The 57,671-nt window shown below is 42.1% G+C and carries 53 protein-coding genes, 2 riboswitches and 2 other annotated features (1 of these 57 running past the window's edge); of the genes, 14 read left to right on the top strand and 39 right to left on the bottom strand.

All coding sequences use genetic code 11. From position 1 onward, the window contains the following. Positions 1 to 84: IS3 family transposase (locus ACTVAI_RS09475; protein WP_443486545.1), on the top strand; the 84-nt coding region annotated here is incomplete at its 5' end. Positions 85 to 155: 71 nt separating this feature from the next. Here ACTVAI_RS09475 and ACTVAI_RS09480 read toward each other — a convergent pair. From ACTVAI_RS09480 to ACTVAI_RS09490, 3 genes are all read right to left on the bottom strand, one after another. Continuing rightward, entirely contained in the window at positions 156 to 1,391 is a 1,236-nt protein-coding gene (locus ACTVAI_RS09480; RefSeq protein WP_443472722.1) for a S1C family serine protease, read from the bottom strand. A gap of 159 nt (positions 1,392 to 1,550) precedes the next feature. Then, complete coding sequence (locus tag ACTVAI_RS09485; protein WP_443472814.1) at positions 1,551 to 2,363, bottom strand: MBL fold metallo-hydrolase; 813 nt, start codon at positions 2,361 to 2,363, stop codon at positions 1,551 to 1,553. Between the two features lie 71 nt (positions 2,364 to 2,434). Then, positions 2,435 to 4,258 carry a DUF2207 domain-containing protein gene (locus ACTVAI_RS09490; protein WP_443472723.1) on the bottom strand — a complete coding sequence of 608 codons (1,824 nt, stop codon included), beginning with the start codon at positions 4,256 to 4,258 and terminating at the stop codon, positions 2,435 to 2,437. 166 nt (positions 4,259 to 4,424) lie between these two features. Here ACTVAI_RS09490 and ACTVAI_RS09495 point away from each other — a divergent pair, with 166 nt between their 5' ends. The 4 genes from ACTVAI_RS09495 (at position 4,425) to ACTVAI_RS09510 (ending at position 7,183) form a co-directional block, all read left to right on the top strand. Then, positions 4,425 to 5,138 carry a polyphosphate polymerase domain-containing protein gene (locus tag ACTVAI_RS09495; protein WP_443472724.1) on the top strand — a complete coding sequence of 238 codons (714 nt, stop codon included), beginning with the start codon at positions 4,425 to 4,427 and terminating at the stop codon, positions 5,136 to 5,138. Between the two features lie 13 nt (positions 5,139 to 5,151). Then, positions 5,152 to 5,823 carry a DUF4956 domain-containing protein gene (locus tag ACTVAI_RS09500; RefSeq protein WP_443486514.1) on the top strand — a complete coding sequence of 224 codons (672 nt, stop codon included), beginning with the start codon at positions 5,152 to 5,154 and terminating at the stop codon, positions 5,821 to 5,823. Positions 5,824 to 5,841: 18 nt separating this feature from the next. Further along, the gene (locus ACTVAI_RS09505; protein ID WP_443472815.1) at positions 5,842 to 6,201 is read left to right on the top strand and encodes an anti-sigma factor domain-containing protein; all 360 of its coding nucleotides are present in this window, start codon (positions 5,842 to 5,844) and stop codon (positions 6,199 to 6,201) included. A gap of 85 nt (positions 6,202 to 6,286) precedes the next feature. Beyond that, entirely contained in the window at positions 6,287 to 7,183 is an 897-nt protein-coding gene (locus ACTVAI_RS09510) for a fructose bisphosphate aldolase (protein WP_443472726.1), read from the top strand. 48 nt (positions 7,184 to 7,231) lie between these two features. On the opposite strand, the gene ACTVAI_RS09515 is transcribed toward ACTVAI_RS09510, so the two are convergent. The 7 genes from ACTVAI_RS09515 to ACTVAI_RS09545 all read right to left on the bottom strand — a co-directional run bounded on the left by ACTVAI_RS09515 (position 7,232) and on the right by ACTVAI_RS09545 (position 15,819). Then, the gene (locus tag ACTVAI_RS09515) at positions 7,232 to 8,170 is read right to left on the bottom strand and encodes a two-component system regulatory protein YycI (RefSeq protein ID WP_443472727.1); all 939 of its coding nucleotides are present in this window, start codon (positions 8,168 to 8,170) and stop codon (positions 7,232 to 7,234) included. Continuing rightward, positions 8,160 to 9,476 carry a YycH family regulatory protein gene (locus tag ACTVAI_RS09520; RefSeq protein WP_443472728.1) on the bottom strand — a complete coding sequence of 439 codons (1,317 nt, stop codon included), beginning with the start codon at positions 9,474 to 9,476 and terminating at the stop codon, positions 8,160 to 8,162. The genes ACTVAI_RS09515 and ACTVAI_RS09520 overlap by 11 nt, the downstream gene beginning before the upstream one ends. Continuing rightward, entirely contained in the window at positions 9,476 to 11,323 is a 1,848-nt protein-coding gene (walK, locus tag ACTVAI_RS09525) for a cell wall metabolism sensor histidine kinase WalK (RefSeq protein WP_443472729.1), read from the bottom strand. Before walK ends, ACTVAI_RS09520 begins: the two co-directional genes overlap by 1 nt. Positions 11,324 to 11,327: 4 nt before the next feature. Further along, complete coding sequence (gene yycF, locus ACTVAI_RS09530) at positions 11,328 to 12,035, bottom strand: response regulator YycF (RefSeq protein WP_443472730.1); 708 nt, start codon at positions 12,033 to 12,035, stop codon at positions 11,328 to 11,330. Between the two features lie 156 nt (positions 12,036 to 12,191). Continuing rightward, positions 12,192 to 13,568, bottom strand: coding sequence for a L,D-transpeptidase family protein (locus ACTVAI_RS09535; protein WP_443472731.1), 1,377 nt, complete (start codon positions 13,566 to 13,568; stop codon positions 12,192 to 12,194). A 134-nt stretch (positions 13,569 to 13,702) separates the two neighbouring features. Beyond that, entirely contained in the window at positions 13,703 to 14,407 is a 705-nt protein-coding gene (locus ACTVAI_RS09540; protein WP_443472732.1) for an O-methyltransferase, read from the bottom strand. A gap of 77 nt (positions 14,408 to 14,484) precedes the next feature. Continuing rightward, positions 14,485 to 15,819, bottom strand: coding sequence for a hemolysin family protein (locus ACTVAI_RS09545; RefSeq protein ID WP_443472733.1), 1,335 nt, complete (start codon positions 15,817 to 15,819; stop codon positions 14,485 to 14,487). 283 nt (positions 15,820 to 16,102) lie between these two features. Here ACTVAI_RS09545 and cbpA point away from each other — a divergent pair, with 283 nt between their 5' ends. Next, positions 16,103 to 16,741 carry a cyclic di-AMP binding protein CbpA gene (cbpA, locus tag ACTVAI_RS09550; RefSeq protein WP_443486515.1) on the top strand — a complete coding sequence of 213 codons (639 nt, stop codon included), beginning with the start codon at positions 16,103 to 16,105 and terminating at the stop codon, positions 16,739 to 16,741. 156 nt (positions 16,742 to 16,897) lie between these two features. Here the strand turns inward: cbpA and ACTVAI_RS09555 are convergent, their stop codons facing one another. The 7 genes from ACTVAI_RS09555 to fdrA form a co-directional block, all read right to left on the bottom strand. Continuing rightward, positions 16,898 to 17,539, bottom strand: a complete 642-nt coding sequence (locus ACTVAI_RS09555; RefSeq protein WP_443472735.1) for an MBL fold metallo-hydrolase — start codon at positions 17,537 to 17,539, stop codon at positions 16,898 to 16,900. Between the two features lie 53 nt (positions 17,540 to 17,592). After that, positions 17,593 to 18,081: a QueT transporter family protein gene (locus ACTVAI_RS09560; protein WP_443472736.1), complete on the bottom strand. Its 489-nt coding sequence runs from the start codon at positions 18,079 to 18,081 to the stop codon at positions 17,593 to 17,595. Between the two features lie 8 nt (positions 18,082 to 18,089). Continuing rightward, a riboswitch (PreQ1 riboswitch) is annotated at positions 18,090 to 18,135 on the bottom strand. 79 nt (positions 18,136 to 18,214) lie between these two features. Beyond that, a complete protein-coding gene (locus ACTVAI_RS09565) occupies positions 18,215 to 18,685 on the bottom strand; it encodes a nucleoside deaminase (protein ID WP_443486516.1) in 471 nt (156 codons plus the stop codon). A 25-nt stretch (positions 18,686 to 18,710) separates the two neighbouring features. After that, positions 18,711 to 20,174 (bottom strand): cytosine permease, encoded by a 1,464-nt coding sequence (locus ACTVAI_RS09570; protein ID WP_443486517.1) that lies wholly within the window; start codon positions 20,172 to 20,174, stop codon positions 18,711 to 18,713. A 13-nt stretch (positions 20,175 to 20,187) separates the two neighbouring features. Further along, entirely contained in the window at positions 20,188 to 21,354 is a 1,167-nt protein-coding gene (locus ACTVAI_RS09575; protein ID WP_443486518.1) for an ankyrin repeat domain-containing protein, read from the bottom strand. 2 nt (positions 21,355 to 21,356) lie between these two features. Continuing rightward, a complete protein-coding gene (locus ACTVAI_RS09580; protein ID WP_443486519.1) occupies positions 21,357 to 22,793 on the bottom strand; it encodes an oxamate carbamoyltransferase subunit AllG family protein in 1,437 nt (478 codons plus the stop codon). Continuing rightward, complete coding sequence (fdrA, locus tag ACTVAI_RS09585; protein WP_443486520.1) at positions 22,790 to 24,340, bottom strand: acyl-CoA synthetase FdrA; 1,551 nt, start codon at positions 24,338 to 24,340, stop codon at positions 22,790 to 22,792. Before fdrA ends, ACTVAI_RS09580 begins: the two co-directional genes overlap by 4 nt. Positions 24,341 to 24,526: 186 nt before the next feature. Here fdrA and ACTVAI_RS09590 point away from each other — a divergent pair, with 186 nt between their 5' ends. Beyond that, a complete protein-coding gene (locus ACTVAI_RS09590) occupies positions 24,527 to 26,218 on the top strand; it encodes a PucR family transcriptional regulator (RefSeq protein WP_443486521.1) in 1,692 nt (563 codons plus the stop codon). A gap of 50 nt (positions 26,219 to 26,268) precedes the next feature. On the opposite strand, the gene ACTVAI_RS09595 is transcribed toward ACTVAI_RS09590, so the two are convergent. From ACTVAI_RS09595 to ACTVAI_RS09645, 11 genes are all read right to left on the bottom strand, one after another. Continuing rightward, a complete protein-coding gene (locus ACTVAI_RS09595; RefSeq protein ID WP_443486522.1) occupies positions 26,269 to 28,233 on the bottom strand; it encodes an ABC transporter permease in 1,965 nt (654 codons plus the stop codon). Beyond that, positions 28,223 to 28,993, bottom strand: coding sequence for an ABC transporter ATP-binding protein (locus tag ACTVAI_RS09600; protein WP_443486523.1), 771 nt, complete (start codon positions 28,991 to 28,993; stop codon positions 28,223 to 28,225). Before ACTVAI_RS09600 ends, ACTVAI_RS09595 begins: the two co-directional genes overlap by 11 nt. 104 nt (positions 28,994 to 29,097) lie before the next feature. Beyond that, positions 29,098 to 30,066, bottom strand: coding sequence for a sensor histidine kinase (locus tag ACTVAI_RS09605; protein WP_443486524.1), 969 nt, complete (start codon positions 30,064 to 30,066; stop codon positions 29,098 to 29,100). After that, entirely contained in the window at positions 30,066 to 30,749 is a 684-nt protein-coding gene (locus ACTVAI_RS09610; protein WP_443486525.1) for a response regulator transcription factor, read from the bottom strand. The genes ACTVAI_RS09605 and ACTVAI_RS09610 overlap by 1 nt, the downstream gene beginning before the upstream one ends. A gap of 7 nt (positions 30,750 to 30,756) precedes the next feature. Further along, positions 30,757 to 31,893 carry an alanine racemase gene (gene alr / locus ACTVAI_RS09615; RefSeq protein ID WP_443486526.1) on the bottom strand — a complete coding sequence of 379 codons (1,137 nt, stop codon included), beginning with the start codon at positions 31,891 to 31,893 and terminating at the stop codon, positions 30,757 to 30,759. Between the two features lie 14 nt (positions 31,894 to 31,907). Continuing rightward, complete coding sequence (gene acpS / locus ACTVAI_RS09620) at positions 31,908 to 32,258, bottom strand: holo-ACP synthase (RefSeq protein WP_443486527.1); 351 nt, start codon at positions 32,256 to 32,258, stop codon at positions 31,908 to 31,910. A gap of 27 nt (positions 32,259 to 32,285) precedes the next feature. After that, positions 32,286 to 33,623 carry a metallophosphoesterase gene (locus tag ACTVAI_RS09625; protein ID WP_443486528.1) on the bottom strand — a complete coding sequence of 446 codons (1,338 nt, stop codon included), beginning with the start codon at positions 33,621 to 33,623 and terminating at the stop codon, positions 32,286 to 32,288. 313 nt (positions 33,624 to 33,936) lie between these two features. Next, positions 33,937 to 35,508, bottom strand: a complete 1,572-nt coding sequence (locus ACTVAI_RS09630; protein WP_443472744.1) for a DEAD/DEAH box helicase — start codon at positions 35,506 to 35,508, stop codon at positions 33,937 to 33,939. Between the two features lie 376 nt (positions 35,509 to 35,884). Beyond that, positions 35,885 to 37,273, bottom strand: a complete 1,389-nt coding sequence (locus ACTVAI_RS09635) for a UDP-N-acetylmuramoyl-tripeptide--D-alanyl-D-alanine ligase (RefSeq protein WP_443486529.1) — start codon at positions 37,271 to 37,273, stop codon at positions 35,885 to 35,887. A gap of 55 nt (positions 37,274 to 37,328) precedes the next feature. Next, entirely contained in the window at positions 37,329 to 38,414 is a 1,086-nt protein-coding gene (locus ACTVAI_RS09640) for a D-alanine--D-alanine ligase (RefSeq protein ID WP_443486530.1), read from the bottom strand. A 100-nt stretch (positions 38,415 to 38,514) separates the two neighbouring features. After that, positions 38,515 to 39,264, bottom strand: coding sequence for a hypothetical protein (locus tag ACTVAI_RS09645; protein WP_443472747.1), 750 nt, complete (start codon positions 39,262 to 39,264; stop codon positions 38,515 to 38,517). 176 nt (positions 39,265 to 39,440) lie between these two features. On the opposite strand from ACTVAI_RS09645, the gene ACTVAI_RS09650 reads away from it, so the two are divergent. Continuing rightward, entirely contained in the window at positions 39,441 to 40,178 is a 738-nt protein-coding gene (locus ACTVAI_RS09650; RefSeq protein WP_443486531.1) for an SMI1/KNR4 family protein, read from the top strand. Positions 40,179 to 40,403: 225 nt separating this feature from the next. On the opposite strand, the gene ACTVAI_RS09655 is transcribed toward ACTVAI_RS09650, so the two are convergent. Continuing rightward, positions 40,404 to 40,667 (bottom strand): type B 50S ribosomal protein L31, encoded by a 264-nt coding sequence (locus ACTVAI_RS09655; protein ID WP_443472749.1) that lies wholly within the window; start codon positions 40,665 to 40,667, stop codon positions 40,404 to 40,406. 211 nt (positions 40,668 to 40,878) lie between these two features. Here ACTVAI_RS09655 and ACTVAI_RS09660 point away from each other — a divergent pair, with 211 nt between their 5' ends. Continuing rightward, a complete protein-coding gene (locus ACTVAI_RS09660) occupies positions 40,879 to 41,733 on the top strand; it encodes a DegV family protein (protein ID WP_443472750.1) in 855 nt (284 codons plus the stop codon). Between the two features lie 274 nt (positions 41,734 to 42,007). Here the strand turns inward: ACTVAI_RS09660 and ACTVAI_RS09665 are convergent, their stop codons facing one another. The 7 genes from ACTVAI_RS09665 to ACTVAI_RS09695 form a co-directional block, all read right to left on the bottom strand. Then, the gene (locus ACTVAI_RS09665; protein ID WP_443472751.1) at positions 42,008 to 42,370 is read right to left on the bottom strand and encodes a hypothetical protein; all 363 of its coding nucleotides are present in this window, start codon (positions 42,368 to 42,370) and stop codon (positions 42,008 to 42,010) included. A 39-nt stretch (positions 42,371 to 42,409) separates the two neighbouring features. Then, positions 42,410 to 43,660 (bottom strand): transcription termination factor Rho, encoded by a 1,251-nt coding sequence (gene rho, locus ACTVAI_RS09670; protein ID WP_443472816.1) that lies wholly within the window; start codon positions 43,658 to 43,660, stop codon positions 42,410 to 42,412. 50 nt (positions 43,661 to 43,710) lie between these two features. Continuing rightward, on the bottom strand, positions 43,711 to 44,982 hold the full coding sequence (locus ACTVAI_RS09675) for a UDP-N-acetylglucosamine 1-carboxyvinyltransferase (protein WP_443472752.1): 1,272 nt from the start codon (positions 44,980 to 44,982) through the stop codon (positions 43,711 to 43,713). 56 nt (positions 44,983 to 45,038) lie between these two features. Continuing rightward, positions 45,039 to 45,827: an AAC(3) family N-acetyltransferase gene (locus ACTVAI_RS09680; RefSeq protein WP_443486532.1), complete on the bottom strand. Its 789-nt coding sequence runs from the start codon at positions 45,825 to 45,827 to the stop codon at positions 45,039 to 45,041. 69 nt (positions 45,828 to 45,896) lie between these two features. Beyond that, positions 45,897 to 46,754: a class II fructose-1,6-bisphosphate aldolase gene (gene fba / locus ACTVAI_RS09685; protein WP_443472754.1), complete on the bottom strand. Its 858-nt coding sequence runs from the start codon at positions 46,752 to 46,754 to the stop codon at positions 45,897 to 45,899. A 659-nt stretch (positions 46,755 to 47,413) separates the two neighbouring features. Continuing rightward, positions 47,414 to 47,989 carry a DNA-directed RNA polymerase subunit delta gene (gene rpoE, locus ACTVAI_RS09690; protein ID WP_443472817.1) on the bottom strand — a complete coding sequence of 192 codons (576 nt, stop codon included), beginning with the start codon at positions 47,987 to 47,989 and terminating at the stop codon, positions 47,414 to 47,416. 44 nt (positions 47,990 to 48,033) lie between these two features. Continuing rightward, positions 48,034 to 48,465, bottom strand: coding sequence for a DUF1934 domain-containing protein (locus ACTVAI_RS09695; protein WP_443472755.1), 432 nt, complete (start codon positions 48,463 to 48,465; stop codon positions 48,034 to 48,036). 122 nt (positions 48,466 to 48,587) lie between these two features. Between ACTVAI_RS09695 and ACTVAI_RS09700 the strand changes: the two genes are divergently transcribed. After that, positions 48,588 to 49,403 (top strand): lipoate--protein ligase family protein, encoded by an 816-nt coding sequence (locus ACTVAI_RS09700; protein ID WP_443472756.1) that lies wholly within the window; start codon positions 48,588 to 48,590, stop codon positions 49,401 to 49,403. Positions 49,404 to 49,408: 5 nt separating this feature from the next. After that, positions 49,409 to 50,773 (top strand): HD domain-containing protein, encoded by a 1,365-nt coding sequence (locus ACTVAI_RS09705; protein WP_443472757.1) that lies wholly within the window; start codon positions 49,409 to 49,411, stop codon positions 50,771 to 50,773. Positions 50,774 to 50,969: 196 nt separating this feature from the next. Here ACTVAI_RS09705 and ACTVAI_RS09710 read toward each other — a convergent pair whose 3' ends face one another. The 3 genes from ACTVAI_RS09710 to ACTVAI_RS09720 all read right to left on the bottom strand — a co-directional run bounded on the left by ACTVAI_RS09710 (position 50,970) and on the right by ACTVAI_RS09720 (position 54,655). Further along, positions 50,970 to 51,518, bottom strand: coding sequence for a folate family ECF transporter S component (locus tag ACTVAI_RS09710; protein WP_443472758.1), 549 nt, complete (start codon positions 51,516 to 51,518; stop codon positions 50,970 to 50,972). Between the two features lie 35 nt (positions 51,519 to 51,553). Continuing rightward, a riboswitch (THF riboswitch) is annotated at positions 51,554 to 51,663 on the bottom strand. Positions 51,664 to 51,724: 61 nt separating this feature from the next. Then, entirely contained in the window at positions 51,725 to 53,326 is a 1,602-nt protein-coding gene (locus tag ACTVAI_RS09715; RefSeq protein ID WP_443486533.1) for a CTP synthase, read from the bottom strand. Between the two features lie 177 nt (positions 53,327 to 53,503). Next, positions 53,504 to 54,655, bottom strand: a complete 1,152-nt coding sequence (locus ACTVAI_RS09720; RefSeq protein ID WP_443486534.1) for an aminotransferase class I/II-fold pyridoxal phosphate-dependent enzyme — start codon at positions 54,653 to 54,655, stop codon at positions 53,504 to 53,506. A 170-nt stretch (positions 54,656 to 54,825) separates the two neighbouring features. Next, positions 54,826 to 55,090: a binding site (T-box leader), on the top strand. A gap of 42 nt (positions 55,091 to 55,132) precedes the next feature. After that, positions 55,133 to 55,374, top strand: a binding site (T-box leader). Between the two features lie 66 nt (positions 55,375 to 55,440). Between ACTVAI_RS09720 and ACTVAI_RS09725 the strand changes: the two genes are divergently transcribed. The 3 genes in view from ACTVAI_RS09725 to ACTVAI_RS09735 are tightly spaced (at most 27 nt apart) and all read left to right on the top strand, a layout consistent with a single transcriptional unit that may run on beyond the window. Beyond that, on the top strand, positions 55,441 to 56,517 hold the full coding sequence (locus ACTVAI_RS09725) for a methionine ABC transporter ATP-binding protein (RefSeq protein ID WP_443486535.1): 1,077 nt from the start codon (positions 55,441 to 55,443) through the stop codon (positions 56,515 to 56,517). Then, on the top strand, positions 56,514 to 57,194 hold the full coding sequence (locus ACTVAI_RS09730) for a methionine ABC transporter permease (protein ID WP_443472818.1): 681 nt from the start codon (positions 56,514 to 56,516) through the stop codon (positions 57,192 to 57,194). The genes ACTVAI_RS09725 and ACTVAI_RS09730 overlap by 4 nt, the downstream gene beginning before the upstream one ends. Positions 57,195 to 57,221: 27 nt before the next feature. Further along, positions 57,222 to 57,671, top strand: partial view of a MetQ/NlpA family ABC transporter substrate-binding protein gene (locus ACTVAI_RS09735; RefSeq protein WP_443472762.1) — the 5' portion only. Its footprint extends 393 nt past the window's final position; 450 of the gene's 843 nt are visible here — the first part of the coding sequence; its start codon is at positions 57,222 to 57,224; its stop codon lies off the right edge, out of view.

The raw sequence follows: 57,671 nt of genomic DNA on the forward strand, positions 1-57,671 counted from the left end.
TACAACTGCGAACGTGCCCAATGGCACTTAAAAAAGTTGACCCCGGTACAATACCGAAATCAACTTCTTCTGAAGGTTGCTTAAACCTCTTTTTTAAATTGTCCTTGAAACGGGGTCCAGATTAAAGCGTACGCGCTCGGAAGGGCCATTTTTAATTACAATTTTTCTTGCCCATCGTTAAGGGTCACATCAATGGTCATTTTTTCGCCGCCACGATACAACTCCACTTTAACGGTACTACCCACTTCTTGACGGTAAAGGATCTTGCGCAGTCCCACCATGTTGGTGATTTCTTCGCCATCCATACCGACAATGACATCATATTGCTCAATACCAGCTTCACTTGCGGCAGACATACCTTGTACATCTGCTACAACTACACCCGCCGTCACTTCTTCCGGCAGATCCAGGATATTACGTTGTTGCGAAACAGAAACTTGTTGCAGGTCCATCATGCTTACCCCAAGAACGGGACGAATCACTTCACCATGTGCTTCTAATTCTGCAATGATACTTACCGCATCGTTACTTGGTATCGCAAATCCCATTCCCTCTACATTTGAGGAGGCAATCTTCATCGAGTTGATTCCGATAACCTGACCACCAATATTAATCAACGCACCACCCGAGTTACCCGGGTTGATGGAGGCGTCGGTTTGAATCGCCGTTACGTCCCAATCGACCACACCATCGCCGTCAATATCCGTTTCAACCGTTCGTTCAGTTGCGGAAATAATCCCTTGCGTTACCGAGGTTGCAAACTCAGTTCCCAGAGGCGAGCCAATAGCGATTGCCGGTTCGCCTACATTCAATGCCTCAGAATTGCCAAACTCCGCAATGACATCAACTTGGTCAGAAGGAATCGCCAATACCGCCAAATCCGTCCAGACGTCCGCACCGACTACCTCGGCTTCAAGTTTCGTGCCATCCTTCATTAACACTTCCACGGCGTCCGCACCGTTGATGACGTGATTATTCGTGACCACATAGGCGGTCCCGTTATCTTTTTTATAAATAACCCCACTACCCGTACCATTGGTAACCAAACCACTGTCATCCGTCTCTGTTTGTGGAATGACAAAACCAAACGGGTTCCCGGAATTTTCCTTTAGATTAATAACAGAAACGACCGCTTCCTGAACGCCTTCCACCGCTTCCGTTGTGGCAGTATTTACATCCAGGCTGATTGTTGTTGTTTGGGAGCCATCCGATTCCGTGATAGTAGATGTATTTATATCATTGCCATTATTTTCCATATCCAACGCACCTGAACCGAACAAAATTCCCGTTCCCAACAAGGCTACGGTAGCCCCACCAATGACACCACCCAATAGGCCACTTTTCATGCTTGATTGTTTTTTTGGTTTTTTATTTGAATATCTCTCACTCATTCGTTTTCTCCTCTCTTTCCTTGTCTCTTTCTAGCTTATTATATAAAACAACTTTGAAAAAAATATGAAGAATTTGGTAAAAACAGTTTTCCTGTACAACTATAAGTATACGAAAAAAACCAAGAAAATGCTTATCCAACGCATTTTCTCGGTCTCATTTTAAACAGGAAATAAATCAGTTGGTACGTTAGGGTCGGTATCCAATACGCGAAACGCTTCATTAACACCATGACCCTTGGAAAGTAAAATACTTTCGGCCGTTTCATGGGCCAGTGCCTTGATATTATTATCCTGGCTCAAATGGCCCAAATAAATACGTTTCGTATTATCACCTATCATCTCTGCCACGGCTAAAGCACCATCATCGTTGGACAAATGTCCATGGTCGCCTAATATCCGTTGCTTCAGTGACCAAGGATAGCGTCCCATCCGCAACAATTCCAGGTCATGGTTACTTTCGATTAAATAGGCATCGGCATTTTTCAACAAACCGCGCAGACGATCGCTCACATATCCCGTATCCGTCAACATCACAAATTGTTTGTTTTCATAATGGAAGGAATAGAATTGCGGCGCTGCTGCATCATGGGAAACCCCGAAGCTTTGTACATCAACGTCACCGAGAGTCAATACTTCGCCCATTTCAAAAATGTGCTTTTGTTCTGTTTTGATTTCCCCGATTGTCGTTGGCATGGCGCGCCACGTTGCTTCATTCGCATAAACATCAAACCCATAGCGGCGTGCCAAGACACCCAGGCCATGCACGTGATCGCGGTGTTCGTGGGTTACCAAGACGGTATCGACTTCAGCCAAGTCACGTCCCACTTGGTTCATCAAGGCTTGAATCTTCTTGCCACTCAGGCCACAGTCCACCAATATTTTACGTTTGGGCGTTTCGATATAGGTACAGTTACCTGAACTGCCACTCGCCAGCATACTGACTTTAAAGCCGCTCATGTTATCTAATTCCATCACTCAGATTCCCTCCAATTTGTCCTATCTATTCTAACGCATCTGAGTGAAAAAATCACTGACTTTAAACTTTAAAAAGCACCGCCGCCTGATCCACCACCGGAACCTCCCGAGGAACCGCCACTAAATCCGCCTCCCGAACCACTGGAAGAATCAGATTGCGGCGTGGAAGCATCAATTCCTCTTGCTATCGGATCATTGACACCGTCAATATAACCCGGATTGTGGTAGTAGAAAGGATAGAAATAAGATGTTCCGTAAATGACATCATCTGGATACTGAATCGCCATTTGTTCCAGAACATGATAAGCAATCCCCATTGCCGTTGCGTAGACGAGATATGTATCCCACAATTCAACCGAACCAATGTCCTGCATCGTAAAGTCCCCAACATCCTCCAACATCCGTTCAAAGGCACGCCAATCTTTCTTGGCTTTATCGCCTTCAGGGGTCACAGCAGGATGTTTCACATGATAAAGCAGCACATAGATGGCCAATGCCAATCCCGTGAATCCCAGCAAAAATAGCCAGATAGGCAGCTGATACGCAAAGACACCGATTGTTAAGAGGATAAAGAAAATATTGTTTGCAATTAGAGTAATAATCGACCAAGTCCTCGCTGTCGTTGCATGAGGGGCACGGTATCTTTCTTCATATACTTTCGCGTCGTCGCGAACAGCTTGTTGCCATGCCATGCGCGCTTTGTAAAAACGTTCCCCCAACTTGGTATCATAATTAATGGACTCAATCCTGCCAAAGGTAACAGCCTTGCCATCTCCTCCAATTTTCAAGAACCAACGCATCAGTTGCTTCTCGTGTTTCAAAAGTCCGCTGTCCGGCTCTTTTAATTTCCGCAATTCATAATCGAAGCCATCTTCCAACGGGATTTCTTTCATCTGTAGATAACCACGGCGAACCAGATCGAGAATGGTCGCAGAAACAGCTTCGGAATCCGGTTCTTGATTAAATATCGCCTTGTTCATGACAGCAGGCGACATGTCTTCCGGCAATTCATAAACGTAATCCGGTTCTTGATAAGGCACCGGGTTGGTTTCTTTATATTTCTTCCGTAACCAAAACAGAACTGCCAATGCCAAAAGCGGGCCAATTACGCCGAAAACGGCACCCACAATCACCAGTAGCCAGTAACGTTGTTCCTCTGCTCTTTCAATTGCTTCTTCGTTCGCAATGATTTGATCAAGGTTATTTTCATTCACTGTATTGGGATTATTCCACGTCACATAAGTTGGGAAAATGACATTTGCCTCCACAAATGTGTTCGCCGGATTACGGTTCAGGCTTAAGTTGACAACCCTGTCCTCTTCCAAGGTCACATTCCCATTGGCATCACCATGTCCCCAGGCTTTTAACTCACCAGGCTCCACTGCAGCCGGCAATTCAATCCGGATATCGACATCAAGGAGTTCGTCATCCCAAGCCGAACCAATCACTTTACGGTTAAATTGGGCAACATCATTATAATTCGTTACCATCTCTGGAATCCGGTATGAATAAATAACGGTCATATCATCATCCGTAATGGGATTGTAGACCGTGAAATTTAAAAACGTCCCTGTATCCGTCATTTCATAGGTGCCTGGCTGTTGCGTCGTATCTTGACTATATGGAACAGCTGCCTCCCCCTCTTCCTCAATCGCAACCGAAACATCGGTTGGAGTTGGGTGCGGCGAATAATCCAGGTTGAACAATACCCCATTAAATTCACCATCAAAATAATAGGTAATGCGCTCCGTAAACAAGGCGCTCCCATCTTCCTGGATATTTACCTGCACATCGTAATTATTGATTTCATACGACCTGGCCGCTACTTCTGGTGGGGAAAGGCCAAATAATAGAAAAAATGTAAAACTAATGATAGCCATTAACTTTTTCATCCGAATTCCTCCTTTCCTAAATTATAGTTGAAAGCCCGTCATGATGCGAATATATCCCTTGTATAAACAAAAAGTAAATATTTTTTCAAAAAGGACCCCGAAAATTTACAAAGACCTCCGTAATCTATTACTATCACCCAAAAATGAGAGAGGAAGGCACTTACTTATGGAGCAATTATTAAATAAAATCACCGTTTTCCGCAGTGAAAGGAAATACTTACTCGGTTTGGAAGACCGCATGCAGTTGATTAAGTCCTTGCATGCGATCCTCGTTCCCGACGCTTACGGTGGCTACAATGGCTACAGCGTCAGAAGCGTCTACTTCGACAGCCTGGATAATCAGGACTATAACGAGAAAATGCAGAAGTTTGAATTCGTTAAACGGGTTCGGCTTCGCATCTATGATATCAAGGATCAGATGGTCAAGTTTGAAATCAAGAAAAAGAAACCTGGAAACCAAATCAAGGATACATTACTCGTTACCCGTTTAGACGCAGAGGAAATGTTAAAAGGGAACTTCGAAGTATTGAAAAATTATGAAGGGGACACGGCCGAGCTTGGTTACGAAATTTGTACGACGATGGGCTACCGGCCGATTTCCATGGTTGAATACAAACGCCGTGCCTTTACCCATCCCTTTTTCAGCACCCGGATCACCCTTGATAACGAGTTGAAGTATTGTAATTTCGATTATGACTTGTTTGCGGAAAAGCCAAACTATCACTATGCCATGCCTTTGACGGATACCATCCTGGAAGTAAAATACGATCGCTTCCTGTTTCCGCAATTGCAGGATGTACTGACTAGATGTAATTTGAAGAAATGTCCAATCAGTAAATTCGGATCATCAAGACAACTATTGGAAAATTATTATTATTAGGAGGAATTTACAAATGAATCAAGTATTCGATCTTATCCAACAAAACTCAGGAACAATGACAAACACGGTGACTACAGCAACGGTATTGGTAAGTTTGGGGTATACCCTCTTCCTTTCCGCTGTCATGTTTTTCACTTTCAAGAAATGCCACGCAAAGATGTCTTACGATCACAAATATAATATCACTTTGGTGATGTTGGCAATTGTCTCAACAATTCTGATGCAACTGATTAAACAAAACGTTGCGCTCTCTTTAGGTATGTTGGGCTCTCTTTCCTTGGTGCGTTTCCGTACCAACATCAAGGACCCGCGCGATCTTGGCTTCGTTTTCTGGGCGATGGCGATCGGTATTGCTTCATCCAGCGAAGGTTGGTTCATCGGCTTTATCGGTTCCCTTCTCTTAATGATTTTTATGATTGCGACTGGCGATAACATTGCTTCTTCAAATACCATGTTGTTGGTTATCCGCGGCAATAAGGCAAATATTCCGTATATTTCCGATATCGTGTTCGATACGCCTGGCAACAGCCGTTTGAAAGCACAAAACTTGTTGCAGGATTCTTTTGAACTTGTTTATGAAATTAAAACGAAGCATGCAGATGAACAACGTTTGGCAACAGAAATCATGTCGGTCGAAGGCGTGGATACGGTGAACGTCTTGGCACCGAGTGCAGAGCTGGCTTAGAAAAGGAGCGTGAAAGTGATGTACAAGAAAACCGTTATTGCGGAAATTAGGCAACATTATGGCCTCGTTATCGACGAGGAAGGGAGTCTGCACCGGATCAAGTTAAAAAAAGGCATGCGGATTGGAGATCGTATTTCATACCGCGACGAAAAGCATTACCATTTGATCGACCAAAATAAACGCTTCACGGTACCAAAATGGGCTACAACCGTTTTAGTCGCGAGCACGCTTTTCATCGCCACTGGTCTTGCAATATTTGTTGATTCCATTCCCGAACCAACCGTTGCACCACCTCAAGCAGCTGCTGCTTTGGAAGAATTACCTATTCAAACAGCAGACGAATCCTACAGTGTGACGATTGTAGTGGGCGAGAACTAAAAGGCGCTACTCTTGTTTTCTTTTCCCCTAATTCTTTTTTGTGCGTTATAATTAAAATAGAATGAGAAAGGGAGGAAAAGAAATCATGAATAACAAACAGCTACAAAAAGTACGTGATGGCAAAGGATTTATTGCAGCTTTGGATCAAAGTGGAGGTAGTACACCTACAGCACTGGAGAGATATGGCATCTTGAAAGGTAGCTATGCCACGGAAGATAAGATGTTTGATTTGGTACATGAGATGCGAACGCGTATCATCACCTCTCCTGCCTTTGATTCAAAATATATCCTTGGGGCCATTCTCTTTGAACAAACCATGGATCGAAAGATCGAAGGACTCTATACCTCTGAATATTTGGCCAAGAAAAAAGACATCGTTCCTTTCTTAAAGGTGGATAAAGGATTGGCGGAGCTGGAGAATGGTGTTCAGTTGATGAAACCCATGCCAGAACTAGCTGGTTTATTGCAACGGGCGAAAAAACATAACGTATTTGGTACCAAAATGCGCTCGGTTATTAAGGAATTGAATCCTAAGGGGATTAAAGCCGTCGTTGATCAACAATTCAAAGTTGCCAAACAGATTATAACAGCTGGCTTGGTGCCGATTATCGAACCGGAAGTAGATATTTACAGCCATAAGAAAGAAGAAATCGAAGCGATTTTGAAAGAGGAAATCCTGGAGCATTTAAATACTCTCGGTAAGAATGAATGGGTCATGTTGAAACTCACGATTCCGACAGTAAAAAATGCCTACAAGGATTTGATTGAGCATCCAAATGTGGTGCGCGTGGTTGCCTTGTCAGGGGGCTATTCGCGTGAAGATGCCAATGAGAAATTAAAAAATAATCACGGCCTCATTGCCAGCTTTTCAAGGGCTTTATCCGAGAATCTACGGGCGAAACAGTCCGATGCTGAATTTAATGAAACCTTGAAAGAAGCAGTCACTTCAATCTATGATGCTTCAGTAAATAAAAACACTTAAGCAATTTCCATAAAAAAATCCAGGAGCCCAACGAGGTCCTGGATTTTTTTATTCACTTATTAAGAGGCGTTCAGTTAATTCTTCAACCGGCTCCGTACTGCTGCTCATTTCACTCACAACATTCTCAGTTTCGGCTTCGCTTTCTGCCTCGGAACTTTCTTCCTCTTCTTCCTCTTGAACGACTGGTGCGGAAATGATATTTCCTGTTAAGGCATCCACGCGCTTGATTTGTACGGGAACATTTTCCCGGGCAATTTCGACATACCACATCGGGCTGTAGATATTCATATCAGTCAAACTAAGCGTTTGATAATAGGACAACGTCAGCAAGCGAATGGTTGAATTATCAGGAATCTGATTATTCAAATACAAGGATTCAATCGCAGCTTGCTCGGAAATAACATTCCGTTGCCGACCTTGCGGTTCCGCCGAACCCACATAGGTTTGTTCATAGGAAATGACTTCATGATCGGAATTCAGATGAAAAATTAAAGAAGCTGTTCCATCCGCAATGGGTATCCCCTCTTTGGTATATTGGACATAAACCACGCGCTGATTAACCGCTTGATAGGATAAGTAGGCATATTCATAACCATTCAGAACATTACCATCATCAATAAAAACTTGGATGGGTTCCAGTCGTTGCGATAAAGGGACATTATCGGTCTCAAAATCCAACGCAATGGGATCAGACAAAACACTGAATAACAAATTGTTCTCCATCCGCGTTGTTTGATTTTTCAATGAAGCGGCATTTTCACGGAGGTACGTATTCTTATCCGTTTTAATGACGGGTATTTCTTCTGCTTCACGACTCAATTCCGGACTTTCAATCTTATCGTTTCGCAATCCTTCTTCAAGATTGACGGTAGCACTAGGGTCTCCGAAATTTAGTTCATCATTCTTCTCTAAAAAAACAGCCAGAAGATAAATATTCAATATAGAGAAGGTAATAATCAAGATAACCTGAATTCTTTTATAATCCACTAGCGTCACCCCTTCGTGCCACAGTAATCCAACCATCAATGGTATTCCATGTTCCATCGAGTTTTATAAACCATCTTGGAACCAAACTTGCAATGCGGGTACTTTCGTCATTACTGATCCATTCATAGCCGATTGCCATATTTTCAATGGCGCTATATGGAATATCAGCTTTAGCTAACTTATCAATCATTTCCTGTGGTTTTGGCAAAACAACCTTCTCTTGGCGATCTTCCAAAGGGGTTTGAATGATTTCGGTTGGATAATACAATTCCACCAAACCACTGTTTTCCATCTCCATCCGGATTAAACCACGGTCCAATGCACCAGCAATTGGCAAACCGTTTAAATAGCGGCGATAAGTAACTTGGCCACTTTCTTCATCAAACCCTTCAAAATAAGAAGCTTGGGTCCATGTATCCAAAAATTTCAGAGCATGAAAGCTATCACGAATTTGTTGGAAGACACTTAAATTTTCTTGATCCAGGTTATTGCGGTAATAATACAATATCCCTGTTTCTTTATGGATACGCAGTTCAGAAATGTTATCACTGTATATCGTAAAAACATCATTACTGTCATCACGTAACTCAGTTGTATCTTCGAATAACTGTCCAATAAAAAAACTGTTCGGTTGTTTCTCTACCAGGTAATCCAGTTTATCCAACTGGATTTCTGTTTGCGGTAAATAAGTGATGACATCCTTAAAAGAATAGGCATTGGAATTAATATAGGACTCTTTATTACCAGAGTAGAGCTTCATAAGCGGTTCAATCGAATCTTTCGACCGGGTTGCGGTGTAGACATTTTTACTGCCGTCATCCAACAAATAAATCGGATCAGCATTCACTGTTGTAATCAAAATACGGGTAATGGTACTACTTTCCAACTCTTCCGGAACTGTGTCAAAATAACGCGATAACATCCCTATAGGCATAGGGCCCGGAAACCGTATTTCGATTCTATTTCTCTCCAAAATGAGCGCGTCATAGTCCTCTTTTGTATAGGCTGATACGAATGTCACGTCCTGCATCTTCCACTCCTCCAGGAAGGCATCAGCCTGGTTCACAATCCTTTCGTCCTGTGAGACAAAGGTATTCAGTTGGGTGTGGAAAGTCAGGCGATGGGGCGCGAACATATCATCGATATTTTTCACATTGGAAATACTGGTCGTTGATTGAGTAGGCGCAATACTTTGGATATTGGCTGCCCCAGAAGGAACGCTCAAGATGCGCCATGTTAAAAACAAACTGATTGCAACCAAGGTATAGAGGGTGAAACTAATCCATTTTGAATCTATCTGTTTCATCACCACTCCTCCTCTTCAAACGATTCATATGGTAAGGAAATAAAGAATGTGGAACCTTTATTTTCCACACTGGTTGCCCAGATGCGGCCACCATGAAGCATCAAGACTTCTCTGGAAATAGCCAAGCCTAAGCCGGTCCCTCCCATGGAACGTGCGCGCGCTTTATCAACACGGTAAAAACGCTCAAAGATATGCTGCAAATCTTTACGAGGGATTCCCAGCCCTTCATCGGTGATGCTGAGGACCACACTGTTATGTGTTTCCATCAACCGGCAGGTAATCGTTCCGCCGTCCGGAGAATATTTCAAAGCGTTATTCATAATATTATCGATTACTTGCGTAATCTTGTCCTGATCGATATCCACCCACAATGTCCGTTGAGTGAAATCGCGCTGGATTCGATAATTTTTATCACGGTAAGCTTCGGATTGAAGAACCATATCGAAACGGTCCAGAATATGCGTAAACAAATCATTCATGCTGACATATTCCAGTTCCAGTTGCATTTTCCCTTGGTCCATCCGGGATAGATTCAGCAAATCTGTAATCATACGAATCATCCGCTCGGTTTCAGTTGCAATGACTTGCAGGAATTGCGGTGCAATTCTTTCGTCTTTCCAGGCACCATCCTGTAAGGATTCTGTATAGCTCTTCACACTGGTCAACGGTGTACGCAGCTCATGCGATACATTGGAAACAAAATTGCGTCGTTCCTGCTCTACTTTTTCTTGCTCGGTAATATCCGTCAGTACACAAACGACCCCACTGATGAAGCCGGTATCCCGTTGAATAACCGAGAACTCGCCTTGTAAAATACTATCCGTCTTGTCATCACCTTCGTCGATATGAATAACGAGATCTTCATTTGCTTCAAGCAATTGTCGGAATGTATAGCCTTTACTCAAATCCAAAACTTTCATGATGGATTTTCCAACAGCCTCTTCGCGGGTAATGCCCAGCAAATCAACAGCCCGGTTATTGATGATAATGATTTTACCTCGGCGATCCGTAGCAATAACTCCGTCCGACATGTGCTTCAAGACACTGTCCAGACGCTGCCGTTCCGCTTCGGTTGTTTCCTGTGCTTCTTTAACTTTTGTTGACAGGTGATTGATGGTATCAGCCAACTGACCCAATTCATCATTTCCGTAAATACGTATTTTTCCCGAATAGTCTCCTTGTGCAATCGCCAATGTTTGCGTCCGCATCTCAGCGATTGGCTTGGATATCCCCTGGGAAATAATGATCGCCAATACAATCGTCACGACAATCGCAAACAAGGATGCATTGACAAATATTTTCACAATTTCACTGATTTGGGTATACACAGTCTCAATATTTGACTCCATCATAACAACACCGATGACTTGACCTGGATTGGTGGTCGCAAACATCGGTGAGACGGTTTTGAGGACACGGTCCGATTTTTCCTCGTCCATGTATTGGTATTTGCGTTCACTTTCCAATAGAAGCGCTTGTTGAACATCACGATCCGTTGACTTTGTTCCCACTATTGATTGACGGGTCTGGTCATTCGTTCCGATGATATACCCCTCGGAATCAATAACCTGGATTTCCAAAAAGTCGCCACCAATATAGTCCTCCAAAATACTTTGGACATTTTCTGGCGTGTCGTTTTGGTCTTCATCTTCAAATACAGGAACAAGTGAATTTTCCAAAAAGCGTACATTCAAGCTCATTTGACTGTCAAAGTTATCAATCAAATCCGTTTCAAGTTGCCGGATAAAATAAGCCCCAATAATTTGTAAAGATACCAATAGCAGAAAGATAAACAGCATTGGTATCTTGAAATGTATGGATTGAATCCAATTTATTTTTTTTTGCATCGTATTACTCCTGATCTGGATTTCTTAAGAAGTAACCGACTCCTCTACGAGTAATCAACCAAGTTGGATGACTGGGTGTATCTTCAATTTTTTCACGTAGACGTCGTACAGTTACATCAACAGTACGGACATCACCAAAATAATCATAACCCCATACGGTTTGCAATAAATGTTCACGGGTCATGACTTGCCCTAAGTGCTTGGCTAAGTAATGTAATAATTCGAACTCACGGTGCGTTAATTCGATTTCTTCACCACGTTTGGAAACGGCATAAGCATCTTCATGAATTGTCAAAGTACCGACATGGACTTCATTGGCAACTTCTTCTTCAGGTTGTGCTTGCGCATTCGTTCCAACGCGTCGTAAGTTGGCTTTGACACGTGCTGCCAATTCACGGTTGGAGAACGGTTTTGTAATATAATCGTCTGCGCCTAACTCCAAGCCCAATACTTTATCAATTTCAGAATCTTTGGCAGTCAGCATAATAATCGGAACATCACTTGTCTTCCGGATTATGCGACAGACTTCCAAGCCATCCATTTTTGGTAACATCAAGTCCAACAAAATTAAGTCAGGCCCAACAGCTTCGAATTGTGCAACGGCTTCTTCTCCGTCAAAAGCTGTGAAAACTTCGTATCCTTCCTTATCAAGGTTGAAGCTAATAATATCGGAAATCGGCTTTTCATCATCGACTACAAGTATTTTTTTCATAATTTATCAGACTCCTTAAAGGATAAATTCCTTTTTTCAGTGCTTCCCTTACATTATACAGGTGTTCAAAGGCAAGTGCAAAACTCTTTGTGTAAACGTTTCAATCCGGTGTTCGGCTTCTGTTGCTGGTGCCAAACCCCGGATTGGAATGTACTATCAGAAGAATACGACAGGCGTCCCCACTTCGATAAGTGAGAATAGTTTTTCCATGGCGCCTGGCGGAGTATTGATACACCCATTAGACCCATCATGTTTCCATTGATCGGGAGCAAAAGATGTTTGCCATCCTGCATCATGAATCCCTACACCCGTCCAGTCAACTGGAATCCAGTAATTTACCGGTTGTGCATAATCATTGCCTCGTCTTGGGTTGTAACCAATCAGCTCTGCATCTTCTTCCTTATTCCACGCATAAAATACTCCGACTGGCGTTGGGGTGGTTGCATGTCCGGAAACAATAGGTGTTTCTAATTCGCGTTTACCATTTTTATAGACATACATTTTTTGATTTTGAAGATCGACTTCAACGTAAGTATCACCAATATCGGTGCCATCTTCATGGTAACCCGAACCAAGAATTTCCGGTGTCGTCTTCACGTCTTCACCCGCTAAAATATAACCAGCCAGATTTTCAGATTCGGCTTCCATTGCAATGGACCAACCGTATTCGCCCGGTGGTACTTGTACTTCGCCACGATTCGTGCTTTTAAAGGTACGTGTTTTTTCATAGGTTGCATATTTATCATGCAACGTCTTCAGGAATGCTTTGGCTGCTTCTTTATTAACGGTCGGTTTTCCCGAGTTGTCCAGGGATAACCACGAAGCAATTTGGTCCTTAGGAACGGCTATCTCTTCACCGATTATCGTATACGTAATATTCGTATCAGCCAAATCCCGCATGGTTTCAACGACTTGCGTCAAGTCTTGACTATCGGCCGTCAATTCCGGCAATACATACGCATCCTCTAAAGCAAGCGTTTCTTCACCAGCAACCATCGTTGCAATCAGTTGTTCCTCGAAACGATCCGCATCAATAATGGTACCCGGTACTTCTTCCTCAATAACAAATTGTCCATCCTTGTTTTTAACGTTTGCACTGACTGGTGCGATTCGGTCGACTTTAGATAGCGTCAACTTTTCAATCAGTTCAAAAACAGCTTTTTCATCAAATTGAATCGCAACTTCTGAAGCTTTTACCGTATGGGTGTTGAAGAAAGCAAGTGGCCAAGACCAACTGTTTTGCTGACTTTTTAATTCGCCCAGAAAAGTATCGCTGTCAATTTTGGCATCCAAATCTTGAGGCGTTACGTTTGTGACTGTTTTGCCATCTTCAGTCACAATGATGGTACTAGCATGAAGCTTTTGCGTAACGACACGCTTTGCTTCATCCAGAGTCTTGCCTCCTACATCTATTTCGCCAATTTTCGAATTGGGTAAAAAATGATTATCATAATACTTGCTTCCGCCTATGTAAGCAAGCACGAAAATCGCAAAAATGCTGATAACAGTAAAGATAAGCGGCTTTTTCTTCATCCATATCCCTCCGTACATCTCGGGTTAACGCTTTATATTTCAAATTGTTACCCAATCATTACAATTGTGTTACAGCCTTCCTTGCAGATTATTGTAACGCACCTGATACATTTTTGCTATAGTTTCAGCTCATTTTATATAGTGTCCAAGATATAACTGAAGTCGAATTCCTCGATTTTTTTAATCATCAATAATCCATCCCCTAGCGGTACAAGGGCGGTTTCCAACGCTGGGTGGTTCAATACCGTATCCATCAATAAATTCAAACGGCGGTGGATTTTCCGGACGCGTCGTGGAATTTCTTTTTCATCATCCAGTATGGTCCCACCCTGGAACACATCATCAATAATCAACATACCGCCTGTGCGCAAGACGCGTAGGCAGTGTGGTAGAAATTCATAATATTTCGCCTTGGCACTGTCCATAAAAATCAAATCGTAAGTCTGGTCCAATGTTGGCAGGATATCCGCAGCATCGCCTTCTAGCAAGGTTACTTTGTCAGCCAAACCCATTTTTTCAAAATTAGCTTTCGCCCGTTCGATCATAATATCAAAACGATCAATCGTGGTTAGATGACCCGTTTCGCCAAGATGTTGGGCCATCAAACTGCCTGAAAATCCAATTGCTGTCCCAATTTCCAAAATTTGTTCGGGTTGTAAAATACCTACCATCATATTCAGGAAAACTGCTGTCTCATGAGGGATGATTGGAATGCCGCGCTCGTTGGCATAACTTTCAAGTTCGGCTAACCCGCCAGAAAAAGGTTTTAATTCTTTACGCATAAAATCTACTATTTCCGGTTTTACAACCGGACGGCTCATCATCGGATTTTTCTCCATTTACTTTTCCACTCCCAATAAAAAAAGCTTATCTAAGCGCCGGAACGACCGCACGCCTGAGATTAAGCCTTCTCGTATTATTCTTTGTTATTTTCGTCTTCCTCTTTAGACCTGTGTTCCACATGAATCGAACGGATTCGTCCGTTTTCGACTTTAGCAGTTGTCAGCACGTAAGGGCCTACCCGGACACTGAGTTTCTCATCATCATCTGGGAAGTAACCTGCTTCTTCAATCATGTAGCCACCGATTGAATCCACTTCGCTTGATTCTATTTCTGTATCGAAAAGAGTATTAAATTTCTGCAGATTCATTTTACCATTAATGAAGTAATTCTTCTCATCCATTTTACGGGATAAGCGTTGAATTTCATCATACTCATCTTCGATGTCACCAACGATTTCTTCCAATAAGTCTTCCAGCGTCACAATACCTTCAACCCCACCGTACTCGTCTTTCAGGATTGCCATATGGGTATGTTTCTTACGGAATTCTACCAGTAAATCGTCAATAAAGATGGTTGAGGGCACAAATAATGGTTCATTTACCAAAGTCCTGAAATCCAGTCTCTCAAAGCCAATATCTTTGGAAGCTTTCAGCACATTCTTCATGTGCAGAACCCCAATTACATTGTCTTTGTCACCTTCATAAACAGGCATCCGTGAAAACGGGCTGTTCAATACCAATTCCAGGTTCTCATCTAAACTGTCGTCTAAATCTATCATTAGTGTATCCGTACGCGGCACCATTAATTCACGTGCCAAACGGGTATCAAGCGACAAAACACCCTCCATCATCGTAAATTCTGATGGATCGATTGCACCTTGACCACGACTTTGTGCAAGAATTTGACGCATCTCATCACGCGTTAATTTTTCCTCTTGTTGGGTAAAGTCGATTGGTGATAACTTTTTCAAAATATTCGTAGAAGCTGACAACAACCATACAAAGGGTTTCGTCACAGCTTTGACCACTGAAATCGGTCCGGCAGTGAAACGTGCAATTTGTTCTGGCATTTGCAAAGCAACTTGTTTCGGATAAAGTTCACCTAGTACAAGGGTAATGTAAGCAAGTACTAATGTAACAATGACTGTGGCAATTGTTTCCCAACCAGATATTCCTCCTAAAAATGGTTCCAGGTAAGGAACAAAGTTGGAAGATGCAGATGCACTGTTGAAAAATCCGGCAAGTGTAATGGCTACTTGGATGGTTGCCAAGAAGTCATCGGAGTTGTCGAGAAGTTTCAATACTTTTTGTGCTTTACGATCGCCTTCTTCGGCCATCGTATTCATTTTCTGGCGATTGATGGAAACAAAAGCTAATTCTGCTGAGGCAAAAAAAGCATTCACAGCTGTCAGGATTATCACAACTAAAATATCAGATAATAACCTCTGGGCTTCGGGGTCTGGGTTCATTTAAATCTTTTCTCCTTTAGATTGTTTTATTTTTTTCTATATAATACCGCTAGTATACTTCTATAATAGGAAATATCAAGTTGAAAAGCAAGGAGTTTTTCACAAGCGCTCAGGCGCTTCTCTCATTTTAATTCTCATATTTATTTTCTTAAATCGAAAAAGTAAGGGGTTTCTTTTGGGTCATTTATACGTTTTTAAGACATGGATGACTTTCTTGAATGCCATTGCATTTTCTCATTTTAATGTTATTATCGGTATATAAATTAGATTGGAGGAACTACCCATGCTTATTCGCTCGCTTGCCATTCCTAAAAGAGACCTGACTGTGGTTAAAGAATCTGCCACTTTACAAGAGGCAATCGACATCTTGGAAGAATCCGGGTTCCGTTGTGTTCCGATTCTTGATGAAACGGGCACACTTTTCAGAGGTAATATTTATAAGATGCATATCTACCGCCATAAAGCTAACGGAGGAGACATGAATCTTCCGGTAACGCATTTACTGAAAAATGCCACAAAATTCATTTCCATAGATAGTTCATTTTTCAAAATTTTCTTCACGATTAAAGAACTTCCATATATTGCGGTGTTGAACCGCGACAATACTTTCTTCGGTATCCTGACACACAGTAGCTTGTTGAATATGTTGGCGCAATCCTGGAGTGTAGATGTCGGGAGCTATGTACTGACGATTGTTGCTCCTAGCCGCAAAGGTGATTTGTTCCAGATTACCAAAATCATCAACAAAACAACATCCATCGCTAACGTGATAACCTTGGATGTGAACCGTGACGATGTACTGCGTCGTGTTCTTGTGACTTTGCCGGCTGACACAACAAAAGCTGAGCTTGATACAGTTGTAGCAGGACTTGAAAAACAAGAATTCCGTGTTGTTTCAATAGAAGATTTACGTAACGAATAGAGTATGAAAAAAGGCTCACTCAAGCTTAATTTAAGCTGTTGAGTAGGCTTTTTTTTATGAAATGGCCTACTCAGGCGGAAAATTTGCCATGAGTGAGCTATTTTTTTAAAAAAGGCTCACTCGGACTAAAATTTCAGTCCGAGTGAGCTTTTATCTTTATATTTCCCCATTTAAGAACGGGTTCTGTGCAAGTTCTTGTTCAACAGTAGTTGGATTACCATGACCTGGGAATAAGACTGTGTCTCCAGGCAGTGGCACGATATGCTCTTTGATTCCTTGCAATAAAGTTTCTTGGCTGCCATAAGGAAAATCAGTGCGTCCGATACTGCCTTGGAAGATGACATCCCCCACTATTGCAAAGCCATTTTCTTTGAAAAGGAAAACCAGACTACCTGGTGAATGACCTGGAAGATGTTGGAGTTCAAAGTTAAATGGTCCGATTTGAGTCGGTCCCATTGTATCCAAATAGAAATCGGCGGGCTTGTCGATGACAACTTCCGGAATGAGTGGTTGTCGGCCAGATCCGTTAAGCGTTGGATCTACCAGCCATTCTTTTTCGATTGAACTTTGATACAAAGGAATACGATATTCTTTACGGATTTCATTCACAGCACCAATATGATCATAATGTGCGTGTGTCAAAACTATCGCAAATGGTTTTAAGTTATTAACATCTATAACATTCATTATTTCATCAGCTTCAGCACCTGGATCGAAAATGATCGTGTCGCGGTTTTCGCCAATCAGGAAATAGCAATTCTCTTGGATAGGTCCTACCGTTAGGGCAAGTAATTCCATGGATGTTTTCCTCCCATACTCTTTATTCTTCAATTATATAAAAAGGAGCAGGTTTATGCCATTTTTTCGGTGAAGCCAATCAGTTTATTTAAATACTTCATTAATGGTGCAGAAACAATCAATACAACTGCTTCGCCGAACGCTGTGGTTGCGTAGCTGAACCAAAAAGGTAAATCTAAAACGATATACAATTCAATTGCCACAAAAACCATTGTTATCGTAAAAACGGCTGCCGTTTTCATCATGCGTTTCATTTCGGAATCTCCCGGTTTAAACAGGCGTTCCAAAATGAGGAATGAAATGAAGGTTTGTCCAAAACCGAACACTAAATCCCATGCACCCAGTGTGGAGAAAATAAGATTTGAGATGAAGACACCTGCTAAAACCCCATATTTATAATTCTTATGATACCCAACTAGATGATTAAGCATCTCCGAAACCCGAAACTGCACGGCTCCAAAAGACATAAAACTAAAAATCCCTGTCATTGCTACATACAGGGCTGCGATGATGGTATTTACCACCATTTTTCTTGTACCCATATTTATTATTCCTCCTAGTTTTTTTCCGTGGGATGGTCGACGAACCACGTACTGCTTTTTGACAAGCTAGAGTATTTTAACACAAATACAAAAAGAAGGAAACCAGCCCTCGGTTTCCTTCTTTTTGTATGGGCTATTCAGCTGGGTTTAACTCGTGAAACTTTTCAAAAAGGTGGGTCCATTCGTCTCTCTTTTCTACATTAACCATATTCAAGACACTTTTATCAGTATGGTCCAGATAATGACGCAAGTGCATATCACCAAATCCATATTTATCCGCATCTTGAGAGTCATTAGAATAATAGACATCTTTAATACCTGACCAAATAATCGCTCCTACACACATCGGACACGGCTCACAAGTTGCATAAATCTCACAGCCTGATAAGTCACGTGTTCCCAACTTCTTGCATGCTTCTCTGATTGCTACAATCTCAGCATGAGCAGTCGGATCTGTGTCCCTCATTTGCGTATTACCTACAGCAACAATAACTTCTCCGTCTTTTACTACAGTTGCACCAAATGGTCCACCATCTCCGCGCTCCATACTTCTTAAAGTCTCATCGGCTGCAAGAGTAAAATACTTTTCCATCTTTTTATCCATTATTATTTCCTCCTCATGTTGTTGTTTATTTTTCTACAGATATTTCTCGAGTTGGTGATGACTGACTAAGAATCGTATACAGAACGAATGAAATGATAAGGCCGCTGAAGAAAGCGAAATCATTTAGTAGTTTCAAAATAGCCACGTTCTGTAAAAAGGCCCCTGACATCGGAATGGCGAAACTGACTAACAAGACGATAATCGCGCGCATATTGTACCCATTCGGATAGCGGCCTTCTTCGCCTGGCTTTACATAAATTTCATCCAAGTTAATGAGACGATGTCTTTCCAAATAGAAATTTGATAACATAATTCCTGCAATCGGTCCAAAGATAGAGCCAATGAAACTGTAAAACAAGAATAATGTAGAAGCATTTTCCACTAATTTCCATGGCATAATCAGGGTCCCGATAACTGCTGTCAGAATACCACCCGTTTTTACTGTGAGACGCTTTGGAAACAACGAGCTTAATTGCAAACCTGCAGGTAACAAGTTAGCAAACACAACGAAGGAGATTGCACCAACATTCAATGCCAATATAAGCATAATAGCTGCGAAGTCATTCTCCATTCGATCAATTGCATAAGCAATATTAAAGATTGGTTCTCCAAACGCAACTTCCGTCCCTGCTACTAACGCTACCGATGTAACCGCAAACAAAACATAAGAGATAATCATCCCTAAAGGAATACCAATTAGTGCATCGGTTAATTTCTTGGCCCGGGAAGTGAAGTCAGAAATATTAACAATCGGTCCAGCCCAATTTGATACAAGTGCGCTGACACAAGCGATAAAGACTAGCGGACTTTCCATGGTTGTTTCCGGTGTATAGGCCATGACTTCGCCAAAGCCTCCCGCCATATTAATTGCCCAGATTGCTGCCCAGATAATAAAGATGTATACCAATGGAGAAGACCAGTTACCGAATTTCCCCAAGACATTCATGCCTGTCATGAATAAGGCGACGGTTACAATCCAAAGGAGAACATAAGAGATAAGCGTTGGTAAGTCGAGACCCATAAAACTAAAGTCACCGCCGATTGACATATAGTTGGGGAATATCTTTGTCAAAATAATATTGGTTGCTTCTGCCCCAACTACTGTAGTAGTACCAAAGAACACCAAACCGGCAATCAACCCACGAATCAGCGCAGGAATGATGGCGCCTTTCACCCCAAAAGCATCTCGTATCAACATCGAAAATGGCAGGCCATATTTCGCGGCTGCATAGCCGTTCAGAGCATAGCCAATCGATACGATTACGGCAGAAAGCATGACCGCCGTAATTACTTGCATGACGTTTAGTCCGAGAACAAAAAAACCAGCAACGGTCATGTACCCCATGATGTTATGGACGGCCCCCATCCAAAGCGTGATGAAGTTTGATATACCCCAATCACGATCTTCAGGTTTCTTGGGAAGGACATCTTCGGAGTAGCCATACTCAACATATTTATCATAGTTTTCTACTTTATTGACTTGTTCCATTTCGCTCACCCTTTCATTGCTCTTCCAATAAGAGTTCAGATTGTTTTTTATGCTCTTTATAAAGAGCATTGCCTTCATCTAAGACGATGGCTTTTTCCATCGCTTCAATCGCTTCTTGATGACGTCCAAGCGTACGTAGACTATTTGCCTTATGGAATAGAAAGTCATACCGATTCGGTTCCATCGCCAGTAATCGTGACATTTCTTCTACTGCTTCCTCATGCCTGCCCAACTCACGTAAGTAGTTTGACTTGTGATAGCGGTATACCCACTTACCGGAATCAGCCTCAATAGCGTGTTCAATTACAGCTAATGCGCGCTCTGGTTCGTTCAACAATCGGTAGCTCAGCATTTGGTAAAAATAGAACTCCAATGCATTTGCGTCTAGCTCAAGTGCTTTTGAATAAGCCGAAAGGGAGGCAGAATAATTTTCCATCTCTCCTTGAAGGTAACCAATATAAAACAGTGGTTCTGTACTGTCTGGATAACGCTGATGAATCATTTGGGCCAGTTCTAATGCATCTCCAAAAGCCCCCGCTCGGCCTGCCTTTTTTAAGGTATTAATATCTGTGAGTTGTGAGGTAGGCTTGCCGTCGAATACATTCTTCACTCGCTTAAAATTATTTATTTCTGCATAATCGCGTGCGTTTCTACCATCATGATCCTTAATCGCTACATCCGCTCCAGCAGTAACCAATTCTTCGATGATGTCGGTATACAGGTAGCCACCATCTCCGAGAATTGCTGCTTCCAATAAAGCTGTCCATCCCAGATGATTGACATGGTCAATCGGCACACCTGCTTCGATTGCGATTTGAACAGTTCGTAAATACCCTTTCTCAGCAGCTGGAACCAAAGCAGTACCACCGAATCGATTGAAACTGTCCAACTGTGGTCCATAAGGCAGCATTGCTTTCAAAATCTTATGGAATCCACTCGATCCTGCACAGATAAATGGGGTTAAGAGTGTGTTATCACGCTCATTGACATTGCTTCCGACCTTCAAAAGCAATTCCACAACTTCTAGATGGTTTTTTTGTGTTGCTGCCATCAACGCTGTTCTCCCTAATGAGTCTTTCCAGTGTATGCTTCCACCTTGCTCAATTAACCATTGAACTTCTTCAAGGTTCCCTTGATCGCTTGCCATAACTAAATCATAATCTAATGTTCCCCCGCTCATAGTTACACCTCCTCATTAATTTTTTCTCCTATAGCAAGCAATGCTTTTTCGAAAGCTTCATAGGGTGGATGAGTTATACCCGCACCAATCATACCGATGCCGGCATCTTTATGGGCAATAGCTGTATTGATAATTGGCAACGTACCGGTCTCTAATACTTTTCGTACATCAATTCCTGTTGGTATTCCCATGAAATCTAGAACAGGAATTGTCACGCTAGGGTTCTCTGCTGTCGTGATCGTCAACATATCCTTAGAATACCGGATCGCTTCTTCTACAGTTCCCCCCACCAACGGGACAATCGCAGGTGCAGCCGCCATAGCAAATCCACCGAAACCATAAGTCTCTGTAATTGCACTATCGCCGATATCTAATCCAGAATCTTCAGGCTTGTAGCCGGCAAACATAGGTCCGATTACTTTTTGGGACGGACCCGTAAACCAAGTATTTCCCGCCATTCCACTTACTCGAATACCGAATTCAACACCATTACGCGCCATCGTCGTTACAATCGTGCTATTCTCAATACCATGCGCAGCATCCAAAGCACATTTAGCCAGCGCCATCCACGTCGGACCGGAGAAATAGTCGCTGCTTGCAACAAAGTCGAAGACTTCTTTTTTCTGTTCCAAAGGATAATCTGTCATTACGATATAAGGCGACAACGCCTGAATTAAGAGTGTTGTTCCAGCGATATTTCGGTTATGACACTCATCACCCATATGTAACGATTGGGAAAGCAACAATCGGAGATCAATTCCTTTTGGATTCAGCTTCATTGCATCCCGCAGTATCGGACCCAAAACATCCCGCATCCAGACTAAGCGGTCAATAACTGTCTGGTCGTTCGCTCCCATACGTAGCACTTTCGAGAGTTGTTCACTCAAGTTAGTATAGGCAATATTGCCGTATGTTTTATTCTCGACAATATGCATATACATGGATGCCGATGTGATTCCTGCCATAGAGCCAACACTTTGATGTTCGTGACACGGGGAAAACGTAATTTCTCCTGAAGCAGCCAACTCTTCGGCCTCTTCCAGATTGTCAGCCAAGCCTTCGAATACAAGTGCCCCAGCTATACCACCTTTCATTGGTCCGCTCATCTTGTCCCAAGTAATCGGCGGTCCGGCATGCAGTATCGTCTTTTTGGTCATGCCAGGTACGACGTTGATGGCTTGATCAAAACCGATCAGGAAAGGCTGAGATTGCGTAATCCTTTCCACTGCCTCCCGATTTGCTGCTTCAATTTTCTCCTTTATTTCCGGTTGTTCCAGCCGATCCAATATTGCAACCAATTCCATATTTCCGCGGGCTGGTGGCGTCCAGTCCAGTTGGGATACAGTGGCCCCCTGCTCTTTAAGATCATTAGCAACAAATTCAATTCCTGCCGTAATGACATTTAATTCTTTCGAAAACAAATCATGAATGCGACTCATAGTGTTTCTCCTTTCGCAACAAAGCCACGTGCCAATAAGCCTAGATTTTGACTACTACTGGATATAGTAACCCCGACATCTTCCAATTGTTTTATTTGAGTAGCAAGCCCTTGTTCATCTAATTCCGTACCAAGAACGTAACCAATGATTTCCAAATGTCGTCCTTCTGCTTCCGCATGTTGCTTTGCTTCAAAAATAGCTGGCAACATCACGCCTACTGGGTCTTCATGGGCACCATATCCCAATACGAAATCTAACAGAATGACCCCTACCTCGGGATCCTGAGACTCCTGAATAAACCTCTCTAATCTTAACGAAGGATCAATCATCGGATGAGGTTTTCCGCTGGTAAATTCATCCGAACCAAAATCAATAAAGGTATGCGCTCGGCTTATGCGAATGTCATCCAGTTGATGCTTTGGATCAGGGTGAATATTGCTGTAAACATCCTCGTACCACTCAAGTGCAGCAAACATCGCCTCGTCACATAAGGTTCCTCCACAGAATAAACCACGGATGTATTTTTGATCTGGGTTCAATTTTTGTCTTACTTCATCAATCAATGGTAAATTTAGCGGATGTGTATCTAATTGCGTTTCGTCTGCGCCTGCTAGAACGACAGCCTTAATTGCCGCTTCTTTAGAACGCTTGGCATAGTGTGCACCTACTCGTGTCACCGGCTCTTCTTCTCCCCCAAGGAAGAAGACAACAACAGGCTTTTCACATTGGCTAACAACATTCAATACTTTCTGCTCCACTTGCTTTGCGGGAGGCTTAGACACTAGTACAATCACCTTTGTATCAGGATCTTCTTCCAAGGCATGAATAGCATCGATCATCATAATGCCGCCTACCTCTTCACTTAAATCTCTGCCTCCAGTTCCAATTAATTGCGAAACACCATAACCGAACTCATGGATACGTACACTCAACTCCTGACTCCCTGTGCCGGAAGCTGCCACAATTCCAATATTTCCTTTTCTAACTTTGTTCGCGAAACATAATCCTACATTGTTGATGATGGCCGTTCCACAGTCTGGCCCCATCATTAATAGTCCCTTTTCATGTGCCAATTTTTTCAGACGCACTTCATCCTCAATGGATACATTGTCGCTGAACAACATCACATGCAAATCTTTTTCCAATGCCGCACGCGCCTCACGTGCTGCATAAAGTCCATTTACAGAGATTACTACCAGATTAGCATCCGGATTTTCTCTTGTTGCTGAGTCGAATGTTTTATAGTTTTTTCCCTCTGTCGATGTCGGTTGTTTTTTATTCGTAAAGAGCGCATCAATCTTAGCAATAATTGTATCTGCCCCACTTTGATCATCCGTCTCCACTACTATCATTAAATCTCCCGTTCCAGCTTCTTCAATGGCGCTTGTTCCCAGGCCGACATTACGAATTACTTCTTTATTCATATCGGTTCCCATACCAATCATCGCCTGTTTAACACCTTCAATGTCATTGGCTCTGCCAGAAATGGTCATGAGTGAAACTGAGTCGAAGTATTTATTTTGTTTGATAACTGTATGAATAGCCATGATGTTCCTCCTAAAATTTTTCTTCTTGTCATAAGCTTACGCAATGAATGCGCTTACGTCATTAGGTAGTCTAACCTAAAACAAACCGATTGTGTTGGGCAATTTATACGAAAGCAATAAAAACAACAAGGAAGCGCTTTATTCAATGTGTTATACTGATTAAAAACATTAAGAAGGAGAGAAGTTATGTTTACAGTGCGGGATTTTTTAAGCTTGGGACCCTTTAAGCAGTTGCAGGTCGTATCCGGGGAAAAAGGCCTAGACAACGTTATTTCAAGCATTAATATTATGGATAATCCAGATGCTCTCGACTGGTTTTCCGCAGGTGAAATGCTGTTGACTTCTGGTTATTTTTTCAAAGACAGCGAAGCCCTTCAAAACAAAGTCATCAAGCAACTCCATTCTATTAATTGCCCGGCTTTATGTATCAAACCTCAACGTTACTTAGGTAAAATACCTAACAACATGATTGAAATTTCTAATCAGCTAGGTATCCCTATCATTGAACTGCCTTACGGTATTCCTTTTTCCAAATACCTCTCTCGCGTAATGGAAGAGTTGTCCGGTGATTTCGATAAAATGAATCAACAATCGCTTGATATTCACAATGACTTTTTTACCATTTCTCTTCATGGAGGTGGTATGGATAAAATCTCCCGTACGCTTGCAGAATTACTGGATGCTTCGATCCTTCTTTTCGATCAGCAATGGAGACTATTAAGTTATGCGGACAGCCCAAATAGAAATTGGCACATACAAGATCACATGGCTCTAACTTTGGAGCAACGGGCTGTTTCAACTGAATTTATCTCTCAGTTTCCACCCGATTTCCCTTCCTTGCAGGCACCAATCGTACGGACGCTGACAGTGGGAAATGCCTCTCTTCAAACCATTACCCGTCCGACTTCTTTCCATAATCTTCATTACGGTTATATTATGGCGGTCCAACCTGCTGGCAATTGGACGAATATTGAATATATTGCTTTAGAGAACGGTGCCATGGTTTTTGCATTGGAGCAAGTCAAAAATACTGAATTAGATCGTGCCAAAAACCGTGTGCGACGCAACTTTTTTGACGAACTACTCTCAGGAAACATTTCATCGAAAGAGTCTTTAGTGAAACAAGCCAGTTTGCATGACGTGCCATTGGAACTCAGGTATACCGCAATCGTCATGGATGTAGCCATCTTACCTACCATTACTTCATCTGATGTGTTGCGAAACAACATTGACATGCAGAAAAAAGTAAAAATGATTCTCGGCACTCTTGATGAATTTGGCCAACATTATCAGAAACTTTTATTGATTTTTAGTAAGAAGGATCAAATAATTGTTCTAGTAGGAGAGTCTGAAGACCCCCTTGATCAGGCCCGCCTTGTCAGCCAGTTAGCAGAAGAACTAATCCAATTAGTCGAAAAAAACGTTCCAGAAGTACAGTTAAAATGCGGTATTGGGAATCAGGTATTGGATATCGGCACGCTCCATCGCAGCTTCTTCGAAGCACAAGAATCACTTCGGTTGTCTAACCTATTCCCTATTGAAGCACGTATTTTCCATTTTCAAGATTTATATTTACAACATTTTCTTAGCGAAAATATTAGCGAAGAAAACATGTTGGCTTTCTGCGATTACATCTTAGGCCCGCTTTTAAGCTATGATAAAAAAAATAATACAAGCCTGATGGAAACGCTCGAAAGTTTGGTTCATAATCAACTAAATATTTCCGAGACCGCCCGGGCCCTATTCATTCATCGTAATACGTTACTATATCGGATCGAACGGATAGAAGCCATCTTGAACTTGGACTTCAAGCAAACAAACAAAATGTTAGAAGTACAACTTGCATTCAACTTCTACCATCTAACTGCTTCAAAATAAAAAAGTGATGACTAGCAAGCACATGGCTTGTAGAGTCATCACTTTTATTGTTATTGCACGATTGAATAATAAATTCTCGCTGTTAATCGGTAGATAATCCAGTAAATCAACCCAAACGCAACAACAACACCTACTATACTTCCTATCAAGATCGTATGTGAATGCAATCCAAAAATGAGTAACATTTTATACAAGATTGGATATGCAAATGCCGTGTGAATCGTTGCAACAATAATCGGCAACATGAACATCCAGATGACCTGGCTCCGGCTCGTGTCACGGATCATCTCTTTATCCAATCCAACTTTCTGCATAATCTGGAACCGCGTCCGGTCTTCATAGCCTTCAGAAACTTGCTTGAAATAAGTAATTAAAATGGTCCCAATTGTGAAAAGCGTGCCCAAGAAAATTCCCAGGAACAGAAACCCTCCCGTCATGGAATACCATTCTTCGCGCATATCAGCCTGTGTTTCATAGTTAACGATTGCTTCTTCTTCAATTAACGGTCGTAGTTTTTTCGAATATGCCGCCCCAGCTTCATCCGATGCATGCGTATTCCATAGAATACTTCCCGTAACACTTGTATCATAACTTTGGCCTTTTTCTTCATATGTATCGAGAATTGTACTAATCGTAGCCACGGTGGGGACTACAAATAAGAACGTTTGCCCCAATTCTTCATCAACCATAAAGTGATCCAATTCATCGTTAAAAGTTTTCACACTAAATTCTTCATCCGCTATCCGAATCGTATCGAATTGATATTTGGCTGCTTCGTGAATGTAAATTTCCCCGGGTTCTGGTGCCAAGGAAAGACCTTCAAGTTCATTTATAGTTTCCGCTGTCAGAAGTGTTGTAGACGTATAAGAACCATCGTCTCCTTTTATTTCATTCCCATCCAGAACACCAAAGACGTTTGCATAAGAGTAACTCTCTAAATCAGAAATTGTTAAACCAAATGTATCGGATTGAATACGTGCTGTTACTTTATCAATATCTGCTTGTATAGCTTCCATTGTTTTCTCATCATCATAATAAACAGTAGCTTGATGATCCAATGGATAACGACTCGTTAAAGCTTGTTCCGACCCCACATATATTGCGGTAGTTGTACCCAAAGCGATAATGACCATACAGGAAAGAATCGCAATGTTGGCGAGACCTGTTGCATTTTGTTTCATCCGGTAAAGCATCCCCGAAATAGAAATAAAAGCGCGTGGTTGGTAATACAGTTTTTGATTTTTTTTCATCCGTTTCAGAATGTAGATGGAACCAGAAGTAAATAGCAAGTAGGTTCCAACAATAACCAACAAAACTGCAATGAAAAAGCTGAGCAAAGCCGCGATTGGATCTGCTATTGTTAGGGAAATATAATAACCTGCCCCTAATAACAAAAGTCCCAGCAGGAATAGAAAGACGTTACTTTTAGGTTCTTTCTCCCCTTCTTTCTCTCCACGCAGTAATTGTATCGGGTTGGAAAATGTCACCTGACTGACATTATACAAATAGGCAACAAAGAAAATAGCGACAAACACAGCAGCTGTCAGGACAAAATTCAAGGGATCAACTGAGTAAGTCATTTCAACCGGCAATTTCAACAAATAATTCAAAAAGAGAAACATCAGTCGCCCTAACACAGACCCCATTACTAGCCCCAGTAGAATGGTAACCATCCCAACAATAATGGATTCCAGCAAAAGAATACGCGCAACATGTCGTTTTTCGAGCCCTAAAATGCCGTACAGCCCGACCTCTTTTTTACGCTTTTTTATAAGAAAACTATTTGTATAAAGTAAAAAAACTAGTGTGAATAGCCCGATGGTAATGGCTCCAAATCGAAACAAGATTATTAATATATCTGCTCCACGCATACCATCAAAGTCGTTGGACATGAGCGAGAACATTTGAAAAAGCATGGAAACTGTCAGGGTTGCTGAGATTCCGTAGGGAAGATAGAGTTGCTTGTTGGCACGGATATTACGCAGTGCCATTTTCAAATAAAAATTACTCTGCATGCTGCTCACCTCGATTGGTCACGACCAACATCGATTGGGCAATCTTGTCCCGGAAATCTTCAACCGAAAGGTTCCCACGATACAATTCATGATATACGATGCCATCGCGAATAAATAATACCCGGTTTGAATAGCTGGCCGCCTGCACACTGTGGGTAACCATCATAATCGTTTGCCCTTCTTCGTTAATCCGTTCAAATGTCTCCAACAGGTTTTGTGATGCTTTCGAATCTAGCGCACCTGTTGGTTCATCGGCCAATAACACTTTTGGTTGGGTAATTAACGCACGCGCCACAGCAGCACGTTGTTTTTGACCACCTGAAACTTCATAGGGGAAACGAATTAATTGTTCATGAATACCCAGGTTCTTCGCTAGAGGCAACAACCTTTTTTCCATTTCAATAACGGGCATTCCGGATAAAACAAGTGGCAAGAAAATATTATCTTTCAAATTAAATGTGTCCAACAAGTTAAAATCCTGGAATACAAATCCCAGTGTGTCGCGACGAAAACGTGAAATCTCTTTGTCTTTAATTTTGGATAGTGGTTGTCCTTCTAAATAGACTTCTCCAGATGTTGGTTTATCCAACGTGGAAAGAATGTTCAACAACGTTGTTTTTCCAGATCCAGATTCTCCCATGATTGCGATAAATTCACCTTTATTAACAGAAAAATTCACATTACTAAGTGCTTCCGTCCCTTTATTAGCCAACCTTGCACGGTATATTTTTTTTAAGTTCTTAATTTCAATAAATGTCATTGTTATTCCTCCTTGCCTATAATAATAGAGGATTATATCCCTCCTAGCCTTTATTTTTCCTTACAATCAAACAAAGGAACCTTACACTTTTGTAAGGTTCCGCGTTAATCAAATAATAAGACATCATTCCGCTCCAAATGGAGGATGGCTTTTGTGTAAATACCGACTTCAGATTCAATTTCCAGTCGATGGCCAAGTCGTTTGCAAATCATTCGACTTAAAAACAAACCCAAACCCGTTGACTTTTCATGCAAGCGACCGGATAAACCCGTATATCCTTTTTCAAAAATTTTGGGCAGATCCTCTGCACGAACACCTGTCCCATTATCCTCAATAATCAAACTGTCACCTTCCGCATAGATACGGATTCGGCCGTTGGGTGCGTATTTCAAACTGTTGGACAGAAGTTGTTCCACAATGACTTCCAACCACTTATTATCCGATACCACCGATAATTGCATCGGTTGGTAATCAAGCTGGATACGATTATAAATAAAGAGGCTTGCATACTTCTTGATAACTTTACGGATTACACTATCTAAATCAACGTTAACTAAATCAAGCTCTTGATTGGTTCCTTCCAACTTCAAGTAATTTAGCGCCATGTGGGTGTAATCTTCCACCCGAATCAATTCTTGTTCGATTTGCTTTTTAGATTCAGAGTGCGGTAATTGCTGTTGAAGTAGGCTCATCGCTGCAAGGGGCGTTTTGATTTGATGCAACCAAAGCGTAAAATAATCCATTTGTTCTTGTTCCTTTTCGCGATTCCTCTGTTCCTGGTCCCGCAGTTTTTCTTCCAACAACGCAAGTTTTGTTTGATAAATCTGTTCAATCGAAGTAAATTCATCTTCCAATGCCAACTCCTGTTTAAGGGCTCTATATCTTTCAGCATATCGCAACCACTGATAGAGCCAGTAAATCATTGAAAATAATCCCGTTAACAATAAACTATACCTAAAAAAAGGACCGGGAAAACGTGTCAGGAAAGCAACAATACCAAAACAAAGAGCAGCAACGCCAGCAATAACGGCTTGTGGTCGCATCGCATGCAAGAAGGCTTTGAAGATGGTCATCACGGGGTATCCTCCTCTGTCACTGAATAACCCATTCCTTTTTTGGTAACAATGAATGAATCCAAGCCGATATTCTTCATTTTTTTACGCAACCGTGTAATAGTGACAGCCAACGTATTATCATCGATAAACGATTCATCTTCCCACAAACGCACCATAATCTCCTCACGGGCTACAAACGTTCCTTTCTTTTGAAAAAGGAGTTCGAGCGTTCGCAGCTCATTGCGCGTTAAGTCCAACTCATTGTCCCCGTATATTAACTTCGATTCTCCTGGTTTGAGGATAACCGAACCGTGGTGCAAGTAGTTTTCATTTCCAGTGAAATCATAGGTGCGTCGCAATAAAGCCTGGATTTTCGCCAGTGCAACATTCAAGTCAAAAGGCTTTTGGATATAATCATCCCCACCCATTTGAATGGCCATGACGATGTCCATATTTTCGGTACGACTGGAGATAAAAATGAGCGGCACTTGGGAAATTTTACGGATTTCCTGACACCAGTAATAACCATTAAAGGCAGGTAATTGGATATCCATTAATACAAGTTGAGGTGTCTCGGTATGGAAATGGTTCAGGACATTTTGAAAATCAGTGACCACAAAGGGATCGTAGCCCCATTTTTTCAGTTCTGCAGCCAAAACGGATGAAATGGTGCGATCATCCTCAACAATCATGATTTTCATTTTGTCTTCACCCCTCTTTTATATCGCTGTAAATACGTGGTACACGTGTACTGATGCCGCACAAAATCTCATAACCTATTGTTCCCAGAGCAACTGCCATTTCGGAAGGACTGTTCACTTCGCCGTTATTCTCGCCCAGCATCGTTACTTTCGTACCTACTGGATATTCTTTTGGCAAACTGATCATCAGTTGGTCCATGCAGACAACGCCACGGACAGGACAGCGGTGCCCATCCACCAATAGCGTTTGGCTGCCTAGGTCACGACGCCAGCCATCAGCATAGCCAACCGGTAACGTTGCCAACCACTCACCTTCATACGCTTTGTAGCGGGCACCATAGCTGATGGTGTCGCCTTCGTGCATTTGCTTCACATAGCTGATTTCTGTTTCCAGCGTAAAGGCTGGTTTTAACTTGTAAGGCAAAGGAATCGTTAAGTCCGACGGGTTATAGCCATACATGGCAATCCCTATCCTGACGGCATCCGTTTGGAAGTCTTCATGCCATAACGTCATGGCTGAATTTGCTAAATGAACGATTTCTGGTCGTTTTTCCATACTTTGTACGAGTTCCTTGAAACGCGCGTATTGACGCTCGACTTGGGCGTCATCCTCGCCATCCGCAGTTGCAAAGTGGGTAAAGATTCCTTCCAAGTGCAACGATTCGTGTTTGTCACAGAACGCCTCAAATGCCTGGACCTCTTTGCCAGTTCTTAGACCAATTCGGCCCATCCCCGTATCAAGCGCTAAATGAATGCGCAAAGGGTTGGTTGTTTTCCGCAAATTCAACAACGGCAATGCTGCTTCCAACCATTCAAAGGAAGAAACGGTCACACTGATATTGGAGTCCGCCATCAATGCCACATCCCGTACTTCGGTCAGTCCCATCACTAATAAGAAATCTTCGGTAAACCCATTTTGGCGCAGTTCGATTGCTTCATCAAGGATGGCTACACAGAAACCATCCACTCCCGCTTCTTTGGCGGCATTCGCTATTGGAACGGCACCATGTCCGTATCCATCCGCCTTAACAACAGCCAATAGTTTCTTTTCCGGTTTAATATATTTTCGAATTTGATTAATATTCCATTTGATTGCACCTAAGTCGACTTTCGCCACTGTTGGGCGATGTGTTCCTCGCACCATAAAATAAAATCCCCTTACTTTTCTAAGATTACTTGCGCAACCACTGTATTTGAAGAATGCGAAATGGAAACCCAAACGTTGCCTTCAAATGGTGATTTCGTCACATTTGGTTTGCCGCGTTCACCGGGTAAAACTTCCATATCCTGAAAGGATAATTTCCCGATTCCGGTTCCGTAGGCCTTTGAGAAAGCCTCCTTGACCGCATAGCGACCAGCCAGAAATTCCATTTTCCGGGTACCGGTCATTTTATCAAAAAGAGCAAATTCTTTTTCTGTCAGGACCCGGTTGGCAAATTTCTCGCGCCTTTCGTAAGCCCGCGTGATACGGTCCAGTTCAGTCACATCCAGGCCAATTCCCACAATCATCTTTGTCACTCCTCATGTTCAATGTCTTTATTTTACCAGAAAATCATTTGGTATGAATAGATTGCGGTCATCTAAATCAATATCTTGCAGGGAACGGGTAGAATAACGTTTCAAAAACCCATCACTGTTCTCCTGAATAATTTTATAACCTGGGTGAGTTTCGAGCGTTTCATCGGTTTCAAAGTCTTGGCCGGAGAAGTAGCGGACATTCAGTCGTCCCACAAAATCCATTACGTCCTCTTCATAAGTTTCCTCGTACCACTGCTCTTCAAACATCTGCCTCAAACCCAATGTCGCGCCATCTTCATAGAAAATATCATAAGCTGTTTGTTTGTAATCCAACAAATCTGGATCAGTTTGATTGGTTGCTTGTGCCCACTCCTCGACTGCCAATTCGCGGTGGCTATAGTTCAGACCCTCTGGCGAAATAGTAATTTCACCGACGCTATTGGGGAAAATCGACAAAGCACCTGTTATGACTTCCCGGGTATCGGCATCGGACGAGATGTTTTGCGCATGGATATGACCCGCAAACAAAGCTGTAATCCCTTGTTTCTTTAACAAAGGATTGATTTCATCTGCATTTACCAAGGTATGTCCGGTTCGCTTGGAATCGTTATGTGAAAGGAGCGGATGGTGTCCGACCCACATCTTTGCATTATGCACCTGGAAATAATCGGATAACCAGGCAGCTGTTTCCATTTTTATTTTCCCTTCTACGGTTGGCGAACTTGTATTTTCGGTATCCGTGTAAATATTTGTATCCATCATAAGGATGGGATAGCCTGTTGCAGGTTCGATGGCGTAGCTGAGTGAATTGGGGTCTTGATTAATTGCCAAGTCAAAACCAAAATCAGCAAACAGTTCGCGGAAATCGTCGGGAGAGACTTGCTTGGTCGGTTTCATTTCAGGACCTTCAAATTTCCGGGCCCATCCACTATGAATATCGTGGTTTCCGGGAATAACGCTGACCTGGGTTCCGTTTGCCTCGACTTGTTCAAAGTAGGCCGCTAAATCCACCATACTTTGGTACTCACCGTTAAAGGTCAAGTCGCCGCTGACTATCAGTAAATCGGGTTTCTCAATGGCCGCTTCCCAAACGAGTGCTTGCATCACGGAGTCGATGTGCGCCAAGTCCTTTCCTGCCGCTGATGCTTTCATCTGTGCGAAAGCTGAACCGACATCATGGAGCTCCGGTGAGATATAGTGAATATCGGTCACCATCCATATTTTCAAATCTTCTGATTCAGAGACAAGCGGATCTATGTTTCGAAATTCTGTTTCCGTTGTCCCAGCTACTGTAAAGCGATATAAAAAACCGCCCGAAATAATAAGTGCGGATAGAATTGCTAATTTTTTTATCATGCGTATGCCCTCTTTCATGTAATAACAATTAATTATTGCAAAAATAGCGCATGACTTCAAGAAATTGGTGCAAGGTGCGGCGTTTAAAATGATTTTTGGTACTGAACACCGCACTATGGCTCCCAAGTGCGGTGTTCAGAAAATTATTTCAGTGGGAACGCCGCACTTTTGGAAAAAATGCGGCGTTTAGCGTTACTATATTTCAGCATCGCCGCATTTGGCGCTAAAATGCGGCGTTTAGACTTTTTTCGCGCACTTAACGCCGCACACAAAAAAAAAGAGCGAGACAGATGTCTCACTCTTTTGCTAACGATTAGTCGTTGCTTCTGATTTTGAAGCTTGGTTTGCTTCCGCCTTTGCTGCTTCCACCTTTACGGTCGTCGCGGCGTTTACCAGCACCACCTGAACGGCTACTGTCGCGGTCTTTGTTCCAAGAACGGTTTCCGCCACCGCTATTGCGGTCGCTTGATTGGCGACGGTCGTTTGAACGGTTTCCACCGCTCTTACCTTTGTAGCCGCCACCGCTGCTCTTACCACGGTAGCCGCCTTTGCCGCCTTTACGGGATGGCAATGGGCGTTCTGGAGTGATGTTTACAGGCACTTCAGATGCTTCTTTTGTTTGGCTCTTAAGGAATGCAGCAGCCAATTCTTCTGCTGTATACTTGTCCAATAAATGTTTGATTGCACGTTCGTATTTGTCAGCTTCTGTATCTTTGACAATATCTTCGATTGTGTCAATCGCATTTTTCAATTGTCCTACCATTGCCTCTTCATCTGAAGGTGGGCGAAGTGGTGACATTTCTTTACGTGTTAATTTCTCGATAGTACGTAAGTAGTCCATTTCGTTTGGTGTTACGAAAGTAACGGACATTCCTTCCTTACCAGCACGGCCTGTACGACCAATACGGTGAACGTAGCTTTCTGGATCTTGTGGGATATCGTAGTTGTAAACGTGAGTTACACCAGAAATATCCAAACCACGTGCAGCAACGTCAGTTGCAACAAGGATGTCCAAGTTTCCGCTCTTGAAGTCTTTCAAAACGCTCATGCGTTTTTTCTGAGTCAAGTCGCCATGAATTCCTTCAGCGCGGTAACCGCGTAGTTCAAGACCTTTTGACAATTCATCAACACGACGTTTTGTACGACCGAAGATGATTGTAAGTTCTGGGTTTTGAACGTCGAATAGACGAGTCATGTTATCGAATTTCTCGAAATCTTTACATTTCACGAAATATTGATCGATCAAGTTAGCAGTCATTTCTGATGCTTTAATTTGAACGTGTTCTGGATTCTTCATGAATTGCACACCGATACGTTTGATTGCTGGCGGCATTGTAGCTGAGAACAATAGTGTTTGACGAGTTTCAGATGGTGTTTCCGAAATAATAGCTTCGATGTCTTCCAAGAAGCCCATGTTTAGCATTTCGTCTGCTTCGTCCAAAACTAATGTTTCAATGTCTTGTAATTTAAGTGCCTTGCGACGGATAAGGTCCAAAAGACGGCCAGGTGTACCTACAACAATATGTGGGTTGTTTTTCAAGCCACGGATTTGGCGACTGATATCAGCACCACCGTAAACAACTTGTGCTGTAACACGTTTGTCGCGGCCTAGACGGTACAACTCTTCTTGTGTTTGGATAGCCAATTCACGAGTTGGTGCAATAATCAAACCTTGGATTGAACGTTTGTTACGATCAATTTTTTCCAACATTGGCAGACCGAATGCAGCTGTTTTACCTGTACCTGTTTGTGCTTGTCCAATTACGTCCATTCCTTTTAAACCTAAGGGAATTGTTTGCTCCTGGATTGGCGTTGCTTCTTCAAAACCCATAGCTTCGACGGATTTTAGTAGTTCGGGAGATAATCCCAGTTCTGTAAATTTCATGTTTCCTCCTAGTTTTTGAGAAACATTAAGAGAGTTTTTTTATAAAATCGTAAGAAAGCGTCGTTCTGTGCCTTCTTAATCCTCTAAATTGATTGATATCATAAATCATATGCAAATGATCATTTAATCGTTTGAATAGTAAGTTACTGGTCTCATTCTTCGTTCGCGAAGAAAACCCTCTTTATTCCTCTATTTTTAACAAAGGTAATCATACCATGACTTTCAATTATTTACAAATTTAAACCTTCATTATGTGAAAACCTTTTTAATGTGTTCGCTTCCAAAAAAGGCGTTTTTAAGCAAAAAGACACGCCTAGCACTAAAGAATAGCGTGGGCGTGTCTTGAAACAAAATTAATAATATTGCTTTCAAAAAATCATTGTTCCCTCAGAGCTTTTACAACCGACAGCAAATCAGTTCCGAAACTGGACTTGATTAAAATTTGGTCATTATGGTCGAGTGTTGCTTTCAGCTCTTCTATTAAAGGTGCCTTATCTCCGGTGAAATAATGCAGTTGATTTGTCGGGAATTTGCTTTCAAGGGCCTGGTACAGCGGTGCAATTTCGTCTCCATACAAATAAACTGCGTCGAAATCTTCCGGTTCCAGGGAAGCCGATAAGCTCGCGTGAAGTTCTGCAGATTTCTCGCCCAGTTCACGAATATCTCCCAAAAGAACAAACTTACGGCCTTCGCGCGGTAGTTTCGCATAAGCTTCCAGAACTGCCGTCATCGAGGTTGGACTTGCATTGTAAGCATCATTCAATAATTGGGAACCATTGATTCCTTCTAGCCATTGACTGCGGTTTTCGGTTAATTCAAAATGTTCCAGATAACCTTTTACTTCCAACATGGATAAGCCAAAATAGTCGGCAATCGTCAATGCTATCAAGGCATTTTGGACATTGTACTCGCCCAAAACAGGAATTTCCAATATTTCACCATCGTCTAAACTCACTTTGAATGACGTCGCATTTTTACCACTCTCGATGCCGTAAGCAAAGACAGTCGCGGTATGATCGATACCAAAAGTACGTTTGTGATAGTTACCATCAATCGGCATCTCTTCGCGGATCAAGGGCTCATCGATTGGGTAAATGAACAATCCATCAGGTTTAAGCCCGTCAAGGATTTCCAGCTTGGCTTTGGCAATGTTCCGGCGGCTGCCTAAATATTCCAGGTGGCTTTCACCAATAATTGTGATTGCCGCAACATCCGGTGTCGCCAGCTTACTCAAGAATGAAATTTCACCATGATCGGACATACCCATTTCCAATACCAAAATTTCAGTTTCTTCCGGCATTTGTAAAATTGTAAATGGTAAACCAATCTCGTTGTTGAAATTTCCTTTCGTCTTGTGCACTTTGAATTTCGCTTCCAAAACAGCGGCGGTCATATCTTTGGTTGTTGTCTTCCCATTACTGCCTGTAATTGCAACGACTTTTGGATTGATTTCGCCCAAATAATATTTAGCCAAATCCTGCAAAGCCGTTAAAGTATCATCGACCAAGATAATCGCGATGTCTTGTGGCGCCTCAGCTTCTGGACGGCTCCATAATGCGGCGGTAGCACCGTTGGCGATTGCGGACTGAATATAATCATGACCATCGGTTTCCCCTTTTAACGGTACAAAGAGACTGTCACTTGTCGCTTCACGCGAATCAAAAACGACGCTTGTTATTTCTGCGAAGCGGTTGGGGGAACTATAATCGATGGCTTTCACTGCTTTTACAATATCAATAATACGGATTGGCTTCATTTGTGTCATCCCTTCTCTGCAAGAAAAACCGCCTCATAGGAGAACGGCTTTTCACATTATACGTTTAGTCTACTTGAACACTCGTGATTTTCCCAGAATAACGTTTAAGGGCTAATTGGATTAACTCCTCCACCAAATCGCTATACTTCAAGCCTGCATGTTCCCAAAGAAGAGGATACATGGAGAATTGCGTAAATCCAGGCATCGTATTTACTTCATTGATGTAGATTTCGTGGTTACTTGTCACAAAGAAATCACAACGGCTCAAGCCACTACCATCCAAAGCGCGGAATGCTGTGGCAGCATATTCCTGCAGTTTTTCAACTAGTTCTTCTGGCAGATCAGCGGGAATATTCAATTCCACTGAGTTATTGATGTATTTTTCCTCATAGTCATAGAAATCTACTTTTTTAACGATTTCACCAGGTACTGAAGCATTCACATCAGAGTTACCCAAAATCGCGACTTCTACTTCGCGGGCTTCGATTCCTTGTTCCACGACCACACGTGAGTCATATATAAAAGCTTTTTCAATCGCGGCTAAAAGTTCTGCTTGATTGGATGCTTTAGAAATACCCACGCTTGAACCCATATTGGCTGGTTTGACAAACATTGGGTAAATTAAAGACCCTTCGCAACGTTGGAAAATTTCTTCTTGTTGGTTTTGCCAATCAAATTTCGTTACCGGTACATAGGGAACTTGCGGTAAGCCAGCTTGTTGGAATAGCTGTTTAGAAACGATTTTATCCATCCCTGCTGCACTTGCAAGCACGCCGCAGCCCACATATGGCATATCCAGCACTTCAAACAACCCTTGAACTGTACCATCTTCACCGTTTGGTCCATGCAAAACAGGGAAAATAACAGCGTCTTCGGATTTAATCGCCGCAGGAGAAATTTTAATACCAATTGAACTTTGACCTTCTTCTGTAGCCATTTTTTTGACATCGCCCGCTGTTAATCGTAACATTTCTGATTCTCTAACGGGTTCAGTCAATGTTTCACCTTGGATCCATTCTCCGTCACGCGTAATATAAACAGGTACAACATCATAGTAATTATAGTATATTTCTTTCACGATGGAGTGGGCAGTTAGAATGGAAATATCATGTTCCGCACTCTTGCCTCCGTATATAAGAAAGATTTTCATTATTTTTCTCCTTAAGTTATAAAATTATCAAAGTTATTGTACCACAATCTTTTTACCGATAACATTAGAAAAGAACCTGCCAGACATTGCGGACAGGTCCTTATTTTAACTTATATGTCAGTTTCCACGAATCTTTATCTGCGTCATAAGTTAAATCCCCGATTGAAGACCGTTCGTCGAGGCTCCCTTCCAGCATGCTAAGCTGATCTTCCACTACAAATAACGGTGCGGAATAAATGGCCCCAATCACAGTCATTTGGCGGAATGAAATACAAATACCTTCCTTGAACAACCGAATAACCTCTTGCTTATCATCCACCGTGAACGGCGAAACCAGGCGTTCTTTTTGGAAAAATTTACGTTTTCCATTTACCTTTTCCTTCATTCGTTGCGTAATCGATTCGGTAAATAAATCCCAGAACTCCTCCAAGTGGCGGTAGTAAACTTTGGCAAAATTATTTGGTAACGTTAAATAGATATAATTATTTTGAAGTTTATAGTAGAAAGGGGAATGAAGGTAGTTATGCGCATGGGCAATATACAAAATTTCCGAAATCTCGACTGGTGTCAACTGGTGTAACATTTCAATATTCGAGTAATCAATCCAGCACGGTTTATTTACATCTTGCGAAATAGATTTTAAAAATTTAACGACATTTTCTTGTTCTTTAATTACATTGAAACCTGTGTAGTTATCATAAGTGCTTAGGGGATGTTTGTAATTATTGAGTAAAAGCAGATTCTGAGGGATACGTTTCAGGGAAATAGCTTCAATCATATTTACAATCCCTTTACTTAGAACATTATTACCAACTGTGTCATAATATACATAAACGATCTGTTCTGGCACTGGACGTCCCCTTTCTTTTTTAATTTATTATTTATTGTACTATAATAAGAGACTACACGAGTCTCAGCATCATGTTAATATTATTACAATTATATATCTTTTCAAAGCGATATGTAGAAAGAAATAGTTAAGTTTACGGAAATATTCAAAACCACCCACGAAAGGAGAGGTCAGTCATGGCTTCCCACCTGATTCCCACAGCATCCGAAAAAAATTTAAATCTTCTTTTGAAAAAAAGACCTTTAACCTCCACCCTGACAACAGCTGATTTACCAGAGAGTTATTTGCAGCTTTTAACTGAACAAAATGGCGGCTATGTCAAAAACATGGTGGTGCCAACCCAAGAACCGACATCAGACGGACTGGATTGCGCGCATCTGCATTATATATTGGGTTTGCATGAAAATAAAGAAAAATCACTGCCTTATCAAGATTTTTTGCCGGATTACTTTATTATTTTCAGTTCTCACAAAGGTTGTTACTTTACTTTTGATTATTCAAGGGGAGAGGTAGAGCCTGCTATTCGGTATTTGGATACCGAAACTGATAATTGGCAAGTTGTGGCATCCAATTTTACTGCCTTTTTAAGTAACTTGCGTCCGGGAAAAATCACGGTCCCTTTCGAAGGGCAGTTGACACGAACAGAGGCCGAGCATGCTTTTTTAACAGCGGGAGAGCCAGATGAACTGGATGTGCTCTGGGCACATCTGGAAGATACGGATGATAAAGAGTGGTATTTTGACTGGATTCAGTATTTTGCGCAAATTCCAATGTTCCATCAATCGGCATTCGGTGCCCTGGAAACGCAAATTCTATATTTCCGATTGGATTTACCGCAAAATGCTGATATGGTTTTTAAGTTTTTTCCAGAAAAGAGCGACTGGATTCAAGAAGAATTGGCAGCTGATTTTTAAGACAAAAAACGACGATTAGCTATTTAGAAAATTGCTAATCGTCGTGAATTTGCGATTTTACGCCAATTAGATAGTCGTTTGTTTCCTAAGCGTCGCCTTTTTGAAAAATCACGACTATCAGCCCACACAACAAAACTTAATCGTCGTGCCTACCAACTAAGAAAAATTATAAAACCCGATACCACAAAAAAACCAGCCCTCTCGGACTGGATTTTACGCTTGAAATTAAGCTTCTTCTGTTTCTGTTTTGAAACCGTATTTCTTGTTGAAACGGCCCACGCGTCCTTCTGCTTGTGCAAATTTTTGACGACCAGTGTAGAACGGATGAGAATCTGAAGTAACTTCCATACGGATCAATGGATATGTGTTTCCGTCTTCCCATTCAACAGTTTCGCCTGAACCTTTTGTTGAGCCTGACAAGAATTTGAACCCTGTAGAAGTGTCCATGAATACTACTTGTTGGTATTTTGGATGGATTTCTTGTTTCATCGTTATTTCTCTCCTTTTTGCCCTGAGATATTTCCTAAATCAGAGATATTTTTTGACTTGCGTCTATAACATTAAGATAATACCACGCATATTTTTTTAATGCAAGGTTTAAATGATGGTGTTTTTATTTTTCCCGGAACCTACAAGGTTACTGTTATGAAGGCACCCATATGTTAAAATAGAGAAAAAGAAGTTGTCAGGAGGAATAGATATGCCGTATATTATCACGACTGAAAGTGGCTCCGATATTTCCCAAGAATGGATTGATCGTTACAATATCCAAGTCGTTCCCATGCACGTGACTTTAGGTGATAAAACAATAGACGATGGCAGTATTCCCGTTGAGGAGATTTATAAATATTACGACGAGACAGGAACATTGCCAAAAACATCGGGATCAACCCCCGAAGATTTTCGCGTTTTATTTGAACGGATTTTTGCCGAAAACCCGGATGCGACTATCATCCACGTTGCGTACTCTGCCGTCACAACCGTCTCCTATAATTCGGCGCGGATTGCTGCAGAAGATTTTGAGAATATCCACCTTGTGGATAGTAAAAATGTAAGTGGTGGATTGACGGCTGTCGTGGTAGCAACCGCACAGTTCATCGAAGAAAACCCCACTGCAACCCCCGAAGAGATTGTTGCCTTTGTTGAAGATGTAAGGGAGCGGACACGTTTTGTCTTCTTACCACAAACACTGACTTACCTAAAAGCGGGTGGACGTGTGTCCAATGTCCAATTTTTTGGTGCCAGCCTTCTCAACATCCATCCGACCATTGCACTGAAGAATGGGCAGTTAATTGCTTCTAAAAAATATCGCGGGTCTTTCCACCGTTGTATAAAAAATGTTATTAACGACTTCTTTAAAGATTATGATATCATCCCCGAAACGCTGACCATCGGAGGAACACCGGGCATGAGTGCAGCCGATAGAGAAGTGGCGCTTAAGCAAGTGTCTGAGTTCGGTTTTAATAATCCCCATAGCTTTGATGCTGGTGCTGTCATTTCCAGCCACGGTGGTCCCGGTGCATTTGGAATTATTGCAATCGAGAAGAAAAAATAACGAATCGTACCAAACCAAAAAGCGGGGCTGGGAGTTATCTCCCTGCCCCGTATCTATTTACGAATACTTCAACGCAAACGTGCTCAAAAAGGCAGCCCCGACGCCACTTTATCATGTTTGTAAGCTGCTTCAGCAGCTTACAAACATGATACACTTGGGCGTCAGCCCACAGTGCCCCCATAATAATGCTCAGATGGTCTGCGACCATCCTGTGCTTATTCGTTCCAGTGGTTCGGGGCTAAACGCCTTTTTCCCACTCTCGCTTTTTTGCATACTATGCTAATAATTCTGTTAATTTTTCTTCTGATGCACCGCTGTCGATGTTCAGGTTTGTGAATGCGTTTGGTCCATCGATTGTAACAACTTGCGGAACCAGTGGCACTTCCATTCTGTCGCGAAGAGCTTTAATTTCTGCATCAGTCGGTGTATGTAAACTATTCAAGTAATGAATAGTTAAATCGTTTTGCGCGCGTACGCTATCCAATTTTGGAACAAACTTTTGACAAAATGGGCAAACGGGTTTTCCGATGTAAAGAATTGTTTTTTCACCGTTTTCCAAACGTTCTTCAACTTGTTTTGCTGTGAGCTCCACAAAATTGCTGACGGTCTGTTCATATTGTTTTTGTTTCTCATCCATGTTGGCATCTCCCCTTTTAAATAATACTAGCATGGATATTTATTTCATCAAAGCAATACGTTTGATGAAATCTGCGTTGTTTTTTGTGGTACGTAATTGTCTCAAGAACTCTTCGGTATACTCCAAAGTATCGCCTCGCATCGTTTTACGTAGCTTCCAAACTGTTTCCAATTCTTTTTGCTCCAGCAGTAAATCGTCACGTCTTGTACCAGATTTCTTGATATCAATAGCCGGAAATACACGGCGGTCTGCAAGTTCACGTGAAAGCACCAATTCAGAGTTCCCTGTTCCTTTAAACTCTTCATAAATGATATCATCCATCCGACTACCTGTATCAACCAAGGCAGTTGAAAGAATGGTTAAACTGCCACCATCTTCAATATTACGTGCAGCTCCAAAGAATTTTTTTGGTTTATAAAGTGCAGCAGGGTCAATCCCTCCACTGAGTGTTCTTCCACTTGGAGGTACAACCAAATTATAGGCTCGTGCTAAACGCGTAATACTATCCATTAAAATGACAACATCGCGTTTATCTTCAACAAGGCGCATAGCGCGTTCCAGCACTAGTTCGCTCACGCGTACGTGATTGGCAGGCATTTGATCAAAAGTAGAGTAAACAACATCACCTTTTACACTGCGCTCGATATCGGTTACTTCTTCTGGTCGTTCATCAATCAAGAGCATAATCAATTCAACATCAGGATAATTTTCGGTGATGCCATTCGCCACACTTTTCAGCAATGTTGTTTTACCAGCTTTTGGTGGTGCGACAATCAAACCACGTTGCCCGAAACCGATTGGAGAAATTAAATCAATCATCCGATTGGCAACACTCTTTTGATCTGTCTCCAGGTTAATCCGTTTATTTGGATAAATGGGTGTAAGACCAGGAAAATGCGAACGTTCTTTTGCTTCATCGGGATTCTTTCCGTTAACGGTGTTGACTTGCATAAGCCCATAGTATCGTTCAGAAGGTTTTGGAGGACGGGCTTTACCGCCTACTTTGTCCCCGTTCCGCAGATCGAATCGGCGGATTTGGGAAGAAGATATATAAATGTCTTCCTGACTCGGAGAGTAGTTGATTGGTCTTAAGAAACCATATCCTTCCGAGGAAATAATGTCCAAGATTCCTTCCGTCATGAAAAAACCTTGTTTTTCTTCTTGCGCACGGATAATTGCATGTGCAAGTTCTTTTTTCGTCATTTGACTATAATAAGGAATTTTGTACTCTTTTGCGTATGTGTAAATCTCTTTTAACGTCTTTTTTTCAAGCTCCTGTATGGAAAGCATGTCTTCCAAGACTCTCACCTTCATTCTCGTTGTTTTTGAATTTTTGGTACCTATGCCTCGTCTTCAATCATGGCAATATCTGCTCCTAAAGCTGTCAGTTTTTCCACGATACCATCATAACCGCGTAAAATATTTTCTACACCTGAAATTATTGTGGTACCTTTTGCCATCAATCCTGCAATGACCAAGCAAGCACCTGCTCTCAAATCGCTTGCCTTCACTTCTGCACCTGTCATACTATTGGGTCCTTGCATAAAGATGGTGCCACTTTCCACCTTGATTCCCGCCCCCATACGTTTTAATTCAGGAATATGATTGACACGTTTAGGATAAATCGTATCGATGATGGTTCCGTCTCCACTTGCTTTCAATAAAAGTGGTGTAATGGGCTGTTGTAGATCCGTTGCAAAACCGGGATATGGAAGTGCCTTAATATGCACCATTTTTAAGTCGTCTGATTTACGGATCAAAATACTATCTTCACCGATTTCCATATTGACGCCCATTTCTTCCAGCTTGGCTACAAAACCTTCCAAATGTTCCACAATCACATTTTTGATCAAAACTTCTTCGCCAACTGCAGCAGCTGCTGCCAAATAAGTTCCAGCTTCGATACGGTCTGGGATAACCGTATGACGGCAGCCATGCAAAGTGTCGACGCCATCAATGCGGATGACATCCGTTCCCGCTCCGCGGATTTTAGCACCCATATTATTCAACAACGTACAAACGTCGATAATTTCCGGTTCTTTTGCGGCATTTTCGATAACCGTACGGCCATTTGCCCGAACGGCAGCCAAAATGGTATTAATTGTTGCTCCAATTGACACAACATCCAAATAAATACGATCTCCCGTTAAACCTTCCTCAGGAGACGTTAAATAAATCGCACCCATTTCATTGCGAACAGATGCTCCAAGTGCTTCAAAACCTTTGATATGTTGGTCAATCGGACGCGGGCCCAGATTACAGCCACCCGGAAGGCCAATGACACCTTCACCAAACTTAGAAAGAATGGCACCCATGAAATAATAGGAAGCCCGTAAATTCTTAATTTTACCTGTCGGCATTGGAATTGAAATCATCTTTGACGGATCAATATTCATGATTCCCGCTTCAGCATCAAAAGTTACCTCAACATTAAATTCTTCAAGAATTTCAATCAAGGAGCGTACGTCCTGGATGTCAGGAATCCCTTCAAGCGTCACCATTGAATCCGCTAGTATCGATGCAGGAATCAAAGCTACGGTACTATTTTTTGCCCCACTGATGGTAACTTCACCATTCAAGGGTTTATTCCCATTAATGATAATTTTTTTCATGTAAACTGCCTCGTTTCGAATCATTAAAAATATTGTTAACTACATTCTATCAAAATCTACTTTGATATGTAAACGTTAATGGTGTTTTCAGACAAAGGCTGGTTATCCGAGAACAAATCGGGATTATCTTGTAGCATTCTTGTCAAAACTTCGGTCAATTTTACTGTATTACAAATACGTACCTCGGCATCCCCTAATTTACCCAGCCACATGGCACCCGATTTTTGTAATACGCCATCGACTTTCCAAAAATGCTCTGACCACGATAAGCCACAATGACGACGCGATGGCACGGATATTTTTGTTCCATCCGCCAAAACGGTGTACAACTCTTCATGCGTATCGGTCATCCGCCCTGGAATATCCAACCACTCTTCAATACCATGAATAAATGTATTTCTGGTTAAATCTACCCCAAGCAACATAATTTTCGCTTTACGATCCAATAATTTTCCCCACACGGAGCCACGTGCACAGGGCGTATCAAACTTTTCATCTCCGCTGACAAAAGAAATCGCTTCGCTTCCCAAGGCAGCCACAGAATGCGTCGGGTGAAGGGAACGTACGACATTTTCACGTTTACGAAATAATTCAGTCAAGACTCCTACGTTTGAAGGTGAATCTACTACATGAAAATCTGGGTTTTCGGCGTTAATATATTCCCAAGTATGGGTCGGTAAAACTAACAAGCCATCTTTCATGTATGCGGTTAAACTATTTAAGACTGCATCGGGCCCGCCGGCAATTTGTCCTATACTCTTAAAAGATGAATGAACCAATAACGTTCCTTCTTTATCCAATCCCAATTGGTCTAGCTGGTTCAGAAGATCGGTTTGCGTATACATCATTATCCCTCTTTACATAAACGAAAAGCCGGAGCAGGAGCCCCGGCCATTCTGATATTATTTCATTAATTAAGCTTTGTTGCTTGAACCGAATACGTTCATGCGTTCGCGAACAAGTTTAACGATTGCTTCTTTACCAGGTCCAATAACTTTACGTGGGTCATAAACTTTAGAATCTGTTGCCAATTTGTCACGAACTGCTTCAGTCCATACTTGTTGGCATTCAGTATTCACGTTAATTTTTGTATGACCATATTCGATTGCTTTTGCAATTTGGTGTTGAGGAATTCCTGAACCACCATGCAATACAAGTGGTGCACCTGTCAATTCAGAAATTTCTTTCATTTCGTCGAATCCTAGTTTAGGTTCGCCAGAATAAGGTCCATGAACGGATCCTAAAGCAGCTGCCAAAGCATCGACATTGCCTTCTTTAACCATGCGCAAGCATTCTTGTGGATCTGCATATTGGATTCCGCCTGTGATACCATCTTCAGTACCGCCAACCGTTCCAACTTCAGCTTCTACAGAAGCTCCTTTGGAATGTGCGTATTCTACAACTTTTTTAGTATTTTCAATGTTTTCATCGATTGGATGATGAGACATATCAATCATTACAGATGAATAGCCTGCATCGATTGCTGATTTACAGCTGTCATAACTTGTACCATGGTCTAAATGTAGTGCAACTGGCACTGTAATATCCATTGTTTCCAATAATGCACTAACCATAGATGCTACGACTAAATGTCCACCCATATATTTTGCAGCGCCTTCAGAAACTCCCAAAATAACAGGTGAATTTTCTGCTTGAGCAGCTTCAAGAACAGCTTGTGTCCATTCTAGGTTGTTAATATTGAATTGCCCCACTGCGTACTTACCTTCTAAAGCTTTGTTTAACATCTCTGTCATACTTACTAAACGACTCATGTTTCTGCCTCCTTGGTATTCCTAAAAAATCTGTGGTGTTTGGACTTACTAACATAATAATTCTACCAAACATTTGTGTTTATGACCACCGAAATCGCTAACTATTTATTGTAGTGTAATATTTGTGCACCAAAAAAATTTTATTTTCATAAATTAAAATCATTCAATTTCTTGGTAATCAACATACAAAATAACACAATAGGGCGAACTTAGGTCAATATTCCTGTAGTAGTAGTTCGGTTTTTTATATAACTCATGTAATAAAGAGCTTTTAATAAAAGCAAAGTTCGCTATTTTAAACACAGTGTTCTAAACTTACGTTAATAGGGTAATTACAATAATATTATATCCTCATTCTTTTATAAGCCATTAACAGTGAGTAAACAGCAGCTCGCTACGTTTTATACTTGCTTAAAATAAATGATAGGGTTTTCTAAGCGAATTTTTTTCTTGGTTATGCATAAAAAGTTTAGCCTCTCGTATTGACCTTGTATATCTGTTGAAAATGGCTTCAGACAGCCTTTTTTCGAATTGTTTAGCATAAAAAAATTGCAGGACTCGATAATGATAATCGCCTAATAATGTAAACCTTTTCATTAAAATAAAAAAAGAAACTCAAAACCACTGTAAGTGATTTTGAGTTCTTTTACGGAAAAAGACTATACTTCCTCTTCTTCCTCTTCTTCTTCGAAATCGTCATCGATTAGAGTTAAATCTTCTTCAATGCTTTCTGGAACGTCATCTAAATCTTCGTCCAGTTCGCCATCTAAATCATCGTCTTCTACTTCGACTTCTTCTTCATCTGCTTCAATTTCTTCGTCATCTTCGTCAGCTACAAATGTATCTTCTGGATCATCGTCGTTATAGTCGATTACATCGTCATCTTCAGATGTCGCAAAAGCATTAAGTTTCTTGCGTTTCTTACGACGAACTTGAACTTCTTCTTCATCAATTGTAGACAAAATCTCTTCATCAATTGAGTCGATTGGATACCATGAACGTAAACCCCAACGGTTATCTCCCAAGGAGATGAAACTACCGTCAACATTCAAGTTTGTATAGAAACGTGTCATTTTGCTATCTAGTTCTGCTTCAGACAAACCTAAATATTCTTGAACTCGACCTAATAAATCGTTGAAATCCAAGACTTCTCCAGTTGTCTCCAAAATCTCATGCGCCACTTCAATCATTGATAATTCGTTTTTGTTTGTACCATCTAAATCGGTTAGCTTCACGGTGCCACGTCCTTTCAAAAACTGTACTCCTAATCATACAATAATTAGGTAGTAAATTGCAACGACATTTCGTAATTCCCAAGTGATTGTTCACCAGTTCCGATGGTATACATCACTTGTACATATCCAGAAAAAGGGTGTTCTTTGTAATTCTGCAGCATTTGCTTCGTTTCGGTTTCGATTTCCACTAGTCCTGCTTGGGTGGGAATTTGCGCTGAGCCCCTGCCTTCAGAATCAAAAGCGAGGCGGGATAGCAATTCCTCTCCTTGTCGGCGAATAACTGTCATCTTTCCTACCCGGGATAATTTGATCGTCACTTTACTTTGGGTTCCTGATTCTTCATAGCGCAAATATAACCATTCGCCCATTTGGACAATTTGTCCCTGTCCTTCATAAACGAAAACTTCTTGTTGACCATCTTGTACAATCTTTGTCTCCAAGCGATATTCCATTATCGTTCCTTTTTGTACCGGCAAATCAGACACTTCCTTTACTTACACTTTACCTCCCTAGTATAACTTTTTAAGTTGAACGCGGTCAACAAAAGAAGAAGTTTGCTATAATGAAGAAAATATCTTTTTTAGACAGGAATGGAATTATGACAAACTCTTTCATATATGATCATGTGCCAAGTGAATTACAAGGCGACTCTCTTTTTCATTTTGCAATGGGGGATGCATTAATTCGCGAGGTGAATAGAAAGCCCCAACAGACAATGCTGCATTTTTGGCCCATCGACAATATGATTATTTTAGGGATGGTTGATACGAAGCTACCCTATTTATCAGATGCCATTGCCACGCTACAGGAAGCTGGCTACACCGTTGTCGTTCGCCCTGCAGGAGGCTTGGCTGTTGTTTCTGATCCAGGAATATTGAACTTTTCAATTATTTTGGCAGAACCCGCCGACACAAAAATTTCGATTGATGAAGGCTACGAAATCATGGTTAAAGTGATTCAACGTACTTTTGCTTCTTTTGGTAAAAATATTGAAGCTTATGAAATAAGCGATTCATACTGCCCCGGCAAATTCGATCTCAGCATCGACGGTAAAAAATTTGCAGGAATTGCCCAACGCCGGTTTAAGAATGGTATCGGAGTCATGATTTATTTAAGCGTGACAGGCGATCAAGCAAAGCGTGGCCAGACGATTCGGGAATTTTATCAAACTGGGTTAAAGGATGAAGAAACGCGTTGGTCTTACCCTGATGTAGACCCTGATTGCATGGCTAATTTAAGTGATTTACTGGGTGTTGATTTGACGGTAGACACGGTCAAGGAAATGATTCTTGAAACGGTGAAAAAAGAACAGGATGTACTCCCCGGATATTTTAACGCGGAATTGTTGGCAGATTATCACGTTGGCTATGAAAAAATGCAAAAAAGGAATGACCAAATTTTCAACAAGGGGTGAACGGCATGCAAAACTTCTATACCACTACCATGCTTCCAAAAGAAAAAGTGTTCCGGGATCCGGTTCATGGCTACATCCATATCCAACACCGTGTCATTCTGGATTTAATCAATACGAAGGAATTCCAGCGTCTGCGTCGTATCAAGCAGCTTGGGACTTCCTCTTTAACGTTTCATGGTGCTGAACACTCGCGTTTCAATCACTCGTTAGGGGTTTATGAAATAGCGCGGCGTATTTGCGATAAGTTCATCCGAAACTACCCTTCCATGGAAAAAGGCGACGGCCTTTGGGATGACAGAGAGCGTTTGGTTACTTTGTGTGCCGCTTTATTGCATGACTTGGGACACGGTCCCTTTTCCCATACGTTTGAAAAGATTTTCGATACCGATCATGAAGCAGTAACCATTGCGATTATTCTTTCACCTAACACTGAAATCAATGCTGTTTTACGTGAGGTAGGGCATGATTTCCCCAATCAGGTTGCTTCGGTCATTGCCAAGGAATATCCAAACCCACAAGTGGTGCAAATGATTTCCAGCCAAATTGATGCGGACCGCATGGATTATTTATTGCGTGACGCTTATTACTCGGGCGTTACTTATGGAACGTTTGATTTAACACGGATACTACGGGTTATTCGACCAAGTTTGAATGGGATTGTGTTTGATATCTCCGGGATGCATGCAGTTGAAGATTACGTGGTTAGTCGCTATCAAATGTACATGCAAGTTTATTTCCACCCTGTTTCACGCGGGATGGAAGTTATCTTGTATCATTTAATGAAACGGGCAAAAGATATATATATGGACGAGACACAAGAGTTGGTATATTCTGCCAGCTTCCTGGAACCATTTTTCCGCCAGGATTGGACGCTCGAAGATTATTTACGGTTGGATGATGGTGTATTGACCACCTACTTCAATCACTGGATGGATGAAAATGATCCAACCTTAAGTGATTTGGCAGATCGTTTCCTGAACCGGAAGCCGTTCAAATCGGTGCGCTTCGACCGGAAGCGCGATTTGGGAACGGTAGAAAAATTGCAATCTCTCATCAGGGATATGGGTTATAATCCAGACTACTATACTTCTTCCAACAACAGCTTCGATTTGCCGTATGATTTGTATCGTCCCGGACAAGTCAGTAGCAAAACGCAAATTGAATTCATGCAAAAGAATGGTGAAATTATTGAGCTATCGGAAGTGAGTGCCATTGTATCATCGTTGACCGGAAAGTTTCGTGGCGATGAGCGTTTGTATTTCCCGCGTGAAATCACACATGGATTCTCCCAAGAAGGCATTAATTTGTTTGATAATTTGGCGGATGAATTCCGCAGCTATATTGAAAATGATGAAATTATTACTAAATAAGACTCGGATGTGGCGTTAAGAAAAAACTTTTTCGGCGAACGCCGCTTTTTTCGCAAAAGTGCGGCTTTTAGGAATGCTAACCGCAACTTAACGCCGCACTTTCACCCGAAATGCGGCGTTAAGCACCTTTCAGAAGAGCTAATCGCCGCACCACACAAAAACAGCGTGAGACCATTACGGCTCACGCTGTTTTTTGTTATTTATTTCGCCACTTAATAGGATATTCAGCTAGCATACGCTGAATGGATGGATTTCCCGTGATCCAGTAAATGATCGCCACTTCAATTGGCAAGGTCAAAATGTTTTCAAACAAACGAATGGGTAGCATGCCCCAAAAAGCTTGATCGTACAGGATATACAACCAAAGCGAGTTCAATCCAACATTAACCAGCGCTGTTACCGCAAAATTTGCCCAAACCAGACGTCCTAGTGTCAGACGTTTTTTGTATAAAATCAACGCATAAATCATCGGACCGATTGCAGCAGAAAGAGTGAATCCCGGTGAAAATGGGAAACCCTTTGGAAACAGGAAGAATCCGAGTAAATCGGCACCTGCTCCTGAAAATGCACTGACCCAGGGACCGTACATGATGGCCAGCAATACCGTTGGAATGAACGTAAAGCTAACCCGGATAAATTGTGTTTCGATTGCTAAAAAGCGTGTTAATACAACTTTAATAGCAATCATCAGACCAATGACAGCAATGTCCTTGGCTGAAAATTGACGTGACGAATTCTTAGTCATCGACAGCAACTCCTTCTTAGAGTCGCTACAAATTATGCAGCGAATGCGAGAACAAAACCGCAAGCAGAGATTTTTAGCTCCTGCTTTTCGTTCGGGGGCAACATCCCATCCACCCGACACTTAACGCTTTGTTTTCTACTCTGGTTTTTATTTCCCTTACGGGATTGGTTTATTTTACGACGGTTTATTAAAAAACACAACATCATTTACTGTTTATTAGTTAATGCTTCCTTTATAAAACCATGGAAAAGCGGATGCGCGTGCATTGGCCGCGATAAAAATTCCGGATGAAACTGACATGCAATAAAGAATGGCTGCTCTTTTAATTCTATTATTTCAACCAGCCTGCCGTCAGGCGATACGCCTGAAAAAATCATGCCCTTTTCTTCCAACGTCTTGCGGTAGCTGTTGTTAAATTCATAGCGATGTCTATGGCGTTCCGAAATGGTAGCGGCTTGGTACAGTTTCCGGGCCAATGAATTTTCTTTCAAATCACACGGATATAATCCTAGTCGCAAGGTACCACCCATATCCATCCCAGCTTCCTGGTCAGGCAACAGGCTGATAATCGGTTGGGGCGTGTCAAGCGTCGTTTCGGTTGAATCAGCTTCCGTCAACCCTACCACATGTCGGGCAAACTCAATGGTTGCCAACTGCATGCCCAAACAAATTCCCAGAAACGGAATCTTGTTTTCCCGTGCGTATTGGATCGCCAGAATTTTACCTTCCAGTCCCCGACTTCCAAAACCACCGGGTACCAGTATACCGGCCGCGGCTCCTAAACGTTCTGCCACATTCTCGACAGTCAGTTCCTCCGCTGGAATCCAGTCGATCTGGACCTCCGTATTTTCGGCGTACCCCGCGTGCCTCAAAGCCTCTGCCACCGATAAATAGGCATCCTGTAAAGAGACATACTTCCCAACCAAAGCAATGCGTACTTTTCTTTCCAAATGTTCCACCGTGTCGACAAGCTCTGACCACTCTTTCAATGCTGCTTCGGGCGCCTCCAGACGCAGCTGTTTGAGAACAATGTCATCCATTTTTTGTTCTTTCAACATCAAAGGAATTTGATAAATAGAAGATACGTCACGCGATTCAAAAACGGCTTCTTCATCCACATCGCAAAAAAGAGCCAGTTTTTCCTTGATTCCCCGTGGTAACGGTTGTTCCGTCCGCACCACCAAAACGTTCGGCTGGATTCCCAAACTTCGCAGTTCCTTCACACTATGTTGGGTGGGCTTGGTTTTCAATTCTCCAGACATTTTCAAATAGGGAATGAGAGTGACATGGATATAGAGCACGTTCTCGTTGCCAACGTCTTTCCGCATTTGACGCAAAGCTTCAAGAAATGGCAGGGATTCGATATCCCCAACCGTCCCCCCGACTTCGGTAATGACAATATCGGAATCGGTCGATTCACCTGCCCGTTGGATTTTGTCTTTTATTTCGTCGGTAATATGCGGGATGACCTGGACAGTTCCGCCTAAATAGTCGCCACGACGCTCTTTTTTTATAACTTCTGAATAGACTTTTCCGGTTGTGACGTTTGAAAATTTGTTCAGACGAATGTCAGTAAAGCGCTCGTAGTGTCCTAGGTCCAGGTCCGTTTCCGTCCCATCGTCGGTTACGAAAACTTCACCGTGTTGATAGGGACTCATCGTGCCGGGATCGACATTTAGATAGGGGTCAAACTTTTGGATGGTGACCGTCAACCCACGTTCTTTCAACAACAGTCCGAGAGAGGCTGCGATAATTCCTTTGCCAATGGATGAAACCACTCCGCCTGTTACAAAAATATACTTTGTCATCATTATGCCTCCTAATTTTTCGGTAGGAACCATAAAATCAAAAAATCCCCGTTCCGTAATCGGAACAGGGAGAAATTTCAATTTATGCGCACCTCTTTATGGGGTGCCCTTCAAAAATATTACTGCAATTGCCGTTCACAGTCAATAAAAAATCATTGGTGTGGCAAAACTTAATATTTACCCGACAAACGCATTGACACGTTGCATGGCTTCTTCGACTAAGTCGGTCGCCAAAGCAAAACTCATACGCACATACCCTTCTCCACCCGGTCCGAAAATACTGCCGGGAATCATCCCCACGCGTGCTTCTTTAGCCAAGGTTTGGCAAAACGCCATATCGTCGTTGCCAAATTTTTCGGGAATACGCGCAAATACATAGAAAGCCCCTTTTGGCTCGGGAACTGTAAAACCTGCTTTCGTTAAAGCGTCCAGACAGATATTTCGACGCGTTTCATAAGCCATACGCATACGTTCGATAGCCGCTTCGCCGTTACGGAAAGCTTCCGCCGCAGCTGCATAGGAAACCGAAACACCGGTCGTCACTACCGTTTGGTGAACTTTAAAGATAGGTGGGATCCATTGCTTTTTAGCTGCAATAAATCCAACACGCCAACCAGTCATTGCGAATGATTTGGACGCCCCATTAATCAAGATGGTTTGATCTGGCAATAAACTTGCCATTGAAAGGTGGTCAACACCGTAAGTCAACTCGCTATAAATTTCATCACTGATGACGAAAATATCGTACTGCTTGATGGCTTCAGCTAAAGCCACAAGTTCTTCCTTCATATAAGTAACACCGGTTGGGTTACTCGGAAAGTTCAGGACAATCGCTTTAACATTCTCATTTTCCGCCATCGTCTGGTGCAGCAATTGTGGCGTCATCAAGAAACCCGTTTGGGAAGTATCGACTTCAATCGTTTCGCCATAAGCCGTTGTTGTTGCTTGTTTATAGAGCGGGAAATAAGGACTTGGAACAATTACCTTTTCACCCGGGTTCAATACGCCAAACAAAGCCGAATAGATCGCTTCGGTCGCGCCGATCGTCAAAATGATTTCACTGGCCGGATCAAAATCCAAATTGTGGCGTTTTTTCAGGAATTCCGCAACCGCTTGGCGCGCGTCCAAAGTTCCCATGGAATGGGAATAATGAGAAACGTCATTTTTAATAGCCGTGATAGCAGCTTCCTTCACGTTTTCCGGCATACCAAAATCCGGCTCTCCCATCGTCATCATGATACAGCCATCAACGGAACGGAAAATTTCATCCAATTCCCGAATTTTGGATGGCACGATTTTTTCTAATTGGCGATTTGTTGTTAAAGCCATTTCTTTTCCCCCTATACATCCTTTATTAAAAAATCCTCATTTTTATCGTGTTCTCATTGTAGCAATGTTTTTTATCTTTTGAAATAGAGTAAGCGCGTTGGCGTCATTTTAAAATTTTTTCAGATATTCGGTTGACATTAGATTAGAAATTGGTTATATTAAGCACATCGAAAAACACAGTGAAGAGAAGAGTACTTCAGGATGTCCTTTTAGAGAGAGCTTGGTTAGGTGAAAGCAAGCAAGGAACGAATGCAGGAAGATGGTCTCTGAGTGGCTTGGCCGAATGCGTGAGCTTTAGGTTGAGACGGGAACGCCCGTTATAGTGTCTCAGTATCATCCGTTGCATTGGGCGGAGGCACTGGTTAAGGTTAGAGCAGTGATGCTTTGACGAACAAAGGTGGTAACACGAAATCGAACTTGATTCTCGTCCTTTCCCGTACGTAAGTGTGGGGAGAGGACGAGATTTTTTTATTTTCAAAAAACGCGATGAAAAGGAAAGTACAGTGCGGGAAGTTTCAAAGAGAGCTTGGAATGGTGAGAACAAGCAAACCGAACGACTGGAAAATGGCCTTGGAGCGGTGAGGATGAACGGCAACGTAAGTCTTTGCTGGGTACGCCCATTACAGCGTAGAAGTGATAGATTCACTTCCAGAGGGATTGTCTGTAAGGGCAGTTCGAACTAAGGTGGTAACACGAATGCTTGTGCACTCGTCCTTTGAATCCTCTCATTGGAGATGATTCGGGACGAGTGTGTTTTTATATTCAAAAGAAATGAGGAATTAATAATGATTGACTTACAAAATGTCTCGGTTACATTTGTTGACGATCAAAAACGCGAAATTAATGCGGTACGCAACGTCTCTCTTGAAGTTGAGCGCGGAGATGTCTATGGCATTGTCGGATACAGTGGTGCAGGTAAAAGTACCTTGGTCCGGACAATCAACTTATTGCAACGCCCTACTGATGGAAAAGTTTTTGTAAACGATAAAGAAATAACGGCTCTTAATAAAGAACAACTGCGGGAAGCCCGCAAGAAAATCGGTATGATTTTCCAACACTTTAACTTGATGGGTTCACGGACCATTTTCGATAATGTTGCTTTCCCATTGAAACGCTCAGACTTAACGAAGCAAGAGATTGCCGATAAAGTTACTGGGTTATTGGAACTGGTGGGCTTGGCAGATAAAGCCAGTGCTTACCCTTCGCAATTATCCGGTGGTCAAAAACAACGGGTTGCCATCGCACGGGCCTTGGCAAACGATCCAGAAATCCTGCTTTGTGATGAAGCAACGAGTGCTCTGGACCCAAAAACAACGTCTTCTATTTTAGAACTATTGAAGAAATTGAACAAAGAATTAAACCTTACCATCGTTATCATCACACACGAAATGCAAGTAGTGAAGGAAATTTGTAACAAGGTTGCCGTGATGGAAGATGGGAACGTCATTGAACGTGGCTCATTGCTGGATATCTTCACGAAACCACACAACCAATTGACGAAAGACTTCATCAATACCGCAACACACGTTGATCAAGGAATCGAAACTGTATTGTTGCATCCAACCCTTCTGAATCTGGAAGAAGACGATGTGCTGGTAAAACTTTCCTTCGTCGGCGGTTCGACTGGCGAACCACTTATTTCCAAATTGAGCAATGATTACCAAGTTGCCGGAAATATCCTGTTTGGTAATGTCGAAATTCTTCAGGAAACACCTGTTGGTACCCTCTTGCTGGTTCTATCCGGAGCACCACATAAAATTGCTGAAGCGGTTCGCTTCCTGCAAGACAGTGGCGTAGCCGTTGAAATTATCGACGCTGAAGAAGTCGAAGCCAGAAGAACTCTGGAAGGAGAGGAACAATAATGGAATTCATCAATAATTTATTACCGAATGTTACCCCGATCTGGGACGTTGTTTGGCAAAGCTTATGGGAGACCTTGTATATGACACTCATCTCGGGCGCCATTGCTGGTGTATTGGGAATTATCCTGGGAGTCATCTTACTTATTACCGATGAAAATGGCCTGACCCCCCGCCCAGCCTTGTACAATGTGTTGGACAAGCTCGTGAACGTGTTCCGTTCCTTGCCATTCATCATCTTGATTGCTTTGATTTATCCATTCACACGCATGATTGTCGGAACTGCAATCGGAACAACAGCTTCTATCGTTCCTTTGGTTGTTTCAACTGTTCCATTCTTTGCCCGTCAAATCCAAAATGCTTTACTGGAAGTCGATCCTGGAGTAGTCGAAGCGGCTCAAGCAATGGGAACAAGTAACTTGGATATCATCTTCCGCGTTTATTTGAAAGAAGGTTTGGCATCCATCATCCGTGTGTCATCCGTAACTATCATTAACTTGATTGGTTTAACAGCGATGGCTGGAGCTGTCGGTGGCGGTGGCTTGGGTAACCTGGCTATCTCACGTGGTTATAACCGATTCCAGAATGATGTTATCTTGGTCGCAACCGGTTTGATTCTAATCATCGTTTTCATCAGCCAAGCAATTGGTAATTATTTAGTTAAAAAAGTAAGTCACTAATATAAAAAAAGAAAAGAGGAAATAATCATGAATAAAAAATTCTTAGGTTTGACAGCAAGTTTGGCATTGTTCTTGGCAGCATGTGGTTCTGAAGACGCAACACAGGAATCAACAGCAGGCACAACTGAAGAACCCGTTGAAGTATCAGTCGGGGTTGTAAGTGAAGTTGAAGTTGAGGTTTGGGAAGATGTTAAAGAGCGTTTGGTGGATCAAGGAATTGAATTAACAATTGAACAGTTCGGTGACTATGTACAACCTAACTTGGCAGCACAATCTGGCGACGTTGACATCAATGCGTTCCAACACGTGGCTTTCCTGGAATCATTCAACGCTGACAATGACGGTAACCTGGTACAAATTGGTTACACTTATATTTCACCACTTGGCTTGTACTCCGATAAAGTTGAGGACTACGCTGATTTAGCAGATGGCGCTGAGATTGCGATTCCAAACGATGTTACCAACGGTGGTCGTGCT

Origin of the sequence: Jeotgalibaca sp. A127, assembly GCF_052266745.1 — a bacterium.
Lineage (GTDB): Bacteria > Bacillota > Bacilli > Lactobacillales > Aerococcaceae > Jeotgalibaca.

Excerpts from the sequence above, each read along its gene's own strand:
- ACTVAI_RS09500 (WP_443486514.1), top strand. The coding sequence starts at position 5,152 with ATGAATCAAGTATTCGATCTTATCCAACAAAACTCAGGAACAATGACA.
- ACTVAI_RS09665 (WP_443472751.1), bottom strand. The coding sequence starts at position 42,370 with ATGGATGAGAAACAAAAACAATATGAACAGACCGTCAGCAATTTTGTG.
- ACTVAI_RS09655 (WP_443472749.1), bottom strand. The coding sequence starts at position 40,667 with ATGAAACAAGAAATCCATCCAAAATACCAACAAGTAGTATTCATGGAC.
- ACTVAI_RS09630 (WP_443472744.1), bottom strand. The coding sequence starts at position 35,508 with ATGAAATTTACAGAACTGGGATTATCTCCCGAACTACTAAAATCCGTC.
- walK (WP_443472729.1), bottom strand. The coding sequence starts at position 11,323 with ATGCAAAAAAAAATAAATTGGATTCAATCCATACATTTCAAGATACCA.
- ACTVAI_RS09625 (WP_443486528.1), bottom strand. The coding sequence starts at position 33,623 with ATGATAAAAAAATTAGCAATTCTATCCGCACTTATTATTTCGGGCGGT.
- ACTVAI_RS09505 (WP_443472815.1), top strand. The coding sequence starts at position 5,842 with ATGTACAAGAAAACCGTTATTGCGGAAATTAGGCAACATTATGGCCTC.
- yycF (WP_443472730.1), bottom strand. The coding sequence starts at position 12,035 with ATGAAAAAAATACTTGTAGTCGATGATGAAAAGCCGATTTCCGATATT.
- ACTVAI_RS09535 (WP_443472731.1), bottom strand. The coding sequence starts at position 13,568 with ATGAAGAAAAAGCCGCTTATCTTTACTGTTATCAGCATTTTTGCGATT.
- ACTVAI_RS09650 (WP_443486531.1), top strand. The coding sequence starts at position 39,441 with ATGGCTTCCCACCTGATTCCCACAGCATCCGAAAAAAATTTAAATCTT.
- ACTVAI_RS09570 (WP_443486517.1), bottom strand. The coding sequence starts at position 20,174 with ATGGAACAAGTCAATAAAGTAGAAAACTATGATAAATATGTTGAGTAT.
- ACTVAI_RS09540 (WP_443472732.1), bottom strand. The coding sequence starts at position 14,407 with ATGGAGAAAAATCCGATGATGAGCCGTCCGGTTGTAAAACCGGAAATA.
- ACTVAI_RS09520 (WP_443472728.1), bottom strand. The coding sequence starts at position 9,476 with ATGAAACAGATAGATTCAAAATGGATTAGTTTCACCCTCTATACCTTG.
- ACTVAI_RS09590 (WP_443486521.1), top strand. The coding sequence starts at position 24,527 with ATGTTTACAGTGCGGGATTTTTTAAGCTTGGGACCCTTTAAGCAGTTG.
- ACTVAI_RS09580 (WP_443486519.1), bottom strand. The coding sequence starts at position 22,793 with ATGAGTCGCATTCATGATTTGTTTTCGAAAGAATTAAATGTCATTACG.
- ACTVAI_RS09680 (WP_443486532.1), bottom strand. The coding sequence starts at position 45,827 with ATGTATACGCAAACCGATCTTCTGAACCAGCTAGACCAATTGGGATTG.
- rho (WP_443472816.1), bottom strand. The coding sequence starts at position 43,660 with ATGCTTTCCATACAGGAGCTTGAAAAAAAGACGTTAAAAGAGATTTAC.
- ACTVAI_RS09605 (WP_443486524.1), bottom strand. The coding sequence starts at position 30,066 with ATGACCATCTTCAAAGCCTTCTTGCATGCGATGCGACCACAAGCCGTT.
- ACTVAI_RS09715 (WP_443486533.1), bottom strand. The coding sequence starts at position 53,326 with ATGACAAAGTATATTTTTGTAACAGGCGGAGTGGTTTCATCCATTGGC.
- ACTVAI_RS09565 (WP_443486516.1), bottom strand. The coding sequence starts at position 18,685 with ATGGATAAAAAGATGGAAAAGTATTTTACTCTTGCAGCCGATGAGACT.
- ACTVAI_RS09705 (WP_443472757.1), top strand. The coding sequence starts at position 49,409 with ATGCAAAACTTCTATACCACTACCATGCTTCCAAAAGAAAAAGTGTTC.
- cbpA (WP_443486515.1), top strand. The coding sequence starts at position 16,103 with ATGCTTATTCGCTCGCTTGCCATTCCTAAAAGAGACCTGACTGTGGTT.
- fba (WP_443472754.1), bottom strand. The coding sequence starts at position 46,754 with ATGAGTCGTTTAGTAAGTATGACAGAGATGTTAAACAAAGCTTTAGAA.
- ACTVAI_RS09490 (WP_443472723.1), bottom strand. The coding sequence starts at position 4,258 with ATGAAAAAGTTAATGGCTATCATTAGTTTTACATTTTTTCTATTATTT.
- ACTVAI_RS09575 (WP_443486518.1), bottom strand. The coding sequence starts at position 21,354 with ATGAGCGGGGGAACATTAGATTATGATTTAGTTATGGCAAGCGATCAA.
- ACTVAI_RS09725 (WP_443486535.1), top strand. The coding sequence starts at position 55,441 with ATGATTGACTTACAAAATGTCTCGGTTACATTTGTTGACGATCAAAAA.
- ACTVAI_RS09635 (WP_443486529.1), bottom strand. The coding sequence starts at position 37,273 with ATGACACAAATGAAGCCAATCCGTATTATTGATATTGTAAAAGCAGTG.
- ACTVAI_RS09485 (WP_443472814.1), bottom strand. The coding sequence starts at position 2,363 with ATGGAATTAGATAACATGAGCGGCTTTAAAGTCAGTATGCTGGCGAGT.
- ACTVAI_RS09545 (WP_443472733.1), bottom strand. The coding sequence starts at position 15,819 with ATGAACCCAGACCCCGAAGCCCAGAGGTTATTATCTGATATTTTAGTT.
- ACTVAI_RS09700 (WP_443472756.1), top strand. The coding sequence starts at position 48,588 with ATGACAAACTCTTTCATATATGATCATGTGCCAAGTGAATTACAAGGC.
- alr (WP_443486526.1), bottom strand. The coding sequence starts at position 31,893 with ATGGTGCGAGGAACACATCGCCCAACAGTGGCGAAAGTCGACTTAGGT.
- ACTVAI_RS09640 (WP_443486530.1), bottom strand. The coding sequence starts at position 38,414 with ATGAAAATCTTTCTTATATACGGAGGCAAGAGTGCGGAACATGATATT.
- acpS (WP_443486527.1), bottom strand. The coding sequence starts at position 32,258 with ATGATTGTGGGAATTGGCCTGGATGTGACTGAACTGGACCGTATCACG.
- ACTVAI_RS09480 (WP_443472722.1), bottom strand. The coding sequence starts at position 1,391 with ATGAGTGAGAGATATTCAAATAAAAAACCAAAAAAACAATCAAGCATG.
- ACTVAI_RS09610 (WP_443486525.1), bottom strand. The coding sequence starts at position 30,749 with ATGAAAATCATGATTGTTGAGGATGATCGCACCATTTCATCCGTTTTG.
- fdrA (WP_443486520.1), bottom strand. The coding sequence starts at position 24,340 with ATGGCTATTCATACAGTTATCAAACAAAATAAATACTTCGACTCAGTT.
- ACTVAI_RS09560 (WP_443472736.1), bottom strand. The coding sequence starts at position 18,081 with ATGGGTACAAGAAAAATGGTGGTAAATACCATCATCGCAGCCCTGTAT.
- ACTVAI_RS09555 (WP_443472735.1), bottom strand. The coding sequence starts at position 17,539 with ATGGAATTACTTGCCCTAACGGTAGGACCTATCCAAGAGAATTGCTAT.
- ACTVAI_RS09660 (WP_443472750.1), top strand. The coding sequence starts at position 40,879 with ATGCCGTATATTATCACGACTGAAAGTGGCTCCGATATTTCCCAAGAA.
- ACTVAI_RS09600 (WP_443486523.1), bottom strand. The coding sequence starts at position 28,993 with ATGACATTTATTGAAATTAAGAACTTAAAAAAAATATACCGTGCAAGG.
- ACTVAI_RS09720 (WP_443486534.1), bottom strand. The coding sequence starts at position 54,655 with ATGGCTTTAACAACAAATCGCCAATTAGAAAAAATCGTGCCATCCAAA.
- ACTVAI_RS09495 (WP_443472724.1), top strand. The coding sequence starts at position 4,425 with ATGGAGCAATTATTAAATAAAATCACCGTTTTCCGCAGTGAAAGGAAA.
- ACTVAI_RS09710 (WP_443472758.1), bottom strand. The coding sequence starts at position 51,518 with ATGACTAAGAATTCGTCACGTCAATTTTCAGCCAAGGACATTGCTGTC.
- ACTVAI_RS09675 (WP_443472752.1), bottom strand. The coding sequence starts at position 44,982 with ATGAAAAAAATTATCATTAATGGGAATAAACCCTTGAATGGTGAAGTT.
- ACTVAI_RS09595 (WP_443486522.1), bottom strand. The coding sequence starts at position 28,233 with ATGCAGAGTAATTTTTATTTGAAAATGGCACTGCGTAATATCCGTGCC.
- ACTVAI_RS09510 (WP_443472726.1), top strand. The coding sequence starts at position 6,287 with ATGAATAACAAACAGCTACAAAAAGTACGTGATGGCAAAGGATTTATT.